The 55,698-nt window shown below is 73.4% G+C and carries 53 protein-coding genes, 1 tRNA gene and 3 pseudogenes (2 of these 57 only partly in view); 39 read left to right on the forward strand and 18 right to left on the reverse strand.

Features of this window, described 5'->3' with window-relative positions; genetic code table 11:
- Together tcmP and AB0D28_RS07885 are read right to left on the reverse strand one after the other, a co-directional pair.
- On the reverse strand, positions 1-82 hold the beginning of the coding sequence (gene tcmP / locus AB0D28_RS07880; protein WP_357383422.1) for a three-Cys-motif partner protein TcmP. 1,094 nt of this gene lie to the left of the window's left edge; 82 of the gene's 1,176 nt are visible here — the first part of the coding sequence; it begins with the start codon at positions 80-82; its stop codon lies off the left edge, out of view.
- Positions 83-306: 224 nt separating this feature from the next.
- Positions 307-537 (reverse strand): winged helix-turn-helix domain-containing protein, encoded by a 231-nt coding sequence (locus AB0D28_RS07885; protein WP_357383424.1) that lies wholly within the window; start codon positions 535-537, stop codon positions 307-309.
- Between the two features lie 283 nt (positions 538-820).
- Here AB0D28_RS07885 and AB0D28_RS07890 point away from each other — a divergent pair, with 283 nt between their 5' ends.
- The 7 genes from AB0D28_RS07890 to AB0D28_RS07920 all read left to right on the forward strand — a co-directional run bounded on the left by AB0D28_RS07890 (position 821) and on the right by AB0D28_RS07920 (position 6,257).
- Positions 821-1,123, forward strand: a complete 303-nt coding sequence (locus AB0D28_RS07890) for a DivIVA domain-containing protein (protein WP_355506052.1) — start codon at positions 821-823, stop codon at positions 1,121-1,123.
- Complete coding sequence (locus AB0D28_RS07895) at positions 1,120-1,365, forward strand: hypothetical protein (RefSeq protein WP_047894639.1); 246 nt, start codon at positions 1,120-1,122, stop codon at positions 1,363-1,365. Before AB0D28_RS07890 ends, AB0D28_RS07895 begins: the two co-directional genes overlap by 4 nt.
- 215 nt (positions 1,366-1,580) lie before the next feature.
- Positions 1,581-2,783: a substrate-binding domain-containing protein gene (locus AB0D28_RS07900; protein WP_357383427.1), complete on the forward strand. Its 1,203-nt coding sequence runs from the start codon at positions 1,581-1,583 to the stop codon at positions 2,781-2,783.
- Positions 2,784-2,786: 3 nt separating this feature from the next.
- Positions 2,787-3,530 carry an ABC transporter ATP-binding protein gene (locus AB0D28_RS07905; protein WP_357383429.1) on the forward strand — a complete coding sequence of 248 codons (744 nt, stop codon included), beginning with the start codon at positions 2,787-2,789 and terminating at the stop codon, positions 3,528-3,530.
- The gene (locus AB0D28_RS07910) at positions 3,530-4,264 is read left to right on the forward strand and encodes an ABC transporter ATP-binding protein (RefSeq protein ID WP_357383431.1); all 735 of its coding nucleotides are present in this window, start codon (positions 3,530-3,532) and stop codon (positions 4,262-4,264) included. The genes AB0D28_RS07905 and AB0D28_RS07910 overlap by 1 nt, the downstream gene beginning before the upstream one ends.
- Positions 4,261-5,151, forward strand: coding sequence for a branched-chain amino acid ABC transporter permease (locus tag AB0D28_RS07915; RefSeq protein ID WP_357383433.1), 891 nt, complete (start codon positions 4,261-4,263; stop codon positions 5,149-5,151). The genes AB0D28_RS07910 and AB0D28_RS07915 overlap by 4 nt, the downstream gene beginning before the upstream one ends.
- Positions 5,148-6,257 (forward strand): branched-chain amino acid ABC transporter permease, encoded by a 1,110-nt coding sequence (locus AB0D28_RS07920; RefSeq protein WP_357383435.1) that lies wholly within the window; start codon positions 5,148-5,150, stop codon positions 6,255-6,257. The genes AB0D28_RS07915 and AB0D28_RS07920 overlap by 4 nt, the downstream gene beginning before the upstream one ends.
- Positions 6,258-6,477: 220 nt before the next feature.
- Here the strand turns inward: AB0D28_RS07920 and AB0D28_RS07925 are convergent, their stop codons facing one another.
- A complete protein-coding gene (locus tag AB0D28_RS07925) occupies positions 6,478-7,278 on the reverse strand; it encodes a hypothetical protein (RefSeq protein WP_357383437.1) in 801 nt (266 codons plus the stop codon).
- A gap of 165 nt (positions 7,279-7,443) precedes the next feature.
- Between AB0D28_RS07925 and AB0D28_RS07930 the strand changes: the two genes are divergently transcribed.
- From AB0D28_RS07930 to AB0D28_RS07945, 4 genes are all read left to right on the forward strand, one after another.
- Positions 7,444-9,267 (forward strand): BTAD domain-containing putative transcriptional regulator, encoded by a 1,824-nt coding sequence (locus tag AB0D28_RS07930; RefSeq protein WP_357383439.1) that lies wholly within the window; start codon positions 7,444-7,446, stop codon positions 9,265-9,267.
- Entirely contained in the window at positions 9,264-11,381 is a 2,118-nt protein-coding gene (locus AB0D28_RS07935) for a DEAD/DEAH box helicase (protein WP_357383441.1), read from the forward strand. Before AB0D28_RS07930 ends, AB0D28_RS07935 begins: the two co-directional genes overlap by 4 nt.
- A gap of 146 nt (positions 11,382-11,527) precedes the next feature.
- A complete protein-coding gene (locus AB0D28_RS07940) occupies positions 11,528-11,758 on the forward strand; it encodes a heavy-metal-associated domain-containing protein (RefSeq protein ID WP_302905479.1) in 231 nt (76 codons plus the stop codon).
- Positions 11,751-12,773: a hypothetical protein gene (locus tag AB0D28_RS07945; RefSeq protein WP_357383443.1), complete on the forward strand. Its 1,023-nt coding sequence runs from the start codon at positions 11,751-11,753 to the stop codon at positions 12,771-12,773. Before AB0D28_RS07940 ends, AB0D28_RS07945 begins: the two co-directional genes overlap by 8 nt.
- 24 nt (positions 12,774-12,797) lie before the next feature.
- On the opposite strand, the gene AB0D28_RS07950 is transcribed toward AB0D28_RS07945, so the two are convergent.
- Positions 12,798-13,217: a helix-turn-helix transcriptional regulator gene (locus AB0D28_RS07950; protein ID WP_026268433.1), complete on the reverse strand. Its 420-nt coding sequence runs from the start codon at positions 13,215-13,217 to the stop codon at positions 12,798-12,800.
- A gap of 192 nt (positions 13,218-13,409) precedes the next feature.
- On the opposite strand from AB0D28_RS07950, the gene AB0D28_RS07955 reads away from it, so the two are divergent.
- The gene (locus AB0D28_RS07955) at positions 13,410-13,841 is read left to right on the forward strand and encodes a hypothetical protein (RefSeq protein WP_357383446.1); all 432 of its coding nucleotides are present in this window, start codon (positions 13,410-13,412) and stop codon (positions 13,839-13,841) included.
- 8 nt (positions 13,842-13,849) lie between these two features.
- Here the strand turns inward: AB0D28_RS07955 and AB0D28_RS07960 are convergent, their stop codons facing one another.
- Together AB0D28_RS07960 and AB0D28_RS07965 are read right to left on the reverse strand one after the other, a co-directional pair.
- Entirely contained in the window at positions 13,850-14,998 is a 1,149-nt protein-coding gene (locus tag AB0D28_RS07960; protein ID WP_357383448.1) for an SAM-dependent methyltransferase, read from the reverse strand.
- Between the two features lie 173 nt (positions 14,999-15,171).
- Entirely contained in the window at positions 15,172-16,842 is a 1,671-nt protein-coding gene (locus tag AB0D28_RS07965; RefSeq protein ID WP_357383450.1) for a DEAD/DEAH box helicase, read from the reverse strand.
- Between the two features lie 351 nt (positions 16,843-17,193).
- Here AB0D28_RS07965 and AB0D28_RS07970 point away from each other — a divergent pair, with 351 nt between their 5' ends.
- On the forward strand, positions 17,194-17,340 hold the full coding sequence (locus AB0D28_RS07970) for a hypothetical protein (RefSeq protein ID WP_357383452.1): 147 nt from the start codon (positions 17,194-17,196) through the stop codon (positions 17,338-17,340).
- Between the two features lie 45 nt (positions 17,341-17,385).
- Here the strand turns inward: AB0D28_RS07970 and AB0D28_RS07975 are convergent, their stop codons facing one another.
- Together AB0D28_RS07975 and AB0D28_RS07980 are read right to left on the reverse strand one after the other, a co-directional pair.
- Positions 17,386-17,613, reverse strand: a complete 228-nt coding sequence (locus AB0D28_RS07975; RefSeq protein ID WP_013288692.1) for a DUF3107 domain-containing protein — start codon at positions 17,611-17,613, stop codon at positions 17,386-17,388.
- Positions 17,614-17,678: 65 nt separating this feature from the next.
- Entirely contained in the window at positions 17,679-18,317 is a 639-nt protein-coding gene (locus tag AB0D28_RS07980; protein WP_357383454.1) for a TetR/AcrR family transcriptional regulator, read from the reverse strand.
- A 149-nt stretch (positions 18,318-18,466) separates the two neighbouring features.
- Between AB0D28_RS07980 and AB0D28_RS07985 the strand changes: the two genes are divergently transcribed.
- The 6 genes and pseudogenes from AB0D28_RS07985 to AB0D28_RS08010 all read left to right on the forward strand — a co-directional run.
- Positions 18,467-21,355, forward strand: coding sequence for a hypothetical protein (locus AB0D28_RS07985; RefSeq protein WP_357383456.1), 2,889 nt, complete (start codon positions 18,467-18,469; stop codon positions 21,353-21,355).
- Positions 21,356-21,417: 62 nt separating this feature from the next.
- Positions 21,418-22,416 carry an alpha/beta hydrolase gene (locus AB0D28_RS07990; protein ID WP_357383458.1) on the forward strand — a complete coding sequence of 333 codons (999 nt, stop codon included), beginning with the start codon at positions 21,418-21,420 and terminating at the stop codon, positions 22,414-22,416.
- Positions 22,417-22,421: 5 nt separating this feature from the next.
- On the forward strand, positions 22,422-23,258 hold the full coding sequence (locus tag AB0D28_RS07995; RefSeq protein ID WP_357383460.1) for a DUF3152 domain-containing protein: 837 nt from the start codon (positions 22,422-22,424) through the stop codon (positions 23,256-23,258).
- A gap of 78 nt (positions 23,259-23,336) precedes the next feature.
- Positions 23,337-24,161 carry a DUF3152 domain-containing protein gene (locus AB0D28_RS08000; protein WP_357383462.1) on the forward strand — a complete coding sequence of 275 codons (825 nt, stop codon included), beginning with the start codon at positions 23,337-23,339 and terminating at the stop codon, positions 24,159-24,161.
- A gap of 41 nt (positions 24,162-24,202) precedes the next feature.
- Positions 24,203-25,450 (forward strand): adenylyltransferase/sulfurtransferase MoeZ, encoded by a 1,248-nt coding sequence (moeZ, locus tag AB0D28_RS08005; protein WP_357383464.1) that lies wholly within the window; start codon positions 24,203-24,205, stop codon positions 25,448-25,450.
- A gap of 157 nt (positions 25,451-25,607) precedes the next feature.
- Positions 25,608-26,438, forward strand: a pseudogene (locus AB0D28_RS08010) (hypothetical protein); the annotation flags it as partial.
- Between the two features lie 444 nt (positions 26,439-26,882).
- Here AB0D28_RS08010 and AB0D28_RS08015 read toward each other — a convergent pair.
- Together AB0D28_RS08015 and proB are read right to left on the reverse strand one after the other, a co-directional pair.
- Positions 26,883-28,124: a glutamate-5-semialdehyde dehydrogenase gene (locus tag AB0D28_RS08015; RefSeq protein ID WP_357383466.1), complete on the reverse strand. Its 1,242-nt coding sequence runs from the start codon at positions 28,122-28,124 to the stop codon at positions 26,883-26,885.
- A gap of 74 nt (positions 28,125-28,198) precedes the next feature.
- Positions 28,199-29,356 (reverse strand): glutamate 5-kinase, encoded by a 1,158-nt coding sequence (gene proB / locus AB0D28_RS08020; protein ID WP_357383468.1) that lies wholly within the window; start codon positions 29,354-29,356, stop codon positions 28,199-28,201.
- A 13-nt stretch (positions 29,357-29,369) separates the two neighbouring features.
- Between proB and AB0D28_RS08025 the strand changes: the two genes are divergently transcribed.
- The 3 genes from AB0D28_RS08025 to AB0D28_RS08035 are packed head-to-tail and all read left to right on the forward strand — an operon-like array spanning position 29,370 to position 32,595.
- The gene (locus AB0D28_RS08025) at positions 29,370-29,684 is read left to right on the forward strand and encodes an MGMT family protein (RefSeq protein WP_260039899.1); all 315 of its coding nucleotides are present in this window, start codon (positions 29,370-29,372) and stop codon (positions 29,682-29,684) included.
- Positions 29,685-29,716: 32 nt separating this feature from the next.
- Positions 29,717-31,084 (forward strand): MFS transporter, encoded by a 1,368-nt coding sequence (locus AB0D28_RS08030; protein ID WP_357383471.1) that lies wholly within the window; start codon positions 29,717-29,719, stop codon positions 31,082-31,084.
- 32 nt (positions 31,085-31,116) lie between these two features.
- Positions 31,117-32,595, forward strand: coding sequence for an aminotransferase class V-fold PLP-dependent enzyme (locus tag AB0D28_RS08035; protein WP_357383473.1), 1,479 nt, complete (start codon positions 31,117-31,119; stop codon positions 32,593-32,595).
- 48 nt (positions 32,596-32,643) lie between these two features.
- On the opposite strand, the gene AB0D28_RS08040 is transcribed toward AB0D28_RS08035, so the two are convergent.
- The 3 genes from AB0D28_RS08040 to AB0D28_RS08050 all read right to left on the reverse strand — a co-directional run bounded on the left by AB0D28_RS08040 (position 32,644) and on the right by AB0D28_RS08050 (position 35,423).
- The gene (locus AB0D28_RS08040) at positions 32,644-33,585 is read right to left on the reverse strand and encodes a hypothetical protein (protein WP_357383475.1); all 942 of its coding nucleotides are present in this window, start codon (positions 33,583-33,585) and stop codon (positions 32,644-32,646) included.
- Between the two features lie 100 nt (positions 33,586-33,685).
- Positions 33,686-34,873 (reverse strand): hypothetical protein, encoded by a 1,188-nt coding sequence (locus AB0D28_RS08045; RefSeq protein ID WP_357383477.1) that lies wholly within the window; start codon positions 34,871-34,873, stop codon positions 33,686-33,688.
- Positions 34,866-35,423 carry a SigE family RNA polymerase sigma factor gene (locus AB0D28_RS08050; protein ID WP_357383479.1) on the reverse strand — a complete coding sequence of 186 codons (558 nt, stop codon included), beginning with the start codon at positions 35,421-35,423 and terminating at the stop codon, positions 34,866-34,868. The genes AB0D28_RS08045 and AB0D28_RS08050 overlap by 8 nt, the downstream gene beginning before the upstream one ends.
- Before the next feature lie 135 nt (positions 35,424-35,558).
- Here AB0D28_RS08050 and AB0D28_RS08055 point away from each other — a divergent pair, with 135 nt between their 5' ends.
- The gene (locus AB0D28_RS08055; RefSeq protein WP_357383481.1) at positions 35,559-36,119 is read left to right on the forward strand and encodes an NADH-quinone oxidoreductase subunit B family protein; all 561 of its coding nucleotides are present in this window, start codon (positions 35,559-35,561) and stop codon (positions 36,117-36,119) included.
- Positions 36,120-36,154: 35 nt separating this feature from the next.
- A complete protein-coding gene (locus AB0D28_RS08060) occupies positions 36,155-37,471 on the forward strand; it encodes a DUF2252 domain-containing protein (protein ID WP_357383483.1) in 1,317 nt (438 codons plus the stop codon).
- Between the two features lie 31 nt (positions 37,472-37,502).
- Here AB0D28_RS08060 and AB0D28_RS08065 read toward each other — a convergent pair whose 3' ends face one another.
- Complete coding sequence (locus AB0D28_RS08065) at positions 37,503-38,549, reverse strand: glucose 1-dehydrogenase (RefSeq protein WP_357383485.1); 1,047 nt, start codon at positions 38,547-38,549, stop codon at positions 37,503-37,505.
- A 101-nt stretch (positions 38,550-38,650) separates the two neighbouring features.
- Between AB0D28_RS08065 and AB0D28_RS08070 the strand changes: the two are divergent.
- Positions 38,651-39,217: pseudogene (locus AB0D28_RS08070) on the forward strand (NADH-quinone oxidoreductase subunit C); the annotation flags it as partial.
- A gap of 314 nt (positions 39,218-39,531) precedes the next feature.
- Positions 39,532-40,494: an NADH-quinone oxidoreductase subunit NuoH gene (nuoH, locus tag AB0D28_RS08075; RefSeq protein WP_013288672.1), complete on the forward strand. Its 963-nt coding sequence runs from the start codon at positions 39,532-39,534 to the stop codon at positions 40,492-40,494.
- Positions 40,495-40,658: 164 nt separating this feature from the next.
- Here nuoH and AB0D28_RS08080 read toward each other — a convergent pair whose 3' ends face one another.
- Positions 40,659-41,702, reverse strand: coding sequence for a glutathione S-transferase C-terminal domain-containing protein (locus tag AB0D28_RS08080; RefSeq protein ID WP_357383487.1), 1,044 nt, complete (start codon positions 41,700-41,702; stop codon positions 40,659-40,661).
- 94 nt (positions 41,703-41,796) lie between these two features.
- Between AB0D28_RS08080 and AB0D28_RS08085 the strand changes: the two genes are divergently transcribed.
- Complete coding sequence (locus AB0D28_RS08085; RefSeq protein WP_357383489.1) at positions 41,797-42,219, forward strand: ester cyclase; 423 nt, start codon at positions 41,797-41,799, stop codon at positions 42,217-42,219.
- Positions 42,220-42,489: 270 nt separating this feature from the next.
- Here AB0D28_RS08085 and AB0D28_RS08090 read toward each other — a convergent pair.
- Positions 42,490-42,657 (reverse strand): annotated as a pseudogene (locus AB0D28_RS08090) (Uma2 family endonuclease); the annotation flags it as partial.
- 218 nt (positions 42,658-42,875) lie between these two features.
- Here AB0D28_RS08090 and AB0D28_RS08095 point away from each other — a divergent pair.
- From AB0D28_RS08095 to AB0D28_RS08130, 8 genes are all read left to right on the forward strand, one after another.
- Complete coding sequence (locus tag AB0D28_RS08095) at positions 42,876-43,466, forward strand: NADH-quinone oxidoreductase subunit I (RefSeq protein ID WP_357383491.1); 591 nt, start codon at positions 42,876-42,878, stop codon at positions 43,464-43,466.
- Positions 43,463-43,987 carry an NADH-quinone oxidoreductase subunit J gene (locus AB0D28_RS08100; RefSeq protein WP_357383493.1) on the forward strand — a complete coding sequence of 175 codons (525 nt, stop codon included), beginning with the start codon at positions 43,463-43,465 and terminating at the stop codon, positions 43,985-43,987. Before AB0D28_RS08095 ends, AB0D28_RS08100 begins: the two co-directional genes overlap by 4 nt.
- Positions 43,984-44,364 carry an NADH-quinone oxidoreductase subunit NuoK gene (nuoK, locus tag AB0D28_RS08105; RefSeq protein ID WP_357383495.1) on the forward strand — a complete coding sequence of 127 codons (381 nt, stop codon included), beginning with the start codon at positions 43,984-43,986 and terminating at the stop codon, positions 44,362-44,364. Before AB0D28_RS08100 ends, nuoK begins: the two co-directional genes overlap by 4 nt.
- Complete coding sequence (locus AB0D28_RS08110; RefSeq protein ID WP_357383497.1) at positions 44,361-46,286, forward strand: NADH-quinone oxidoreductase subunit L; 1,926 nt, start codon at positions 44,361-44,363, stop codon at positions 46,284-46,286. The genes nuoK and AB0D28_RS08110 overlap by 4 nt, the downstream gene beginning before the upstream one ends.
- Positions 46,283-47,788, forward strand: coding sequence for an NADH-quinone oxidoreductase subunit M (locus AB0D28_RS08115; protein ID WP_357383499.1), 1,506 nt, complete (start codon positions 46,283-46,285; stop codon positions 47,786-47,788). Before AB0D28_RS08110 ends, AB0D28_RS08115 begins: the two co-directional genes overlap by 4 nt.
- A complete protein-coding gene (locus tag AB0D28_RS08120) occupies positions 47,785-49,251 on the forward strand; it encodes a proton-conducting transporter membrane subunit (RefSeq protein ID WP_357383501.1) in 1,467 nt (488 codons plus the stop codon). The genes AB0D28_RS08115 and AB0D28_RS08120 overlap by 4 nt, the downstream gene beginning before the upstream one ends.
- A gap of 149 nt (positions 49,252-49,400) precedes the next feature.
- A complete protein-coding gene (gene htpX / locus AB0D28_RS08125; RefSeq protein ID WP_357383503.1) occupies positions 49,401-50,279 on the forward strand; it encodes a zinc metalloprotease HtpX in 879 nt (292 codons plus the stop codon).
- A gap of 138 nt (positions 50,280-50,417) precedes the next feature.
- A complete protein-coding gene (locus AB0D28_RS08130) occupies positions 50,418-51,677 on the forward strand; it encodes an MFS transporter (RefSeq protein WP_357383506.1) in 1,260 nt (419 codons plus the stop codon).
- Positions 51,678-52,075: 398 nt separating this feature from the next.
- Here the strand turns inward: AB0D28_RS08130 and AB0D28_RS08135 are convergent, their stop codons facing one another.
- A complete protein-coding gene (locus AB0D28_RS08135; RefSeq protein WP_013473720.1) occupies positions 52,076-52,570 on the reverse strand; it encodes a YajQ family cyclic di-GMP-binding protein in 495 nt (164 codons plus the stop codon).
- A gap of 147 nt (positions 52,571-52,717) precedes the next feature.
- Between AB0D28_RS08135 and AB0D28_RS08140 the strand changes: the two genes are divergently transcribed.
- Both AB0D28_RS08140 and AB0D28_RS08145 read left to right on the forward strand, forming a co-directional pair.
- Positions 52,718-52,801, forward strand: a tRNA-Tyr gene (locus AB0D28_RS08140).
- Positions 52,802-52,923: 122 nt separating this feature from the next.
- Positions 52,924-53,442: an HNH endonuclease signature motif containing protein gene (locus AB0D28_RS08145; protein WP_357383508.1), complete on the forward strand. Its 519-nt coding sequence runs from the start codon at positions 52,924-52,926 to the stop codon at positions 53,440-53,442.
- Positions 53,443-53,505: 63 nt separating this feature from the next.
- Here AB0D28_RS08145 and AB0D28_RS08150 read toward each other — a convergent pair whose 3' ends face one another.
- The gene (locus AB0D28_RS08150; RefSeq protein ID WP_357383510.1) at positions 53,506-53,832 is read right to left on the reverse strand and encodes a hypothetical protein; all 327 of its coding nucleotides are present in this window, start codon (positions 53,830-53,832) and stop codon (positions 53,506-53,508) included.
- 944 nt (positions 53,833-54,776) lie between these two features.
- On the opposite strand from AB0D28_RS08150, the gene AB0D28_RS08155 reads away from it, so the two are divergent.
- Both AB0D28_RS08155 and AB0D28_RS08160 read left to right on the forward strand, forming a co-directional pair.
- A complete protein-coding gene (locus AB0D28_RS08155; protein WP_357383512.1) occupies positions 54,777-54,911 on the forward strand; it encodes a hypothetical protein in 135 nt (44 codons plus the stop codon).
- A 150-nt stretch (positions 54,912-55,061) separates the two neighbouring features.
- On the forward strand, positions 55,062-55,698 hold the 5' portion of the coding sequence (locus tag AB0D28_RS08160) for a bifunctional diguanylate cyclase/phosphodiesterase (RefSeq protein ID WP_357383514.1). Its footprint extends 1,892 nt past the window's final position; 637 of the gene's 2,529 nt are visible here — the first part of the coding sequence; its start codon is at positions 55,062-55,064; its stop codon lies beyond the right edge, outside the window.

Genomic DNA, 55,698 nt, shown 5'->3' on the forward strand with positions numbered 1-55,698 from the left:
CCACTGGATAGCGCTTGAGGATGCCGTGCTTGAGCGCGGCCGCTGCCTTCTTGGAGCGGAAGAATTCCTCGTTCGCGGACAAGAGCCCTCCCCACGCCACTTGCTTTCAGTGATGTGAAGATAGCTTTGAGTAATGGCTCACGCTGGCCGTCGTTGGGTTGCCGGAGGGTGCTCAAGCCGCCGAGTGTGCCGGTGAGCAGCAGTGACGCCCTTGGTCGGATGCGCAACGGGCCGGGCGAAGTCCATGATCTGACAACACCATGGTGTCCTGCCCTGTATGGCGCGACTCAAGATCCAGGGCGAGTTCTAGCGGTTTGACGGTTCGGCTACGTAGGTGCCTCGGCCGGGCTGGCCGGTGATCAGCTCGCGATCGTGCAGCAATGACATCGCACGGTAGGCCGTGTTCATGTGGACGCCGTAGGTCTCGGCCAACTCACGTGTCGAGGGCAGTCGGTCGCCCGGCTTCAGCTCGCCACTCTTGATCTTCGCGGCGATGTCGTTGGCGATACGGCGGAACGGTGCTTCTGCTGTGGGCATGGTGGGGACTCCGGTTGGTTCGGCAAATCCGATCCTGCCCTACCTGCACAAGTAACTGCAACAAGTTGCCCAGCACGTCGAGAGTGGAGGCTCGCGCATAACCAGATACTGGTGTAGGTTGAGGCGCGTCCGGCTCCGGTTGGTTCGGCAAACCTCGGGAGTCGGACCCGGATTGGGCTCCGGGGTCGTACCGCCGAACGGGCTGCGGTCTCGGGGTCGGCGGCCCGCCCGCGTCCCCTGTCTGCGGGCGGGCCGCCTCCACGGCTCGGTGAGGAGGATCGGCGTGCGTAACGTGCTCAACCTGTTCCAGCCAACCCGGCGACGTGGCAAGGGCGGGCCGCCCAACCAGGGCTGGTACCGCTCGGAGTCGTGCCGGCCGCTGAGCGTCGGACAGATCCGCGAGCGGAGGTTCCGCACCGTGCGGCACGGGCTCGACCCGGCGGAGGTGCACGCCTTCCTCTACCGGGTGGCCGGTGACCTGGCGCTGGCCCGGCGCGACGCGTCCCGGTACGCCGAGGAGAACACGCGTATCAAGGCGGCGCTCAAGAGCTGGCAGTCCCGGTTCACTCCGGGCGCGCAGCGGTGAGCCGGGAGCGGTTCGTCGTACACCTGCCGGTTCTCGCGGCCGACCTCGACGGCGCGCGGGGGTTCGCGCGTGCCATCTGCCGGGCGCTCGGGTTCCTGGCCGACGTGGAGCGCGCCGGGACGACCGTGTCGCGGGAGGACGAGCAGTCCGTACGCCACTGGGTCTGGTGCGACCGGCCGCGCGACGGTGGCCGGCGGTGCGCACGGGCGGCCGACCACGACGGGGACTGCGGCGGGCGGTGACCGGCGCGCGATGGCGTGGGCCGACATTCCCGGCGAGCTGCGCGTGGTGGGTACGGCCATCCGGGGTCGGCGCGGTTACGTGGCGATGTCCGGCGTTGTAACGAGCGGCCACCCCGTCACGGGGACTTGTGTGCGCCGACCACATAGCCCGTGGGTGACGTCACTTCTAGCGTGAGCCGACAACTGACATTCCCCTGTCCTCACCTGGAGTCGCAATGACGATCCGGCACACGCGACGGGTGTTCCTTACCGCTGCCACCTCGGTGGCGGTCGCTCTGGCCGCCACCGCCTGTGGCAGCCCGCAGGACACCGCATCCGGCGGCGGCGACGCCGCCCCGGTCAAGGTCGGTCTGGTCTACTCCCAGTCCGGGCCGCTCGCCAGCTACGGCAAGCAGTACATCGAGGGTTTCAAGGCCGGCCTCGACTTCGCCACCAAGGGCACCGGCAAGGTCGGTGACCGCACCATCGAGGTGAGCGAGGCCGACGACGCGGGCGACCCGGCCAAGGCCGTGTCCGCCGCGAAGGACCTGATCGGCAAGGGTACGAAGATCATCGCCGGGTCCACCTCGTCCGGGGTGGCGCTCCAGGTCGCGCCGATCGCCGCGCAGAACAAGGTGCTGTTCATCTCCGGCCCGGCCGCCACCGACGCGGTGACCGGCGCGAACAAGTACACGTTCCGTTCCGGCCGGCAGTCCTGGCAGGACGTGGTGACCGCCCGGTCGTTCATCGGCGACGCGGGCGGCAAGAAGGTCGTCGTGTTCGCGCAGGACGGCGCGTTCGGCGACGCGAACGAGGCCGCCGTCAAGGCCGTGATCGGCGGTGCGGGCGCGAACGTGAGCAGCGTCCGGGCACCGGCCAGCGCCACCGAGTTCACGCCGTTCGCCAGCCAGATCAAGGCCGCCAAGCCGGACCTGCTCTTCGTCGCCTGGGCCGGCACCACCGCCGGCGCCATGTGGCAGACGCTCGACCAGCAGGGCGTCCTCGCCTCCACCACTGTCGTCACCGGCCTGGACATCCGCGCCTCCTGGCCGACGTTCGGCGCGGCCGGCAGCAAGATCTCGTTCCTGTCGCACTACTTCGACGGGGCCAGCGACACCGAGGCCGCCAAGGCCGCGAAGGCGAAGGTGCCGGGCGGCACGCTCGACCTGTTCCACCCGGACGGGTTCGCCGCCGCGCAGATGGTCGTCCGCGCCGTGCAGGAGGGCGGCGACGACGTGGAGAAGATGGTCAAGGCGCTTGAGGGCTGGGAGTTCGAGGGCGTCAAGGGCACCATGAAGATCCGCGCCGAGGACCACGCCCTGCTCCAGCCGATGTACCAGGCCAAGCTCTCCGGCAGCGGCACCGCCTTCACGGCGACCGCGCAGAAGTCGCTCACCGGTGACGAGAGCGCGCCGCCGGTCGCGCAGATGAAGGGCTGACCCGTGCTCGCCACCCGCGGTCTGACCTGGCGGATCGGTGAGGTCGCCATCGTCGACTCCGTCTACCTCGATCTGGCGCCGGGGGAGTTCCTCGGCGTGATCGGGCCCAACGGCGCCGGCAAGACCTCCCTGTTCAACCTGATCACCGGCCTGCGCCGGCCCACCGAGGGCACTGTCCTGCTGGACGGCGCGGACATCACCGCGCTCGCGCCGCACCGGCGGGCCCGGCTCGGACTGGGGCGTACCTTCCAGGCGTCCTCGGTCTTCGGCTCGCTCAGCGTGCGGGAGAACGTCCGGCTCGCCGTACAGGCACACCGGGGTGGCTCGATGAAGCTGTGGCGGCGGGCGGCGGCCGACCGGGAGGTGGCCGCCGCCGCCGACGCGGCGCTCGATCGGGTCGGCCTGCACCACAGGGGTACGGCGCTCGCCGGCACCCTGGCCCACGGCGAGAAGCGCAAGCTGGAGATCGCGCTGCTGCTCGCCGGTGAACCACGGGTGATGCTGCTGGACGAGCCGATGGCCGGGGTGAGCGCCGAGGACGTGCCCGAGCTGGTCAGCGTGATCAAGTCGTTGACCGGCGACAGCGGCCGGGCGGTGCTCATGGTGGAACACCACATGGACGTGATCCTGGAGCTGGCCGACCGGATCGCCGTGATGCACCACGGCGCGCTGCTGGCATGCGACACCCCGAACACGGTGATGGCGAACGCCACCGTGCAGGAGGCGTACCTGGGGGAGGCCCTCTAATGGCGGAACCTGTCCTGTCCGTGGCGGACCTGTCCGTGCGGATCGCCGGGCTGCACATCCTCCAGGGGGTGTCGTTCGAGGTCGCGCCGACCGGCGTCACGGTGCTGCTCGGGCGCAACGGCGTCGGCAAGACCACCACGCTGCGCGCGATCGTCGGGCTGACGCCGCGCGGCGGCGAGGTACGCGGGACCGTGCGGATGGGTGCGCGCAGCCTGCTCGCCCGCCCCACCCACCGGCTGGTCCGCGACGGCCTCGGCTACGTGCCGGAGGACCGCTGCGTCTTCGCCGCGCTCACCGTCGCGGAGAACCTGCGGCTCGCCGAACGGCGGGGCGTCGCGCCCGCGTACGACAAGGTCTTCTCGCTCTTCCCGGAGCTGGAGCGGCGCGGACGGCAACGGGCCGGCTCGCTCTCCGGCGGGCAGCAGCAGATGCTCGCGATCGGCCGGGTGCTGCTCAACGACAACCGGCTGCTGCTCGTCGACGAGCCGACGAAGGGGCTGGCGCCGAAGGTGGTGACCGAGGTGGCCGAGGTGCTGGAACGGGTGGCGGAATCCGTGCCGGTGCTGCTGGTCGAGCAGAACCTGGCGGTGGTACGGCGGCTGGCGACCGACGCGGTGGTGCTCTCCGCCGGGAAGGTCGCGTGGACCGGCGACGCCCAGGAACTGCTGTTGGAGACCGCGCTGACGAAGTCGCTGCTCGGTGTGGGTTCTGGCTCCGGGGAGGTGCACGCGTGAACACAGTGGTCCTGCTGACGCTGACCGGGTTGGGCCTGGCGGCGCTCTACTTCCTCGTGGCCTCCGGCCTGTCCCTGGTGTTCGGCCTCGCCGACGTGCTCAACTTCGCGCACGGGCTGTTCCTCGGCGTCGGCGCGTACGCGACGTGGTGGGCGGCGGGCAACCTGCCCGGCGCCGGGCCGGACGGGTTCGGTTTCGTGCTCGCTGTCGTCTTCGGCGTGCTGGCCGGTTCGCTCGTCGCGGTGCTCGTGGAGCTGGTGCTGATCCGGCCGCTCTACTCCCGCACGATCGAGCAGGTGCTCGTCACCGTCGGCCTGTCGCTCGCCGGGGTGGCGCTGCTCCAGGCCACCTGGGGCGCCGACCCGCGACCGTTCCCGCGTCCGGACTGGAGCCGGGGCGTGACATCGGTGCTCGGCGCGCAGGTGCCGAACGCCGGGCTGCTGCTGATCATCGCCGCCGCTGTGGTGCTCGGCGCGCTGCTGGCGTTCCTGCGCTGGACCCGGTACGGCCTGATCATCCGGGCCGGCGTGGAGAACCGGGAGATGGTCACCGCGCTCGGCATCGACGTGCGCAAGGCGTTCACGCTGGTCTTCGCGATCGGCGGGGCCGCCGCCGCGCTGGCCGGCGCGCTCGGCGGCGTCTACTTCGGCACCGTCTCGCCGGGGCAGGGCGGCTCGCTGCTGATCTTCGCCTTCATCGTGGTGGTGATCGGCGGGATGGGCTCGGTGGTCGGGTCCGCGTACGCGGCGGTCGCGGTGGGGCTGCTGCAACAGTTCGTCAACTACTACGGCACGTCCGGCCTGGGTGACCTGTGCGTGGTCGGTCTGCTCGCCGTGGTGCTGCTGCTGCGTCCGCAGGGCCTGGCCGGAAAGGTGGCTCACGCATGACCAACTCGGTGGTCGACGCGCCTGGGGCGCAGGTGCCCGACGAACTGACCCCCGGGCGTTCCCGCTGGCACGGACTGCGCCCGTACCTGCCGCTCGTGGCGCTGGCGGTGGCGGCGATCCTGCCGTACTCCACGCTGCACCTGCCCGGGATCTTCGAGGGGCCGCTGAACTCGCCCGGCACGCTGCAACTGCTCGCCATCTGCCTTGTCTTCGGCGGGCTGGCGGCCGGATACGACCTGCTGTTCGGGCGTACCGGGATGCTCTCCTTCGGCCACGCGCTCTACTTCGCCGCCGGCGTGTACGGCACCGACATCCTGGTCACCAAGGCCGGGCTGCCGCTGTGGCAGGCGGCAGTGCTCACGGTGATCGGCGGGACCACCCTGGCCGCGCTGCTCGGTGCGGTGGCCCTGCGGACGGTGGGCATCGCGTTCGCCATGGTGACGCTGGCGTTCGCGCAGGTCGGGGCGATCCTGGTGGCCCGCGACTTCGGCGGCCTCACCGGCGGCGAGGAGGGCCTGCCGCTGGACGTTTCCGGACTGCCGGCTGCTCTGGTGGGGGTCACCAACACGGTGAACCTATACTGGCTGGCGCTGGCGTACCTGGCGATCGTGGTCCTCGTGGTGCACCGGGTCAGCGCCTCGCCGACCGGGCGGGTGCTGGCCGGGCTGCGCGACGACGAGCGGCGCATCGGGGTGCTCGGGCTCGACCCGTACCGGTTCAAGCTCGTCGCGTTCACGCTCGCCGGTGGTCTCGCGTCGGCCGGCGGGGTGGTCTACGTGCTGATCGTCGGCGGCGCCAGCCCGCACATCACCTCGTCGGAGCTGACGCTGTCGCTGCTGGTCATGGTGGTGCTCGGCGGCCCCGGCACGCGGTGGGGGCCGGTGCTGGGCGGTGTCCTCTACATGTACCTGGACCACCGGCTCACCGCGTTCGGCAGCAGCGACGCGGTGAACAGCCTGCCCGCGTTCCTCAGCCACCCGCTGAGCCAGCCCCTGTTCGTCCTGGGCACCGTGTTCATCCTGGCCGTCTACTTCTTCCCCGGCGGCCTGGCCAGCCTGCGCTCCCGCGTAACCCCCCTGCTGACCGCCCTCCGCCGCCCCCGCTGACCCTCTCCCGGCCCACCCGCCCCTCCGCCCCTCTCCCGCTCCGTTGATCAAGGAGTTTGTGTCCTGATTCCACGGCCAGGATGACGCAAACTCCTTGATCAACGGGGATGGCGGGATGGCGGGAGGCGGGGAGGCGGGGAGGGAGTGGGAGGGAGCGGTGGGGCACGCGCGAGGGGCGGCGGCCCCCCGTGTGGCCCCCGCCCCCGCGCGTGCGTCGTGGTCAGCCGTTGAGCATCTCGTACGCCGACGCCGGCGCCTTCTGCACCTGCGCGCCCGTCGGCGCGCTGATCTTCGGCGCCTTGCCGAAGTCGTAGTACTTGGCGACCAGCTTCATCGCCTTCTTCTTGCCCGCGGCCGGCACCTCAAGGGTCAGCGAGGTGAGGTTCCCGTCCGGCCCGACCACGGCCGTGAACGGCACCTTCTTCGCCGCGTCACCGAGCGCGTCCACGTCCACGGTGGTGAAGCTCTCGCGGATGTCCGCGCTCGCGGTCAGGTCGGCGAACCCGGCGTACGTCCCGTCGCCCCGGTCCTCGACAGTCTCCGCGGTCCGGATGACACCGCCCATGTTGGCCGGGTCGGCGTTCTGGTAGACCGGCACCTCCGAGGTGTCGTCGAGCTTGGTGCGGTCCAGGAGCATCCAGCGCTTCGGCAGCTTCATCATGTCCTGCAGGCCGGCCATTCCGGTGATCTTCACCCGCATCCAGATGTCCTCCTCGATCACGCGGAAGGTCATCCCCATGGTGAACTCCGGGTCCTTGCTCTTCTCCGACATGGACAGCTCAAGGCCGCGCGCCGCCGGGTCGACCACCCCGTCGAACTTGTCCGCGCCCTCGATCGTGGTGAACCGGAAGGCCGGGTCGTTCTCGTCCGGCACGGCGGCCAGCAGCGTGGCCTTCGGGTCGGCCGACGGGCTCGGGGCCGGCCCGGCGCTCTCGGTGGCGTCGCCGGTCCCGCACCCGGCGGCCAGGACGGTGGTGGCCAGTACGGCCGTCGCGAGAGCCGCGATCCGCCGGAGTTTCACGACGGATCCGAATCGCTGCGTCATGGTGTTCGACTCACTTTCCCAGGTGATTGTTGCCGGGTAAGTATCGGCAGCCGTCACGGCGGCCCCGCTGCCGATATGCTGCCGTCCGACTGCCGTCGGCCACAGTGGGCGACGGCAGCCGGTACGGGGGCGGAAACTCGCATGTCAGAGGCGCTGCGCTTCGAACTGCTCGGCCCGCAGCGGGCCTGGTACGCCGGCCGTCCGCTCGACCTGGGCCCGGCCAAGCAGCGGGCGGTGCTGGCCGTGCTGCTGCTCGCCGCCGGCCGTCCCGTCCCGACCGGGCAGATCGTCGAGGCGGTCTGGCCGGACGAGGCACCGGTGAACGGCCTCAACGTGGTGCAGAAGTACGTGGCCGGTCTGCGCCGGGTGCTGGAACCCGACCGGTCGCCGCGTACGCCGGGCCGGGTGCTCACCCTCACCGACGCGGGCTACCTGTTGCGCGTGCCGCCCGAGGCGGTGGACGTGGTGTGCTTCGAACGGGGCGTGCAGCGTGCGCGGGCGGCGCAGGCGGGCGGCCGTACGGCGGAGGCGCTGGCCGAGGTGAGCGCCGCGCTGGACCTGTGGCAGGGGGAGCCGTTCACCGGGTTCGCCGGCCCGTACTTCGACGCGGCCCGGCACCGGCTGGTGGAGATGCGGGCGGTCGCGCTGGAGACGCGTACCGACCTGGAACTGGCCGACGGCCGGGACGGCGAGCTGGTCGGACGCCTGGTCGAGTTGGTCACCGAGTTCCCGGTCCGGGAGCGACTGCGCCAGCAGCTCATGCTGGTGCTGCACCGCAGCGGTCGGCAGGCCGAGGCGCTGGCCGCCTACCGCGACTACGCCGGGCTGCTCCGCGACGAGTACGGCATCGAACCGGGCGAACCGCTGCAGGATCTGCACCGGCGGATCCTCCGCGCCGATCCGGGCCTCCTGGCGCGTCCGGAGCGGGCCGGGCCGGACGGGAGGTGGACGGGCCGTCCGGAGCCGCTTCCGGTCGCCGCCGGTACCCCCACCGGCGCACCGGCTCCACCGTCGCTCACGAGCCCCGCCGAGGCGCCGGGCCGGCCGCTGCCCACTGATCCGGCCGAGAATTCGTTTCCGCCCACCGCTGCGGCGCCGGTCTCGGCCCGGCTCACCGTGCCGGTCCAGTTCACCGTCTCCGCGCAGCCGGGCGGTCCGCTCCCGCAGTCACCGGCCGGCGAGCCGCCTGCCGGCCTGCCGGCCTGGGTCTCGCCCCCCGTCGCACCGCTGTTCGGCGCCGTGCCGCCGACCGGGCGTCCGTCCGGTGTGCCGGGGTGGCTGAGCGTCGTCGTGACGGTGGGCGGTGCGCTCACCGCCCTGCTCTCGTTCGGCATGCTCACCTGGCTGGTGGTGCTGCTGTACGGCTTCTGGCGGCGCAGCTGGGGCAGCGTCGTCGCCGCCGTCTGCTACCTGACCGTGGCCGTGACGTTCGTGACGGTCCTGGGCAGCAGCGAGTCCGAGGAGGTCACCGCACCCGAGATCACCTTGATGGCGATCTGGCTGGCCGCCTGGGCGGCGGGCGTCCCGCACGTGGTGCTGCTCAACGGCCGGCTGCTCGCCTGGTTGCGCGGCCTCTGGCGGGGGCGGCCGTACGCGGACCGCAACCGGCTGCGCCGGGAGTACGCCCGTTACCTGCTCTACCAGTACCCGTCGGCCCGCGACGACCTGCGCATCGGGCGCCCCGACCTGCCCCGCGCGTACGACGACGGCGGACTGGTGGACGTCAACTCGGTGCCGGACCAGGTGATCGTCGGGCTGCCGGGACTGACCCGGTCGCAGGCACAGCACGTGGTGGTCGACCGGAGGCTGCGTGGCCCGTACACGTCGATGGAGGAGCTGGCCTCGCGGTGCCTGCTGCCGGCGGCGGCGACCGACGTGCTGCGCGAACTGCTTGTCTTCCTGCCGCCCGCGCCGCAGCCCGGTCCGCCGGTGACGCCGGCCGCCCCTGGTAGAAATGCCGGATGAGCCAGGATCGGATGGCCGTCCGGGAACGCGCCGAGGCGGTGCTGCGGCGGCTGGCGGGTGACCACGCCCGGCTGCGCGAGGACCAGTGGCGGGCCATCGAGGCGCTCGTGGTCGACCGGCGGCGGGTGCTCTGCGTGCAGCGCACCGGCTGGGGCAAGTCGGCCGTCTACTTCGTGGCCACCGCGCTGCTGCGGGAGGGGAATCAGCACGGGCCGACGGTGATCGTCTCGCCGCTGCTGGCGCTGATGCGCAACCAGGTCGAGTCCGCCGCCCGGGCCGGCATCCGGGCACGCACCATCAACTCGGCGAACCTGGACGAGTGGGACCAGATCACCGCCGAGATCCACGCCGGGGCGGTCGACGTGCTGCTGATCAGCCCGGAACGCCTGAACAACCCGGACTTCCGCGACGGCGTCCTGCCGAAGCTGGCCGCCACCACCGGGCTGCTCGTGGTGGACGAGGCGCACTGCGTCTCCGACTGGGGGCACGACTTCCGCCCCGACTACCGGCGGCTGCGCACGTTCCTGGCCAACCTGCCCGAGCGCACGCCGGTGCTCGCCACCACCGCCACCGCCAACGCCCGGGTCACGCAGGACGTGGCCGAGCAACTGGGCGACGCGCTGGTGCTGCGGGGCACGCTGGACCGGGAGTCGCTGCGCCTCGGCGTACTCGATCTGCCGAGCCCGGCCCACCGCCTGGCCTGGCTGGCCGACCACCTGGACCGGCTGCCCGGCTCGGGGATCGTCTACACGCTCACCGTGGCGGCGGCCACCGAGACGGCCGAGTTCCTGCGCGGCCGGGGCTGGTCGGTCGCGTCCTACACCGGGCAGGCCGAGGACGCCGACCGGCGGGCCGCCGAACAGGACCTGCTGGACAACAAGATCAAGGCGCTGGTCGCCACCAGCGCGCTCGGCATGGGCTTCGACAAGCCCGACCTCGGCTTCGTCGTGCACCTGGGCGCTCCGCCCTCGCCGATCGCCTACTACCAGCAGGTCGGCCGCGCGGGCCGGGCCGTCGAGCACGCCGAGGTGCTGCTGCTGCCCGGCGTGGAGGACGCGGCGATCTGGCGGTACTTCGCCTCGCTCGCCTTCCCGCCCGAGGAACAGGTCCGCGCCGTGCTCGCCGCGCTGGACACCGAGCGGCCGATCTCCACCCAGGCCCTGGAACCGGTGGTCGACCTGCGCCGGACCCGGCTGGAGCTGATGCTCAAGGTGCTCGACGTGGACGGCGCGGTCCGCCGGGTACGCGGCGGCTGGCTCGCCACCGGCGAGCCGTGGGTCTACGACGAGGCCCGGTTGCGGCGCGTCGCCGACGCGCGCGCCGCCGAGCAGCGGGCCATGCGGGAGTACGCCTCGACGTCCCGCTGCCGGATGCGCTACCTGCGGGAAGGGCTGGACGACACCGGGGCGCAGGACTGCGGGCGGTGCGACAACTGCGCCGGTCCGCTGTTCGACGCCGAGGTCACCGAGGCGGCGCTGACCGCCGCGCAGACGTTCCTCGGGCGCCCCGGCGTGCCGATCCCGCCGAAGAAGCTCTGGCCGACCGGGTTGGAGGCGGTCGGCGTACCCCTGAAGGGCCGCATCCCCCCGGCGGAGCAGGCGCTGGCCGGCCGGGCCGTGGGGCGCCTGTCCGACCTGGGGTGGGGCGGGCGGCTGCGCGGGCTGGTCGGGCCGGAGGCGCCGGACGGCCCGGTGCCCGACGACGTGGTGGCCGCCGTGGTCGAGGTGCTGAAGGCGTGGGCGCACGGCGACGACCCGTGGCCCCGGCGGCCCGCCGGCGTGGTCGCGGTCGGCTCCCGGACGCGACCGCTGCTGGTCGGCTCGCTGGCCGAGCGGATCGCCGCCGTGGGCCGGCTTCCGCTGCTCGGCCACGTCGTCCCGGCCGGGCCTGGCGGTGGCGGGCCGCGCGGCAACAGCGCCCAGCGGGTACGCGCGCTGCACGGCGCCTTCCACCTGCCGGACGACCTGGCCGGCGCGCTGCCGGGGCTGGACGGTCCGGTGCTGCTGGTGGACGACCTGGTCGACTCGGGCTGGACGATGGCGACGGCGGCGCGGCTGCTGCGCCGGTCCGGCGCCCCGGACGTGCTGCCGCTGGCGCTCGCGGTCGCCGGCTGACCCGTCGCGGCGGGTTCGCGGCGCGGCGGGTTCGCGGCCGGTTCGCGGCTCGCGGCGGAAAGTTCCCGGACCGGGCGGAATGCGAGCGTCACCACCGTCGGCGGACCGTCGTCCGGCCCGCGTCCGGGCGGCGGTACCGTGGGGTCATGACCGAGCAGCGACCCGTCGTCCAGACGTACACCGTGACCGGGATGACCTGCGAACACTGCGTCAAGGCGGTGACCGAGGAGCTGTCCGCGCTGCCCGGTGTCGACGAGGTCCGGATCGATCTGACGAGCGGCACCGCCACCGTCACCAGCGCGGCGCCGCTGTCCGTCGAGTCCGTGCGTGCCGCGGTGGACGAGGCGGGTTACGAGCTGGTCGGCGGCGGTGCCTGAGTCGTTGTCGGTCACGTCCGGCACCGGCGTCGTCCCCGACGACGCCGAGGCCGGTTCCGGCGCTCCCGCGACAGGGCCCGGCGACGCGGTGGACCGGGAGACGCTGCGGCTGGCCATGGTGGTGGGCGGCCTGGTGCTCGCCGTACTGCTCGGTTTCGGCCTCGGGCGGATGAACGCGCCGGCCGAGGCGGTGCGGTCCGCGGGCGCGACGGCCGGGGGAGTCGCCACCGGCGACGGCGGTGCGCACGCCCACGCGCCCGGGACCGGCGCGCACACGCACGACGGCGCCACAGTCACCCAGGGCGGCGGCGACGGCGCGACGGGGCTGTCGATCACCTCGGCCGGCTACACGCTCGTGCCGTCGACCGAGCTGGTCGCGGGCCGCGCCGGTGAGCTGCGCTTCCAGATCCGCGACGACCAGCGCCGGGCGGTCACCCGGTTCGCCGTCGTGCACGACAAGCCGATGCACGTGATCATGGTCCGGCGTGACCTCAGCGGCTACCGGCACCTGCACCCGACGATGGCCGCCGACGGCACCTGGTCGGTGCCGATCACGTCGCCGGAGGCGGGTCCCTGGCGGATGTACGCCGACTTCACCACGGTCGCCGACGACGGCCGCCAGGTCGCCGTGGTGCTCGGCGCCGACCTGACCGCGGCCGGCGCGTACCAGCCCCGGCCGCTGCCCGCCGCCGCCACGTCGGCCACCGTCGACGGGTTCACCGTCGCCCACACCGGCACGCCGGAGGTGGGGAAGGCGGTGCCGCTGCGGTTCCGGGTCACCGGCGCCGACGGCGCGGCGGCGTCGCTGGAGCCGTACCTCGGTGCGTACGGGCACCTTGTGGCGTTGCGCGAGGGCGATCTCGGCTACCTGCACGTACACCCGGAGCCGGTGCGCGACGGCGACGACGTGACGTTCTGGCTGACCGCGCCGGGGCCGGGGAGCTACCGGATGTTCCTGGACTTTCAGGTCGGCGGTGTGGTGCGGACCGCCGAGTTCACGCTGACAGTGGCCTGAGCCGAGGGCCGCTGCCCCGGTCGGTCAGCCGGCCCGGCGGACCGGGCGGCGGGCCAGGTAGCGGAGCAGATCGCGGATGTGGTGCTTCTCCTCGGCGGGCACGTTCGGGTCGGCGAGCCGGTCCAGGATCACCCGCACGTCGGCCTCCACCGGGCCGTCCTCGGCACCACGGCGGCGGGGCACCGGCCCGGCGTCGGGCAGCCCGAGCGCGCGGAACGCCGCCGCCACGGGCAGGTCGAGGGCGGCGCAGAAGCCGCGCACCTTGGCGAGCTCGGGATAGTCCTGCCAGTCTCCGGCCAGCCAGCGGAACACAGTGGAACGGCCCACGCCGGTGTGGGTGGCGAGGTCGGTCACCGTCCAGCCGCGTTCCTCGCGTGCGGCATCGATGGCCCGGCGTACGAAGCGCGCGAAGGCCATCTGCGGTGAAACGTCTGCGGAACCCATCCCTGGTGGATCTGTCCCCTTCCTCCGGTGGCCCGGCTCGCCCATCGAGCGTAGTACGCCCGGCGGGAGAAGTAACCGACTGATCGGCCCGGAGGGCCCGCTGGCAGGACCGATCAATGCGGAAGTGTGGTTCGGGTAATCTGCTTCGGGTAAGAAAATGGGGAACCCTGGGAACCGAAATGGAGGAGCAGCATGGCCGAGCCGGACCGTTCCGTGCCGCATCGCCCTGGCGCGGTGAGTCTCTTCTTCGTGGCCAAGGCCGCGGTGTTCGCGCTCGGCTTCTGGCTCTGGCTACTGGTGCTGGCGGTACGCGGCGGCGACGCGACGGGCGTACACCTGATCGCCGCGACCGGCGCGATCTGCACCACGCTGGTCTCGGTGGTGCTCGGCGCTCGGATGGCGTTGCAGCGCAACGCCGCCGTCCGGCACGCCGAACTGAAGCGACTGCTCGTCGACATCTCGTGGAACGCCTTCGCCGCCGCCGGGAACGGCGAGCAGCGCGGGAAGGTGGTGCCGTTCCCGAGCGTCTCCCACGACGCCGAGCAGGCCCCGAGCCGCGGCTCCGGTGAGCGGGTGTCGGTGCTCGACCGGGGTGACCGCAACCGGGGCGACCTGGGACGGTAGGCCCCCGGTCAGCGCGCCTCGGCCAGCAGCGTCTCCAGCCGGGGCGTGACGCCCCACTGGTCGACCAGTTCGCGATATTCGGCCCGCTGCCCGTCGGTCGGGGCGCCGGCCGTCCGCCGCGCCCGGATCAGCAGGTTGCGCGGCGTGTGCTGGGAGTCGACGAACTCCACCACCTCGGCGCGGTAGCCGTGCAGGCGCAGCAGCGCGGCGCGTACCGCGTCGGTGAGCACGTCGGCGAACCGTTCCCGCAGGATGCCCTGCCGGGTCAGCAGCTCGTACGGCGCGGGCGCCGGCCCGGCCCGCAACTGCGCGGCCAGGTCGTGGTGGCAGCAGGGCGCGGCGAGCACCCAGCGGGCCTCCCAGCGCACCGCCCGGGCCAGCGCCTCGTCGGTGGCGGTGTCGCAGGCGTGCAGCGCCAGCACCAGATCGGGCGCCGGGTCGACCGGCGCCTCGGCGATGGTGCCGGCCACGAAACCGACCCGGTCGGACCAGCCCAGGCGCTCGGCCAGCTCGGTGTTGCGGCGGCGCTGGTCCTCGCGGACGTCCACCCCGACCAGGGTCACGTCCAGGCCGCGCCCGACCAGATAGCGGTAGGCGGCGAAGGTCAGGTACGCGTTGCCGCAGCCCAGGTCCACCACCCGCAGCGGGCCGGTGAGGTCGTCGGGCAGCGTGGCCGCGAGCGCACGCAGGAACGCGTCGACCTGGCGGCGCTTGGCCGCCGAGCCGCCGATCTCGCGGAACAGGGGATCACCCGGGTCGAGCAGCCACTCCTTGGCCCGGTCGTGCCCGCCCGGCTCGACGGCCGGACGGCTGGCCGCCGCGCGGTGCACCTGCGCCTCGCCGGACTTGGTGACCCGGAGCTGGAGCGTGGCGTCGGCGGTCTCGACGTGCCAGTTGCCGAACGGCTCGGCGAGCAGTTCGTCGACCGCCGCGCCGGCCTCCGTGCCAGGTGCCACGTTGCGGGTGTGCGGTCGTGAGCCGTCGGAGACGGCGATCTGCAACCGGGGGCCGGCCTTCAGCGTGACCGGCCGCAGTTCCGCGCGTACCACCGAGGGACGCTGCCCACGACGGCGCCCGGCGGCGACCGCGCGGGTCAGCCCCGGCGCGAGCAGCAGCGCCCGCACCTCAGCCAGCGCCGAGTCCAAGGCCTCAGCCATCCCTACCTACCTCTCGTGCTTCCGCCCTGCCCGCCGACGCTCCGCCGACCATGACGTTGGCGGCGGCGCGCACGGCGTGCCGCACCGTCAACTTCATGATCGTCGCAGTGTGGGGGCGGGACGGGGACGGCCTCCGGGACCGGGGTCCGGGAGGCCGTTTCCGTGGGTGTCGGTCAGTCGGCGTTCGTCGCCTCGGCGGGCACGCCGGTGCTGCCGCCGCGGCGGCGACGGCGGCGACGCGGCTTGCTCGCCGCCTCGCCCTCCGCGGGCTGCGGTGCGGCAGCGGCGGTCTCGGCCGCGCCCTCGGTGCCGATCACCGCGGTCGGCTCACCGGCCACCGTCTCGCCGGCCCGGCGGCGACGGCGCCGACGCGGCGTACGCGAGGTCTCGTCGTCCCCGGCGTCGGCCTGCGGTGCGGACGACCCGGCGGACGAACCGCCCTCGTCACGCCGGCCACGACCGCGGTCACGGCCCTGCCCCTCGCCGCGCTCGCGGCCCCGGCTGTCGCCGCGCCGCGCGCCCCGGCGCGCCCGGCCACCGCCGCCCAGGTCCTCCTCGACCTCGGCGGACAGGCCGGCGCGGGTGCGCTCGGCGGTCGGCAGGGTGCCGCTGATCCCCGTCGGGATGTCCAGGTCGGTGTAGAGGTGCGCGGAGGTGTGGTACGTCTCCGGCGGCTCGGGCATGTCCAGCCCGAGCGTCTTGTCGACGATCCGCCAGCGGGGCATGTCGTCCCAGTCGACGAACGTCACAGCGACACCGGTGGCCCCGGCCCGGCCGGTACGGCCGATGCGGTGGGTGTAGGTGTCCTGGTCCTCGGGGCAGTCGTAGTTGATCACGTGGGTGACGCCGGTGACGTCGATGCCCCGGGCCGCGACGTCGGTCGCGACCAGGGTGTCGATCTTGCCGGCCCGGAACGCCCGCAGCGCCCGCTCACGCGCGCCCTGCCCGAGGTCACCGTGCACGGCGGCGACGGCGAAGCCACGGAAGTCGAGATCCTCGGCGACCCGGTCGGCAGCCCGCTTGGTACGGGTGAAGATCATGGTCAGCCCGCGGCCCTCGGCCTGGAGGATGCGCGCCACGATCTCGACCTTGTTCAGCGAGTGCGTGCGGTACGCGAGCTGCTTGGTCTGCGGCGACGGGCCGGTCTCGGCGGTGTGCCCGGCGTGGATGGTCACCGGGCGGCGCAGGAAGCGCCGGGACAGCGCGACGATCGGGTCCGGCATGGTGGCCGAGAAGAGCATGGTCTGCCGGTCTTCCGGCAGCATCGCCAGGATCTTCTCGACGTCGTCCAGGAAGCCCAGGTCGAGCATGCGGTCGGCCTCGTCGAGGACGAGCGCGCGGACCCGGTCGAGGCGCAGGTGCTTCTGCTTCTGCAGGTCCAGCAGGCGGCCCGGGGTGCCGACCAGGATCTCGACGCCCTTGCGGAGCGCCTCGATCTGCGGCTCGTACGCCACGCCGCCGTAGATCGGCAGCACCCGGACGCCCCGGGTGCGGCCGGCGGCGTCGAGGTCCTTGGCGACCTGGATGCCCAGCTCGCGGGTGGGTACGACGACCAGCGCCTGCGGGACGCCGTCGCTGCCCTCGGACGGGGCGAACACGCGCTCCAGCAGCGGGATGCCGAAGCCGAGCGTCTTGCCGGTGCCGGTCGGCGCCTGACCGATCAGGTCGACGCCGCGCAGCGCGATCGGCAGCGCGTACTCCTGGATGGCGAAGGCGCGGGTGATGCCGGCGGCGGCCAGCGCCTCGACTGTCTCCTGCCGCGCGCCGAGCGCGGCGAACGTGGGTGCCTCCGGGGGGACCGGAGCGGTGGGGGCCAGTGGCTGGCCGGAAATCTGCTCGCTCATATGGATTTGGGGGTGCCCTCTCGTGGTGCGCCCCTCAGGTCCTCAGGGCGCGATCGGTGTGGCGCGGGCCACGCGGTCAGGGGCGAGTTCGCCGAGCCGGACCGGGCCGCACGCGCGTCGGGGACCGGCGTTGATCAGCAAAGTGACCGAATCGGTGCCCACGGCAACTGTCTCATCCTACCTGAACGGTCACTGGGTCGTCCCGATTCCCAGGTGGTGGCCCTGCGCGCGGGGCGCGCTGTTGTGACTTGAGTCACAGATACGACGCGCACGGCCTGCGCCGCGCCGCGCTCAGCGAGAGGGGCGCGGCCGCGATCGAGGCTGATCCCGGGCTGTCGGCAGGCTGTCGATGTGGCCCGACGGCTGCTCGGTGAGGCGCTCTCCCAGGCGGGGCGGATGCCCGCCGCCCACCGGGGCGCACTCGATGCGCCGGGGCTGCTGCGCCGGTTGACCGGGGCGCACGCCGCGCGGACGACAGCGGTGTGGTCGAACAACTGAGCCGCCGTGGCGGGAGGCCCGCCACGGCGGCCGGTGCCGCGGGAATCAGCGAACGGTGAACCCGACCGCGCGAGGCGAGGCCTCGGCGATCTCGACGTAGGCGACCTTGCCGACCGGCACGATCACGCGCCGGCCCTTCTCGTCGGTCAGGGAGAGGGTGCCCTCACTCTTGGCGAAGGCGTCGGTCACGATCTGCTCGATCTCGGCCGGCGACTGCGCGCTTTCCAGGACCAGCTCCCGCGGCGCGTACTGCACGCCGATCTTGACCTCCACTGTGCCTCCTCAACTGGGGCGAAAAAGCCACCGTGGGAAGGCTATCCGATCCGGCGGCCCGATGTTCAGGCTGACTCACCTTGCAGCGGGAAGCTGGCGATGCCGCGCCAGGACAGGGCTGCGACCAGCGCCTCGGCCTCCGCCTTGGGCACCTGCCGGCCGCCGGCCAGCCAGAACTGGGCGGCCGTCTCGGCGGCACCGACCAGGCCCGAGGCGAGCAGTTCGGCGCGTGAGCGGCTGACTCCGGTGTCCGAGATGATCGTGTCGGTGATGGCCGCGATGCAGCCCTGCTCGACCCGCTCCACCCGCTGCCGCACCGCCGGGTCGTTGCGCAGGTCCGACTCGAAGACCAGCCGGAACGCCTCGCTCTCGTGGTCGACGAAGTCGAAGTACGCGCGCACCGCCGCGCCGACCCGCTCCTTGTTGTCGTTGGTGCCGCTCATCGCCGCCTGCACGTTTGCGACTATCGCGTCGCAGTGCGTGTCCAGCAGCGCGAGGTAGAGCTCCATCTTCCCGGGGAAGTGCTGGTAGAGCACCGGCTTGGAGACACCGGCCCGCTCGGCGATGTCGTCCATCGCGGCGGCGTGGTAGCCCTGCGCGACGAACACCTCCTGGGCGGCGGCGAGCAGCTGCTTACGTCGCGCCGAGCGGGGCAGGCGGGTGGGCCGACCGGCGGTCTGTGCACCGTTCCCCACTGCGGTCATCGGATCCTCCGAGTATCTGCGTACGAGCCGGCACGTATCACCCGAACCGGTCCGGGTTCGTGAACCCGTCGCGGAATTGGCCCGCCGCTGTAACTTATCGCCACTGTCACCACACGGTAGCCTCAGCGGGGGCGACCAAGGAGCGCGCGGTGAGTGAAACAGGGCAACCCGGAGCCGCCACCCCGGGAGAGCACGGCGACGGGACGGGCCAGCAGGACGACCCGGCCCGTGCCGGCGGCGGTTGGGCGCCCCCGCCGAACGGCTGGTCCCGCGGCGCTCCGGCGCCCGGCGGCTGGCCCTACGGCGACCTCGGCGGCTGGGCCGCCTCCTCGCCCCGGCACGGCGACCTGCCGGCCCCGCTGCCCGGCCACTCCGCGCCGGAACCGGCCCGCGCCAACGGCCGCCACGTCAACGGCGTGCACCACGCCGGTGAGGAGTCGCCAGTGACCCGCCAGGCGCCGGTCAGTGCCCCGCCCGCGGACGAGCCGCCCCGGCCCGCCGACGGCGAACGGCTGGCCGTCCCGGCCCCGCGCCCGGCGCCCACGATCGAACAGCAGACCGACCCGGGCGACGTCACCGGCTCCCGGCACGCCGCCGACGACCCGGCCACCCGGGCGCCGCGCTGGGCCGACAGCGGGCCGGCCTCCGCGCCCCCGGCCCTCCAGGTCCCGCCGGTCGGTGCCGCCGCCTCCGGTTTCGAGGTGCCGCCGGGTTTCCACGCGCCGAACACCGAATCCACCCCGTCACTGTCCCGGGGCTGGGCCGACCGGCCGGTCACTCCGGCGCCGGCGGCGAGCCGGCCGGAGCACGCACCGGGCGAGGTCCACCCGCCCGAGAGCCGGGCGGCCGCCGCCGAGCCGCGGGCCGCCGCCGATCCTCAGATGCCGGACGACCCGCGGGCCGCCGAACCGGACTGGTCGGGGCCGTCCTGGAACCGCCCGAGCTGGGGTGACGGCTGGGCTCCGCCGTGGGCCCGCACCGACGAGCCGCCGGCTGACCGGTCCGAGGAGCCACCGGCCCGCCGCACCGAGGAGCCCGCCGCCGAGCGGCGGGAGTGGGCGGACGACAGCGCCGCCCACCGCACCGTCCGCGACGACCGCGCGGCCGAGTGGGCGCCCGAGCCGGTGCGGCCGTACGAGCCGGCCCGCGTCGAGCCGCCCGCCGCCTACGAGCCACCCCGGCCCGAGCCGGTACGGGGATACGAGCCGCCGCGCGCCGAGCCGGTCCCCGCGTCCGAGGCGGCGCGGTCGTACCAGCAGTCCGCCGGTCCCGAGGCGGCGCGGTCGTACCAGCAGTCCGCCGAGTCCGAGGGGCCCCGGCAGTACGAGCCGGGTGCCGGGCCCGAGCCGGCGCGCGGGTACGAGCCGCCGGCCGGGCCGGAGCCGACAGTCGAGGCGACCCGGCCGTTCCGGCTGCCGCGGGGCGACGCCGAGCCGCCGCGCGGCTACGAGCGACCCTCGTGGGCCGCGCCGCCGGTGCCGGTCCCGCCGCTGATCACGCCCCCCGGTCCCGGGCCGGCGAGTGTCCCGCCCGCGCCCGGTGCGCCGCCGGTAACCGGTGCGCCGCCCGCGCCCGCCGGTGGATACGCCCCGGCGCCCGCCGCCGAACCGGCGGCCACCGCCCCGCAGGTCTCCGGCGTTCCCGCCACGAGCGGCACGCCGTGCCCCGACCAGACCCCCGCGCCCCACCCGACGAGCGCCCCTCCCTACGCGGCCCGCCGGTCCGCACCGGAACCGGTGCCGGCCGCCGACGCGGTCGCCGAGCCCCGACCGGAGGAACCGTCCCCCGTGCTGCCGCAGCGCGTCCCCTCGGAACCGGACGTGCCAGTCGTGCCGGAGCCACCGGCAGCGGAACCGTCCGCCGAGACCCCCGAACTCGCCCGCATCGCCACCCACCTGCGCCGTGACGACGAACCCGCGCCACTGCGGGAGCGGCCGGAGGGCTTCGACGTCAACGCGATCCTCGACGCGGTCCGGGAGGTGGCGGGCGTACGCGACGCCGCGCTGCGCCGTACCCCGGCCGGCGCGCACAGCCTCCGGCTGGACCTGTCCGACGGCGCGGACCCGGCCGAGGTGAGCCGCCTGGTGGCCCGGCTGCTCCAGGAACGGATGGGCCTGGCCGCCGCCCCGCAGAACCTGCCCGGTGCGCCGGCCGTGCCGCCACCGGCCCAGTTGCGCCGCCGGTCGGCCCGGCTGGACCGCTCCGGTGAGACGCGCGCGGGCGAGACCCGGGCTCCCGGGGCGCAGGCCACGCCGGGCGAGGCCCGTGCCGCGCAGCCCGAGCCGGGCGAGCCCCGTGCCCAGGCTCCCAACGGTGACGAGCCGGGCGGCGACGAGACGCCGGCGCGTACCGGCGTGGTCCGTCCGGCCGCGAACCGCTCCGGCGACGCGCGGTTCGGCGCGGACCGGCTCGTGCGTCCGGCCGAGGCGCCGGCCGACGGGGACGAGCCGCCGCGCCGCCGCCGTCAGGCCACCCACCGGGGCCGGGCCACGGTGGACGAGACGTCGCTCGCCGCCGCGCCGACCGGCATGTCCACCGGCAGCCCGGTCACGCTCGGTACGTCGTACTCCGGTGGTCAGATGACCACGACGGAGACCGCGCCGTCGCGGCCGCTGGACACCGGCGGCCTGCCGGGCCCCCGGGTGGTGATCGAGCACGTCCTGGTGAGCACGTTCGGCCTGGACGCCACCACCGAGGTGCGCCTGGTCGCGGGCGACCGGACGGCCGAGGGCCACGCGACCGGGCCGGCTGTCGACGGGTACGTGCTGCGGCTCTGCGCGGTGGCCGCCGCCGCCGCGGTGGACGAACTGCTCGGTGGGAGCGTCCCGGCCGGTGAGCGGGGCCGCTGCTTCGTGGAGCACGCCGCCGTGGTGCCGTTCGGCAACTGCGAGGTGGCGACTGTCGTGGTGCTGCTGGTCTGCGACGGCTGGGTGGAACAGCTGGCCGGCTCGGCGCTGGTGGCCGGGGATCCCCGGCAGGCGGTCGTGCGGGCCACGCTCGCGGCGGTGAACCGGCGGCTGGAGGCGCTGCTGTCCTGAGCGCCGGTGTGCGGTACGACAGTGCGGTGTGCGGTACGCCGCGGGCGGGGAAGACTGGAGACATGAAGCGCGCCGCACTGTGGCCGGAGCAGAGCCTTCCCGCACACCACGTCCCGCCGCCCTGGCCCGGCCGGCACGTACGCCTCGACGGCACTCTCGTGCACGTCCGCGACACCCCGGCCACCGGGCCCGGCGCGGAGCCCGCCCTGTACGTGCACGGGCTCGGCGGGTCGGCGCAGAACTGGACCGACCTGGCCGGCCTGCTCGCGGACCGGCTGGACGGCCAGGCGATCGACCTGCCCGGGTTCGGGCGCAGCGAGCCCGGGCCGCGCTACACCATCCCGTCCTTCGCCGAGCGGGTGATCAGCTGGATCGAGCACAGCGACAGGGGGCCGGTGCACCTGTTCGGCAACTCGCTGGGCGGCGCGATCTCGGTCCGGGTGGCGGCGCTGCGCCCGGATCTGGTCCGCACGCTCACCCTGATCTCGCCCGCCCTGCCGTTCCTGGACTTCCGGCGCTCGTTGCAGGGGCGGATGCTGCCGTTGCTGGCGATCCCCCGGGGCGAACGACTGGCCGCCTGGCGGCTGGCCCAGTTCAGCCCGGAGGTGACGGCGCAGCAGGTGATGGAGGCGTGCGTGGCCGACCTGACCCGGATCAGCGAGCAGCGCCGGCAGGAGGCGATCGACGAGATCCGGGTCCGGTACGAGGCGGCCCACTACGCTGCCGCGTACGTGCGCACGTTCCGGGGCCTGGTCGGCAGCTTCCTGCGGTCGTACCTGCCGGGTGAGGGCGCGCTCTGGCGGCAGGCGGCGGCGGTGCGGGCGCCCACGCTGGTGGTGGGCGGGCGGCAGGACCGGCTGGTCGACGTGCGGGTGGCGCCGCAGGCGGCCCGGGTGATCCCGGACAGCCGGCTGCTGATGCTCGACGGCGTCGGGCACGTGGCGCAGCTGGAGGTGCCCCGGACCGTGGCGCGGGCGGTGCTGGGGTTGCTCGCCGAGGCGACGCCGTCGCGCGCCACCGGCACGGGGGAGAGCGGAACGGGGCGTGACATGGCAGGCTGAGCCGGATGCCCCGCTCCCGTTCCTCCTTCCCGCACTGGCGTTCCGCGCTCGTGGTCTGCGCCTTCGTCACCGCCGCCGCGGTCGGCGTCGGCGTGGCCGTGCAACTGCCGTCGGCGGGTGCGGGCACCCGGGGCACCGACGGGTTCGTCGCCCAGCCTCCGGTCCCGACTGTGGCGCCGTCGACGCCGAGCGTCCCGCCGTCGCCCTCGGTGGTGCCCAGTTCCCCGGCCGCGCCGGTGCTGACGCTGTCCGGCCCGGGGCCGGCGAAGGGGCGGGGCAGCTTCGCGTACGACGACCGGACCAGCGGCGTGCTCGGCCGCTCGGGGCCGCTGCACCGTTACCGGGTGGCTGCGGAGAACGGCTCCGGCGAGGAGGTCCGCGACTTCGGCGAGGCGGTGCAGCGGGCGCTTGCCGGTCCGGGTGGCTGGGCCGGTGGCAGGCTGCGGTTGCAGCGGGTCGGCCCGGACAGCGGGCACGACTTCACGATCTACCTGGCGACCCGGGAGACGGCCCGGCGGCTGTGCGGGGCGGGCGGGATCGACATCCGGGTGGGCGGGGTGCCGTACACGTCGTGCCGGGTGCCGGGCAGGGTGGTGATCAACCTGGACCGGTGGCGGACCTCGGCGCCGCACCTGGTCGCCGCCGGGATGCCGCTGGACACCTACCGGCTCTACGTGGTCAACCACGAGGTGGGTCACCAGCTGGGGCACCGGCACGAGGGGTGCCCCGGCGCGGGCCGGGTGGCACCGGTGATGCAGCAGCAGACGCTGTTCCTCAAGGGTTGCCGGCCGAATCCGTGGCCCTACGTGGCCGGGAAGCGGTACACCGGGCCGAGCCTGTGATCGTCCGATCGTGAGGAACATTCGCGGCATAGGCGGCAAAAGCAGCTAAATGCCCGAATTGCATGGCACGCTGAGGTCATGACCTCGTCGTACCCCTACGACAGACCTGCCGCGCCGCCGCCCGAGCGTCCCACCCTGCGCCGGATGCGCCGTCGCCGTCGCCGCTCGGTGCTGCTGCTGGCGATGCTGCTCGCGGCCGTCAGCGGCGCGTTGGGCATCGCCCGGCTGAGCGCCCCTCCGGCCGGGCGCACGCAGCTGCCGCTCGCCGCCGAACCGTCGTTGGCGCGCGGCGCCGAGCCGGACCTCCCGGCCCCGGCGCCGACCGGCTACCCCACCGCCGGCCCCGGCACGTTCGCGGTGGCCCAGGGCCGATCTCCGGTACGCGGACACGACGGCCCGCTGCGCCGCTACCGGGTCGAGGTGGAGCAGGGTACGGGGCAGGACGCCGACGGCTTCGCCGCGACAGTGGACGCGGTGCTGGGCGACCCGCGGAGCTGGATCGCCTCCGGGGAGCTGCGGGTGCAGCGGGTGCCCGAGGCGGCGGCGGCCGACTTCACCGTCTACCTCGCCACCCCGGTCACCTCGGAGCGGATGTGTGCCGAGGGCGGCCTGCGCACCGACCGGTACACCTCCTGCCGGCTGCCCGGCCGGGTCGTGCTCAATCTGGCCCGCTGGATGACGGCGGTGCCCGACTACGGCGCCCCGATCGAGGTCTACCGCACGTACGTGATCAACCACGAGGTCGGGCACGAGTTCGGCGAGCTGCACCAGGCCTGCCCCGCGCCGGGGGCGCCCGCGCCGGTCATGCAGCAGCAGACGTACGGGCTGGACGGCTGCGTGCCGAACGCCTGGCCGTACGTCGGCGGGATCCGCTACTCCGGCGAGCCCACCGACGGCGTCTGAGTTATTCCCGGTCCCGCAGTTCGGGCGCAGTGTCCCTCATCATGGCCGATCCCCGTCCCGGCGAGCAACAATGGCGCGGTCACACCGCCGATCCCGGGGAGTCCACCGTGTCGTTGCCCCCGCTCGTCGAACCCGCCGCCGAGCTGACCGTAGACGAGATCCGCCGCTACTCACGCCACCTGATCATCCCGGACGTCGGGGTCGAGGGGCAGAAGCGGCTGAAGAACGCCCGGGTGCTCTGTGTGGGCGCCGGTGGCCTCGGCTCGCCGGCCCTGCTCTACCTGGCCGCGGCCGGTGTCGGCACGCTCGGCATCATCGACTTCGACACCGTCGACGAGTCGAACCTCCAGCGCCAGGTCATCCACGGCGTCTCCGACGTGGGCCGGTCCAAGGCCGAGTCCGCCGCGGCGTCGATCCGCGAGATCAACCCGCTGGTCAACGTGGAGATCCACAACACCGCGCTGGACCGGGAGAACGTCCGGGACATCTTCTCCCGGTACGACCTGATCGTCGACGGCACCGACAACTTCGCCACCCGCTACATGGTCAACGACGCGGCCGTGCTGCTCGGCAAGCCGTACGTCTGGGGTTCGATCTACCGCTTCGACGGCCAGGCGTCGGTGTTCTGGGCCGAGCACGGTCCCTGCTACCGCTGCCTCTACCCGGAGCCCCCGCCGCCCGGCATGGTCCCCTCCTGCGCCGAGGGCGGCGTGCTCGGCGTGCTCTGCGCGTCGATCGGGTCGATCCAGGTCAACGAGGCGATCAAGCTGCTCGCCGGCATCGGTGAGCCGCTCGTCGGCCGGCTGATGGTCTACGACGCCCTGGAGATGAGCTACCGCAAGATCAAGGTCCGCAAGGACCCGAACTGCGTGCTCTGCGGCGAGAACCCGACCCTCACCGACCTCATGGAGGACTACGAGGACTTCTGCGGCGCGGTCTCCGACGAGGCGCAGGAGGCGGTGGTCGACTCGACCATCACCGCGCTGGAGCTGAAGGACTGGCAGGACTCCGGCAAGGACATCTTCCTGGTCGACGTGCGCGAGCCCGCCGAGTACGAGATCGTCCGGATCCCTGGTGCGACGCTCATCCCCAAGGGCGAGATCCTGTCCGGTGAGGCGCTGGCGAAGTTCCCGCAGGACCGGCAGATCGTGCTGCACTGCAAGTCCGGCGTCCGCTCCGCCGAGGCACTGGCCGCGCTGAAGGCGGCCGGCTTCACCGACGCGGTGCACCTCCAGGGCGGCGTGCTCTCCTGGGTCAAGCAGGTCGACCCGTCGCTGCCCGCGTACTGAGTCGCGTCGATGGGCCCGCCCGGTGCGCCGGGCGGGCCCGTCGTGTTCTCCGGGGCCCTTGGCGTGGGCATACGCCGGGTCACGCAACCCCCACGGCGACCGGTGGGCCGGGGCGGTCCTGACCGAGCTACCGAGGCGTAACTTCGGCCGCGCCAGTACCGTCGGTGCCGTGGTGGACTTGGACGCGGCGATCGGATTCGTCGTCGCTCACGGTGACGCGGTGGACCGCGCCCGTCTCTCCCGGCTGCGCACCGGCGCTCCGGTGCCGCCCGGCGTGCTCGACGCCGCCGAGACCGGGCAGGCGCCCGGCGGCGGCTGGCCCGCCGTCCTCGACGGCGAGGTCGCCTCGATCGACGCGACCTGCTACCGCCTCGCCGAGCTGGACGACCTCGGGGCGCTGGGCCGCCCGGCCGCCCGGCACGCGTTGGACTGGCTGGCCGCCCGGCAACTGCCCGACGGCGGCTGGGACGAGGACCCCTCGCTGGCCGGGCTCGCCCCCGAGTGGGCCACGCCCGGCGATCCCGAGGCCCGGCTCTACCAGACCGCGAACGCGGGGTTCTGGCTGACCGTGGCCGGGCTGGACGCCCGCGCCGCCGGGCCACTCGACCACCGGGTCGGCGGCGCGTACGCCGGTGTGGTGCAGGCGGCGGCGCAGGCGCTGGCCGCGCAGCTCGCGCCGGACGGAAGCTGGCCGTCCTTCCTGCCCGCCGGCTGGCTCGCCGCCGCGGTGCTGCACCGCCAGCGGATGTACTACGAGTCGGCGCGCATCCAGGCGGTGCTGGCCGACCGGATCCCCCGGATGTCCCCGGCCGACGTGGCCTGGCTGGCCGCCACACTGCGCCGGGTCGACGTGGGCGAGGAGCAGTGGCTGCTGGTCTCCGCGCGCCGGCGGCTCGCCGAGACCCAGCGCAGCGACGGCGGCTGGGACAGCGACGACGGCCACCAGTTCGACGTGCACACCACGCTGCGGGCGATCCGCGCGTGCCGCCCGCACACGCCGGAGGCCCCGGTGTCCGGAGCGCCGTTCGTGGTGCCGCAGACCGCCGAGCTGCCCCCGCCACCCGCCGTGCCGATTCCGCGCCGGCCGGCCGTGGCCGCGCCACCACCCTCCGCCGCGCCTCCACCGCCCGCCGCCCCACCGCCTCCTGCCGTCCCGCCGCCTCCCGGCGAATCGCCGCCGCCGCACGTGCCGCCGGGATCCGGCCCCGAGTGGTCCCTCGGTCCCGGCCCTGATCCGTCGCCCGGTCCGGACGCCGGGCCCGCGCCGTGGTCGGCCTGGACGGTCCTGCCCGACCTGGCGGTGGAGGACGGCTCGGCGTCGGCGCCGGTGTCCCCGGGGATGCCCCCGCTCGTCGTGCCGCCCACGACACCGGGTGCCCCGGCCACCTCGGCGGACGGGGACCCACTCCAGCTCACATAGCCGGCCTCACTGTCAGCGCACGTGACCGTCCCCGGTGACCACGTACTTGGTGCTGGTCAGCTCCGGCAGGCCCATCGGGCCGCGCGCGTGCAGCTTCTGCGTGGAGATGCCGATCTCCGCGCCGAAGCCGAACTCGCCGCCGTCGGTGAAGCGGGTGGACGCGTTGACCATGACCGCTGCGGCGTCCACCCTGGCCACGAACTCCCGGGCCGCCCGCTGCGAGTCGGTGACGATCGCCTCGGTGTGGCCGGTGCCGTACCGGCGGATGTGCGCGACCGCGGCGTCGAGCGAGTCGACGACGGCGACCGAGATGTCGGCGGAGAGGTACTCGGTGCCGAAGTCCTCCTCGGTGGCCGCGACCACTGCGTCGGAGTGGGCTGCGACCTCGGGCGTGCCGTGCACGGTCACCCCGGCCTCGGCGAACGCGGCCAGCACGGCCGGCAGGAACCCGTCCGCGACGTCACGGTGCACCAGCAGCGACTCGGCCGTGTTGCAGGTGGACAGGCGCTGCGTCTTGGCGTTCAGCGTGACCGCCAGGGCCTTGCCGAGGTCGGCGGCGGCGTCCACGTACACGTGGCAGTTGCCCACGCCGGTCTCGATCACCGGCACCGTCGACTCCTCGACCACGGCGCGGATCAGCGACGCGCCGCCGCGCGGGATCAGCACGTCGACCAGGCCCCGGGCGCGCATCAGCTCCTTGACCGACTCACGGGTGCTGGAGTCGAGCAGCTGCACCGCGTCCGCCGGCAGCCCGGCGCCGGCGACCGCGTCACGCAGCACCGCGACCAGCGCCGCGTTGGAGTGCGCGGCCGACGAGGAGCCGCGCAGCAGCGCCGCGTTGCCGGACTTCAGGCAGATCCCGGCCGCGTCGACAGTCACGTTGGGCCGGCCCTCGTAGACGATGCCGACCACCCCGAACGGCACCCGGATCTGGCGCAGCTCCAGGCCGTTGGGCAGCGTCGAGCCGCGTACCACCTCGCCCACCGGGTCGGGCAGCGCGGCCATCTGGCGCAGCGCGTCGGCGATGGCGGCCACCCGGCCCTCGTCGAGCGCGAGCCGGTCCAGCACGGCCGCGGACAGCCCGGCGTCGCGCCCGGCCGCCAGGTCCGCCGCGTTCGCGGTCAGGATCTCCGGGGTACGCGCCACGAGCGCGTCGGCCATCGCGTGCAGCGCGGCGTCCTTGACGGTACGGGTGGCCGTGGCCAGGGCTTCCGCCGCGTCCCGGGCTCGCCGGGCCTGCTCGACGACGCTCATCGTGCGTACTCCTTCGGACGGGGTTCAAGGAGGGGCCCCTTCTTAACAGACGTCTGTTAAGAAGGGCCCCTTGCTTACAGCAGGACCAGGTCGTCGCGGTGGACGACCTCACGTTCGTACGCCGGGCCGAGCGCCGCGGCGAGTTCGGAGGTGGACCGGCCGAGCAGGCCGGGAAGCTCCACCGCGTCGTAGTTGACCAGGCCCCGGGCCACCGGCGCCCCGGCGGTGTCGACCAGGTCCACCGGGTCACCGGCGGTGAACGCGCCGTCGACGGCGGTGATGCCGGCGGGCAGCAGCGACTTGCGGCGGCCGACCACCGCCTGCACCGCGCCCGGGTCGAGGTGCAGCCGGCCCCGGGGGGCGGTGGCGTGCGCCAGCCAGAACAGACGGGCGGCGGGGCGGCGGCTGCTCGGGTGGAAGTACGTGCCGACCGGCTCCCCGGCGAGCGCCGGCGCGGCCAGCGGCGCGGCGGTCAGCACCACCGGGATGCCGAAGCCGGTCGCGATGCGGGCCGCCTCGACCTTCGTCACCATGCCGCCGGTGCCCACCCCGGCGCGGCCGGCCCCGCCGACGTCCACGCCCGCCAGGTCGCCCTCGCCGTGTACCTCGGTGATGCGGGTGCTGCCCGGGCGGGCCGGGTCGCCGGTCCAGAGCGCGTCGACGTCGGAGAGCAGCACCAGCAGGTCGGCGTCCACGAGCGCGGCGACGAGCGCGGCCAGGCGGTCGTTGTCGCCGAACCGGATCTCCTCGGTGGCCACCGTGTCGTTCTCGTTGACGATCGGCACGGCGTGCAGGTCGAGGAGCTTGCGCAGCGTCCGGTACGCGTTGCGGTAGTGCGCCCGCCGGGTCACGTCGTCCACGGTGAGCAGCACCTGCCCGACGGTGCGGCCGTGCCGGGCGAACGCGGCGGCGTACCGGCCGATGAGCAGGCCCTGGCCGACGCTGGCGGCGGCCTGCTGGGTGGCCAGGTCGCGCGGGCGCCGGGGCAGCCGCAGCGGGGCGAGCCCGGCGGCGATCGCGCCGGAGGAGACCAGCACCACCTCGCGTCCGGCGGCGGCGAGCCCGCCGAGCGTGTCGACGAGCGCGTCGACCCGGGCGTCGTCGAGGCCGCCCGTCGCGGTGGTCAGCGAGGACGAACCGATCTTGACCACGATCCGCCGGGCCGAGGTGACTGCTTCGCGCACCCGACCATTCTGCGCGCTGCGGTCTGCCGCGCCGCGGCGCGTTCCCATATCGTGGCAGCTCGTGACACCTGACGAGTACGTCGAGGCGGTGCTGGCGCTTGTCGAGCGGATTCCGCCGGGGCGGGTGATGTCGTACGGGGCGGTGGCCGACGCGCTGGCCGACCGCTCGGGGCGGGCGTCGCCACGGCTGGTCGGCTCGATCATGGCGCGGCACGGTGGCGGCGTGCCGTGGCACCGGGTGGTGAACTCGGCCGGCCGGCTGCCGCCGGGTCACGAGCGCAAGGCGCGGGAACGGCTGCTCGCCGAGGGGTGCCCGCTGCGCGGGGACCGGGTGGACCTGGCGGCGGCGTCCTGGTCGCCGGACGAGGGGATGTGACGCGGGCCATAACGTGAGTAGCATTCGGCGCCATGACAGCTTCGGGCCTGCCCCGCCGGGTGCACCTCGGGTACGCACTGGGTTCCCTGGTCACCGGCGCGTTCGGCACCGTGCCCGGGCTGCTCCTGCTGCCGTACCTCACCGACACGCTCGGCGTCGCCGCCGGACTGGCCGCCCTGCTGGTGCTGCTGCCGAAGGCGTGGGACGTGCTGGTCAACCCGGTCGCCGGGCGGATCTCCGACCGGACCCGCTCCCGCTGGGGCGCGCGCCGGCCGTACCTGCTCGGTGGCGGGCTCGCGCTAGCGGTGCTGTTCGCCTCGATCTTCGCCGCGCCGTTCGCCGACGGTCCGGCCGCCGCCGCGTACGTGGCCCTGGCGTTCCTGGCCACCGCCACCGCGTTCGCGTTCTTCCAGGTGCCGTACGTGGCCATGCCGGCCGAGCTGACCGCCGACCCGGCGGAGCGTACCCGGCTGATGACCTGGCGGATCGCGGTGCTGGCGCTGGCCATCCTGGTCTCCGGCGCGGTGGCCCCGGCGGTGGTGAGCGCGGGCGGCGACGGCGTGCCGGGCCACCGGTGGATGGGCCTGTTCGTCGCCGCGCTGATCGTCGCCGGCACGATCGGCGTCTTCCTCGGCACCCGGTCGGCGCCGACCGGGACGGTGGGGGAGAGCGAGCCGAGCCTGCGCGCGCAGCTCGCTGTCGCCACCGGCAACCGGCCGTTCCGGGTGCTGCTGATCTGCTTCGTGATCCAGTCCGCCGGGGTGGCAACCGTGCTGGCCGGGGTGAAGTACTTCGCCGACCAGGTGCTGCGCGAGCCGGACAGCGGCCCGACGCTGCTGTTCGCCTGCTTCGTCGCGCCCGCGCTGCTGGTCATGCCGCTGTGGTCGCGGGCGGGCGCGCGGCTGGGCAAGCGGACGTCGCTGGTCGCCGCGTCGCTGATCTTCGCGGCGGGAGCGCTGGCCCTGGTCGCCGCGCCCGCTCTGCCCGCCGCCGCGGCCTACGCGGTGGTCGCGGTGATCGGCGTCGGGTACGCGGGCCAGCAGGTGTTCGCGCTGGCCATGCTGCCGGACTGCATCGCGTACGACACCGCGCGCACCGGGCGGCGGCAGGCCGGGGTGTTCACCGGGCTGTGGACCGCCGGGGAGACGTTCGGGCTGGCGCTGGGGCCGGGCATCTACGGGCTGGTGCTCCAGCTCTCCGGCTACGTCTCCTCGTCCACCGGCACCGCCGCCGTCCAGTCCGACTCGGCACGGCTGGGTGTGCTGCTCGGCTTCACGGTGCTGCCCGCCCTGCTCGTGGCGATCCCGCTGGTGCTGCTGCGCGGCTACACACTGACCCCGGCGCAGCTGGCCACCGCCGCACCCGTGGTCGACGACGCCGCGCCGGCCGCGCGGGCGTGAGCGCCGGCCCGTCCCACGAGAGGAACCACCCGATGACCGACACGGTAGGTGTGAGCGCTCTGCCCGCGCGGGGGATGCCCGCGACGGACGTACTAGGCGAGATCCGCGCGCTGCGCGCCGCCGACCGGCCGACGCACGGCGGGCGGCTGTTCGCGTACGTCTACGACCCCGGCGTGGCCGGGCTGGACGAGCTGGCGCAGGCCGCGTACGCGCAGAGCGCGCACGTCAACGGCCTCGACCCGACGGCGTTCCCGTCGCTGCTGGCGATGGAGAACGCGCTGGTCGGCGCCGCCGCCCGGCTGCTCGGCGGCGGCCCCGGCACCGACGCGCCGGACGTGGTCGGCAGCGTCACCAGCGGCGGCACCGAGTCGCTGCTGCTCGCCGTCAAGGCGGCCCGAGACGCCCGTCCCGACCTGGCCGAGCAGCGGATCGTGGCACCGGCCGGCGCGCACGCCGCGTTCGCCAAGGCGGCGCACTACCTGCGGGTCGCGCTGGACACCGTGCCCGTCGACCCGGTGACGTTGCGGCCGGACGTGGCAGCGATGGCCGCCGCGATCCGTCCGGAGACCGTGCTCGTGGTGGCGTCCGCGCCGTCGTACGCGCACGGGGTCGTCGACCCGGTCGCCGAGATCGCCGCCGTCGCGCGGGCCGCCGGGGTGCGCTGCCACGTCGACGCCTGCTTCGGCGGCTGGGCACTGCCCTGGCTGCGCCGGCTCGGCGCGCCGGTGCCGCCGTTCGACTTCGCCGTGCCGGGGGTCACCTCGATCTCGGTGGACCTGCACAAGTACGCGTACGCGCCCAAGGGCGTCTCGGTGCTGCTGCACCGCGATCCGGCGCTGCGCGCGGCGCAGTTCTTCGCGTACGCGGACTGGCCCGGATACACGATGGTCAACCCGGTGATCGCCTCCACCCGGTCCGGTGGGCCGATCGCCGCCGCGTACGCCACGTTGCGCCACCTCGGCGAGGACGGCTACCTGCGGCTGGCCGCCGCGACCCGGGACGCGGTCGCCGGGCTCGCCGACGCGGTCCGGGCCACCGGCGGCCTGCGGCTGATGGCCGAGCCGGAGACCACAGTGGTCTGCTTCACCAGCGACGATCCGGGGCTCGACCTGTTCGTGCTGGTCGACGAGCTGACCGCGCGTGGCTGGCACACCCAGCCCCAGCTCACGTACGCCGATCTGCCGGCAAGTGTCCACCTCACTGTCACCGCGGCGGTGGCGCCCCGGGTGGCCGAGTTCGGCCCGGCGCTGGCCGAGGCGGTCGCGGCGGCCCGCGCCGCCGGGCCGGTCGTGCTGCCGCCGGAACTGCTGGCGCTCGCAGGCAGCCTCACGCCGGAGGCGCTCACCCCGGACATGGTGGCCGGGCTGGCCGGCGGGCTCGGCCTGGCCGGCGGCGCCGGTGTGCCGGACCGGATGGCGGTGGTCAACACGCTGCTCGACGCCGCCCCGGCGCGGCTGCGGGAACGGCTGCTCGCCGAGTTCGTCGGGTTGCTCCAGCGCCCGGCCTGGTGACACGGCGACGCCCGGCCGGCGCGTGGGCGCCGGCCGGGCGGGCGACTGTCAGCTCGCGGCGGCCCCGGTCACCGTGAACGACGTGGTGTTGTCAGACGGGTCCACGTCCTGCGGGTCGTCGGCCCCCCAGAAGTAGCTCCCGGTCACGGTGAGGCGGCCGGTGCCCAGCTCACCCGTGGCCGTGCCGACGGGTGCCCAGAGGAAGACGTCGAAGGTGCGCTCCTCGCCCGGCATGAACCGGCCGCCCGGCACGGAGAACCAGTACGGGAAGCTCGGCGAGTCCTGCGGCTCGATGTGGTGCACCTCCACGCCCGCGGGCAGGGCGGCCTCGACGTTGAGAGCGAAGGTCGGCGCGTCGTTGCCGTAGCGCACGGTGACCGGCATCCGGCCGAGCAGGGTGCCGTCCGGCTGCGGGGCCAGCGTCACCGCGCTGCCCCGGATGCCGAGGTCGGTGTCGACGGCCTGCACGTACGGGCGCGGCTTCCGCAGGCTGCCGCCGGTGGAGCGGAAGAGGGTGGTGAAGCCGGTGGCGTCGGAAGCCGCGGCGGCACCGTCCGGGACGACCTCGATCCGCCCGCCGTTCGCCACCATCGGGTAGCTGCGGGCGGTGGTCCAGACGTGGAACCCGAGCCGGAAGGTGAGGCTCTTGCCCGCCTCGATCTGGTCGCCGCCGCAGGTGATCACCAGCCGGTTCTCCACCAGGCGGTTGTAGAGGCAACCACCGCCGGGCTCGATGGAGGTGAACGACGCCCCCGCCGGCTCGGTGACGACCAGGCTCACCGACGTCGCGGTCGACCGCCGGTTGGTCACCGTCGCGGTGAGCGTCCCGACGTACCCCCTGTCGGTCGGGTCGAGGACGAGCCGCTGCGCCGTGACGCCGACGCGGCCGGTGGCGGCGCTCGGCGCGGCGGTGGCCGGCGCGGCCAGGGCGATCAGTGCGGCGGCCCCACCGAGCAGTGCGGTGGCGGTCCGTGCCGTACGTGTGGTCATTGCTGTTCCTCCCGTGATTCCCCGTTGCCGGACGGCGGCATCTCCGCCCGTCCGATGCCTGTGACACGTCGGGATCCGACGGTCGGTTGCGATCTGTCGGTCAGCCGACTGAGGTCAGCTCGACCTCGTTGTTCTTCCAGTTCAGGTCGCTCCAGTACCGCTCCTGCGAGTCGTAGTGGACGACCCGCAGCGTCGGCGGGCCGCTGGCGGGCACCGGATGGCCGAACGTGAAGGTGTAGCTCCTGCGCTCACCGGCCGGCAGCGGGTCCAGCACGCAGGCGTCGGACCCGTCCGACCGCACGCCCCGGCACCGGTCCAGGTCGGAACCGTTCGGCCGGACGAGGTCGTACCAGCCGGAGAAGCCGAGCCGGGGTACGTCCACCGGCCCCCGGTTCTCCACCGTCACGGTGACGGTGACCTTGCGGATCCCCGCCTTGTCCGGCGGCCCGGCCACCACGTCCCGGGCGGTCAGCACGAGGTCGGTCAGGCGGGGGTCGGTGCCGAACCCGGTGGGTCCGGCGACCTGCCGGAACCGCTCGCCGCTCCAGGAGTACGTCCGCCACTGCCGTTGCGGCGCCCACTCCGGCGTGCTGCAACAGGGCTGGATGTCGGCGACGTGCGCCCGGACCTCCCCGCCGTCCCGCACCGAGAACTCGGTGATGTCACCCATGCCCTCACGGGTGCCGACGACCCGGCCCATGGTGACGATCCGGCCGTCCCGGTCCCGGTCGAGGGCGAGCACCTGCTTGGCCGACGCCTCGCCGATGCGGCAGGCGACGAGGACGACCGTCTCGGTGGCGCCGTCGTCGTCGAGGTCGCCGTACTCCGGTCCGGCCAGCAGCGTCGGGACCGAGTCGTCCTGCGGCCCGGACCGGAGCCGGACGTTGTCGCTGACGCACGTCTTCGGTGCGCCAGCCCACGACACGAGGTCGATCCGGGCCGCCAGGAGCTGGGCCCGGCTGATCCGTCCGTCCGGCGCGCTCCGCGTCGGGGCGGTGGTGCTCGGCGGTGTCGACGGTGGCGGCGACGTGCTCTCGGACGGAGTCGGGGTGACTGTCTGCGCGGGCACCGGGGGCGGTCCGGGCCTCCGGTTCAGGGCGGCGTTCGCGCCCACCGGGATCACCACGGCGAGCACCACGGCCGCCGCGGTGACCACCGCTGTCCGCCGGCGGCGGTGCCGGACCGTGCGCCGGACCGCGGCAGTCCCGGCCGGGTGCACCACAGGCGTGTACGCCGTGCGGAACTCGGCGAACTCGCCGCCGATCAGGATGTCGTCGGGCTCAGTCACTGTGGTTCACCTCGCTCGTGGTGGTGAGCTTCGCCGCCAGCGCGGCCCGCCCCCGGTACAGCCAGGACTTGACGGTGCCCTCCGGCACGTCCTCCTGCGCCGCGATCTGCGCGACGCTGAGATCGGCCAGGTAGTGCAGCACCACGGCGCGGCGCTGATGCGGCGGCAGTTCGGCCAGCGCGGCGGTCAGCGCGACCCGATCCGGCCCCGGCCCCGGCACGTACTCCTCCCGCTGGCGGTGCAGCCACGCCTGGGCCGTCCGCAGCCGCCGCCAGCGGCTGGTGGCCAGGTTCCAGGCCACCCGGCGGACCCAGGCCACCGGATCGTCGTAGCGGGACACCCGGGACCAGCGGGCGAACGCCCGGCAGAACGCCTCCTGCACCATGTCCTGCGCCTGGGACAGGTCACCGCAGTAGGCGGTGAGCTGAAGCGTCAGGGACCGGAAGTGTGCGTGGTAGAGCCCGTCGAAGTCGACCGCCTCGCGCCTCTCGACGCGCCTCGCTGTCCCCTCGGGTGGCTCGTCGAGCATCGGCTCCCTCGTCACCGTCACCTGGTCCTCCCCGTGTGCGTACCGCCGACGCGGTCACGTCGGTCACACGCCCTGACGCCCGTACCGGTTGCGGAAGTTGCCGGTCCGGCGCTGTGGTTGACTGTCGGTTCGGGGACAGCGGAACGGAGGCCAGAGATGCAGGTGCCGGCCGTGCTCGGCGAGCCGATCCGGTTCGTGCTGAACTGGGGCCGCCGCTACTCGCTCTGGGTCTTCAACTTCGGCCTTGCCTGCTGCGCCATCGAGTTCATCGCGACCAGCATGGGCCGGCACGACTTCATGCGGCTCGGCGTGATCCCGTTCGCCCACGGGCCCCGGCAGGCCGACCTCATGGTGGTCAGCGGCACCGTCACCGACAAGATGGCCCCGGCGGTCAAGCGGCTCTACGACCAGATGCCCGAGCCGAAGTACGTGATCTCGTTCGGCGCCTGCTCCAACTGCGGCGGCCCGTACTGGGACTCCTACTCGGTGACGAAGGGCGTCGACCAGCTCATCCCGGTCGACGTGTACGTGCCCGGCTGCCCGCCGCGCCCGGAGGCGCTGCTGCACGGCATCCTCCGCCTTCAGGAGAAGATCGCCGCCGAGCAGTCCGGCATCGGCGGCGTGGCCCGCCCCGACGCGCTCACCTCCCCGGCGGACGCGGTGGCGCGGCCGGTCGAGTCGCTGACCGCACCCCCGGTACGCCCGCCGGCCGGCTGAACCGCCGGGTGGCGGCGCGGGGCTAGCCTGCGGCCATGACCGACCTCGCGGAGGAGCGCTCCGCATTCATCATCGACGTGCTGACCGAGGAGTTCGGCGCGTCCATGGCGATCGACCCGGCGGCGTTCCGCCGCAAGTTCCGCAAGATGGCGGCGTCACCGTTCGCCTTCTACCGGGGCAGCGCCGCGCTGTTCTACGCCGACCAGCGCGGCGACTTCGGCAGCGACAGGTTCCTCGACGAGCGGACCAGCCGGGTGTGGATCCACGGCGACCTGCACGCCGAGAACTTCGGCACCTACATGAACGCCTCCGGGCAGCTCGTGTTCAACGTCAACGACTTCGACGAGGCGTACGTCGGGCCGTTCACCTGGGACCTGAAGCGTCTCGCCGCCAGCGTGGCGCTGCTCGGCTACGCCAAGGCGCTCTCCGACCGGGTGATCGGCGAGCTGGTGGCGGGCTTCGCGCGGTCGTACCTGGCCGAGCTGCGGGCCATCGCCGCGGGCGGGGACGACGCGATCGGCTCGATCACGCTCGACAACGCCGACGGCGTGCTGCGGCGGGTGCTCCAGCAGGCACGGCTGAACACCCGGGTGGACCTGCTCGCCGGGCAGACCACTGTCGACAACTACGAGCGCCGGTTCTCCCTCGGCGACGGTGTGTACGAGATCGACGACGCCACCCGGGAGAAGGTCTGCGCGGCGTTCGCCGACTACCTGCACACGCTGCCGCAGTCGGCCACCCGGATGCGTCCGGTGGCCACCGGCATCAAGGACGTGGTGCTGCGCAAGGGCGTCGGCATCGGGTCGGCCGGGCTGCCGTCGTACAACGTGCTGCTGGAGGGGCACACCCAGGCGCTGGAGAACGACGTCGTCATCTACATGAAGCAGGCGCAGGTGCCGGCCGTGGCGCGGTACGTCGACGACGAGCGGGTCCGGTCGTACTTCCGGCACCAGGGGCACCGCACCGCCGAGTCGCAGCGCGCGTTGCAGGCGCACGCCGACCCGTGGCTGGGCTTCACCGAGCTGGACGGTGTCGGGCAGCTCGTCGCCGAGGTCTCCCCGTACGCGGCCGACCTGGACTGGGCCGACGTGAACGAGCCGGAGGAACTGTCCGGCGTGCTCGCCGACCTGGGCCGGGCGGTGGCCCGCATGCACTCGGTCGCCGACGACGAGTCCAGCCACGACCTGGTCGACTACTCCACCGAGGAGGCGATCGTCGCCGTGGTCGACGCCGAGCCGGAGAGGTTCGTCAACTACCTGGTCGACTTCGGGCACCGGTACGGGATCCGGGCCCGCGAGGACCACCAGCTCTTCGTGGACCTGTTCCGCAACGGCCGGCTACCCGGCATCTGAAGGGCCGGGGCACCGGATCCGGCGCCCCGGCTCACTGCGTGAAGTCCAGCACCGTCTTGATGTCCTCACCGACCGAGGCGTACGCCTGGCGGTAGCTCGACAGCGGCACCCGGCGGGTGATCAGCGAGGTCAGCCACGACTGTTCGGCCTGGGCGAGCGCCTCGGCGGCCATCTCCCAGTGCCGCCGCCCGGCGTTCACCGAGCCGAACACCACGTTGTTCTCCAGCACCAGCTCCCGGTTGAGCGCCCCGGCGTCGAAGTTGACGGTCCGGCCGCCGCTCGACACACCGGTGAGGCAGACGATGCCGGTGGGCGCGGCCTTGCACATGGCGTCCAGCACCACCGTGGGAGCGCCGGTGCACTCGATCACCACGTCGGGCTTCACGTCCAGCTCGGGCACCGGCGCCGTGTGGTACGTCGCCCCGAGCGCCCGGACCAGCTCCGGCTTCGGCCCGGTGGTGTTGCGGTCCAGCACGTGCACCGACAGCCCACGCTGGCTGCCGAGCAGCGCGGCCAGCAGCCCGATCGGGCCGGCGCCGGTGACCAGCACGGTCTGCGGTTTCCACTCGGCACGGCGGCCGATCCGCTCGATGTGGTCCCACGCCTTCGCCACCACGCTCGCCGGTTCCAGCAGCACGCCCACCGAGGCGAGCGCCGGGTCCAGGCCGACCGCGAACTTGGGCTGCAACCGCCAGCGTTCCCGGGCGAAGCCGGGCAGCGCCTTGATGCCGTGCTCGGTGTACCGCCCGTTGCGGCACATGTCCCACTCGTCCACCGCGCAGTTCGCGCAGGGCACCGGGTCGGGGTGGCGGACCACGCCCGCGACCAGGTCGCCGGGCTGCAACGTGCCGGTCGGGTCGTCCAGCACGCGACCCAGCGACTCGTGCCCCAGCACCAGCCGATCCTGGCCCGGCGGCGCCTCGCCGTACTCGCCGGCCACGATCTCGTGATCGGTGCCGCACACACCCACCGCCAGCGCCTCGACCAGGATCGCGCCTTCTTCCGGCGGCGGCTCGGGCCAGTCCTCGGCGAGCCGCAGCGAATCCGGGACACCGGGGGTCACAGTCACAGCGCGCACGGACCCATCTTTCCGCGCGCTGCCGCCGCGCGTCCGGCAAAGCGACGATCCGGCCCGGGCGGCCCGACCCGGTCCGCAGCCGTCGGCCATAGGATCAGCGCATGACTCCGGAAGAGGTCGGCTCGCGAGTGGTCGCGCTGCTCGCGCCCGTCGAGGCCACCGCGTCCGTGTCCGGCGGTCAGGGGTACGCCCGCGCCACCGTCGACGTACCCCCGGCGAGCTGGGCGGACGCGGTGCGTGCGGCACGCGACGACGCCGAGCTGGATCTCGACTTCCTGGACTGGCTGTCGGCGGTGGACGAGCTGGCCGACGGCTTCGACGTGGTGCTGCACCTCTGGTCGGTCCGGCACCGGCACGGGCTGCTGCTGCGCACCCGGGTGCCCCGCGACACGCCTGTCGTCGCGTCGGTGGTCGGCCTGTTCCCCGGCGCCGCCTGGCACGAGCGCGAGACGCACGAGATGTTCGGCATCGACTTCGCCGGCCACGGCGAGCTGCGACCGCTGCTGCTGCCGCCGGAGTTCGAGGGGCACCCGCTGCGCAAGGAGTTCGTCCTCGCCTCCCGGGTCGCCAAGCCGTGGCCTGGCGCGAAGGAGCCGGGCGAGTCGGAGGCGGGCGGCGGACGCCGGCCGGTCCGCCCGCCGGGCGTGCCCGCGCCGGGGGAGTGGGGCACGACGCCCACGCCGGCGGGTGCGGCTGGTGCCGGTGAGGGCCCCCGCGGGGGTACGCCGGCCCGCCCGGCCCGGGAACGCCCGGCGCGGCCCGCCCCGGGTGAGCGCCCGGCGCGGCCTGCTGCCGCTGAGCGTCCGGCGCGGCCGACTGCCGGGAATGCTCCGGAGGGGCCTGTTTCCGGGGAGGCCGGGGTGGGGTCCGCTGCTGCTCCGGCGGCCGGTGAGGCGGGTCCGCTCGGGCGGCCGCTGCCGGGGGAGCGGCCGACCGGGCCGCCCCGCCAGGAGCCGGAACCCGGCGCGACGGGGGAGAGCTGATGCCGGACTGGCTGGAACTGGTCCTGCGGGTGGCCGGAGTGCTTGTCGCGTTCCTCACCCTGCCGCTGATCGTGGGCCAGGCCGAGCACAAGGTGATGGCGCACATGCAGGGCCGGCTGGGCCCGATGTACGCGGGCGGCTTCCACGGCTGGGCCCAACTCGTGGCCGACGGCATCAAGTTCGTGCAGAAGGAGGACGTCACCCCGCGCGACGCGGACCGGCCGGTGTTCCGGCTGGCGCCCGCGGTGGCGCTGGTGCCGTACCTGCTGGTGCTGCTGGTCATCCCGCTCGGGCCGGGTGACCTGGTCGCCCAGCCGCTGGACATCGGCCTGTTCTTCGTGCTCGCCGTGGTGGGCGTCGGCGTGCTGGCCGTGCTCATGTCCGCCTGGGCGTCGGCGAACAAGTACAGCCTGCTCGGCGGGTTGCGCGGCGCGGCCCAGCTGCTCGGGTACGAGCTGCCGCTGGTGCTGGCCGCCGCCTCGGTGGCGATGGCGGCGGGCACGCTCAGCCTGCCCGGCATCGTGGAGGCGTGGCAGCCGTGGTGGCTGCTGTGGCAGGCGCCGGCCATGGTGATCTTCTTCGTGGCCGGGCTGGCGGAGATCCGCCGCCCGCCGTTCGACATGCCGGTGGCCGACTCCGAGCTGGTGTTCGGCTACATGACCGAGTACACCGGCCTGCGGTTCGCGTTCTTCCTGCTCGCCGAGTACGTCGGCATCGTGGTGATCGCGGCGCTGACCACTGTGTTGTTCCTCGGTGGCTGGCAGGGTCCGTTCGCCGACGCGCAGCTCGGCTGGCTGTGGACGCTGCTGAAGGTCTTCGCCGTCGCCTTCGTGATCATCTGGCTGCGGGTGAGTTACCCGAGGCTGCGCGAGGACCAGCTCCAGCGCCTCTGCTGGCTGGTCCTGGTCCCCCTGGCCCTGGCCCAGCTCGTCCTGACCGCCGCAGTCCGCCTGGCCCTCTAACCCGCCCTCCCCACCTCCCTCCCGCCCTCCCTGCCTCCCCGGCGATCTTGCACTTTATGCCCCGGCGAAAGGGGCAAAGCCCTCAGCTTCAGGGCCCAAAGTGCAAGATCGACGAGGTAAGGCGGGGCGGGGCGGGGCGAGGCGGGGCGGGGTGAGGGCGCGGGTCAGCGCAACGGGGTGTGGGACGGGTCTACGCGCTCGGAGGGGGGTGGGGGCGGGGGTGGGGTGCCGTCGCCGAAGGGGCGGCCGCCCAGCTCCTCCCGGCCGTGCGGGGTGAGCCAGTTGCTCAGGTCGGGGCCGAGCGGCACGATCCCGGTCGGGTTGATGTCCCGGTGGACCTCGTAGTAGTGCCGCTTGATGTGCACGAAGTCGATCGTGTCACCGAACCCGGGCGTGGTGAACAGGTCCCGCGCGTACGCCCACAGCACCGGCATCTCGCTGAGCTTCTGCCTGTTGCACTTGAAGTGCCCGTGGTAGACCGGGTCGAAGCGGACGAGCGTGGTGAACAGCCGTACGTCCGCCTCGGTGATCGTGTCGCCGACCAGGTAGCGCTGCCCGGCCAGCCGCTCGCTCAGCCAGTCCAGCCGGTCGAACAGCCTGTGGTACGCCTTGTCGTACGCCTCCTGGCTGCCGGCGAAGCCGCACCGGTAGACGCCGTTGTTGACGTCGGCGAAGACGACCTCGTTCACCTCGTCGATCTCGCCGCGCAGCGGTTCCGGGTAGAGGTCCGGCGCGCCCGGCCGGTGGTACGCCATCCACTCGGTCGTCAGGTCCAGGCTCATCTGCGCGTAGTCGTTCGTCACCACCTGCCCGGTGGGCACGTCGACCAGCGCCGGTACGGTGATGCCGCGCTCGTAGCCGGGGAAGCGGGCGAAGTACGCCTCGGCCAGCCGCGAGATGCCCAGCACCGGGTCCTTGCCGTCCGGGTCCAGGTCGAACGTCCAGCTCCGCTTGTCGTGTGTCGGCCCGGCCACCGCCATCGAGATGGCGTCCTCCAGCCCGAGCAGGCGGCGGACGATGATCAGCCGGTTGGCCCAGGGGCAGGCCCGGCTGACCGCCAGCCGGTAGCGGCCCGGCTCCACCGGCCAGTCGTTCCGCCCGTCGGCGGTGATCCGGGTGGCGATGTAGCGCTGGTCGCGGGTGAACTCGCCACCCGGCTCCACGTACTTGCCGCCGGTCCGGTCCAGGACCTCGTCGTCGCTGCCCACACCCACCTCCGAGTTCGCTTTTCGCTCCCATCATCGCCGCTCCGGCGGCTCCCGGCAGGGCGAGTGCGTCACAGAGGGGCATAGGCTGCCGGCCGTGACCGATGTGGAGGCGGCGGCCCGGCGTTTCGTCGCCGACGTGTGGAACGCCGGGCGCGAGGAGAGCGCGTACGAGCTGGTGGCCGCGGACTGCCCGGGGCTGGGCGGCGCCGGCCCGGCGGCGGTGCTCGCGTGGCACCGGGACCGGCGTGCGTCGTTCCCCGACCTGCGTTACAAGATCGTCGAAGTGGTGGCGACAGGTGCGCGGGTGGCGGTGCGCTGGCGGGCCGCCGGCACCCAGGCCGGGCAGTTCGGCCCGGTGCCGCCGACCGGCCGCGTGGTCAGTTATTCGGGCGCGACGTTCCTGCGCTTCGACGACGACGGCCGGATCCTGGACGTGTGGAGCGTCAACGAGCTGTTCCAGGTGCTCCAGCAGCTCGGCGTGGAGATGCTGCCGCCGCTCACACCCGGCGAGGCGTGATCCGGCTGATCGGCAGGTTCACCGGGAACGGCTCGCCGGTGTCGACGAACTTCGTCCACCGCCCGGTCTCCGTGTAGACCTCGTGCACCGGATCGATCTTGTAGGTGTAGACGACGATGTCCTCGTCCTCGATCTCGATCCGCCAGTGGAACGGAATCCCGGCCTGGGCGTAGAGCGCCGGCTTGAGGACGCGGTCGATGGACCGGGTGCTGGCGAGACGATCTCCACGGCGAGCACCACCTCGTGCGGCTCGTACCGGGACGGCTCGCGCGCGGCGGCGGTTGCGGTGGTGACCAGCACGTCCGGGATGAAGGAGCGGGTGCGGTTGATACGCACCTCCACACCCTGGGTCACGTCGTACCCGTCGGGGCAGTCCTCGTCGAGCGCGACCATGAGCAGGGCCGCGATGCTCTGGTGGGTCCGGCCGCGCAGCGACATGAGCAGCACTCCGTCGAGCAGTTCGCGGCGGTGCCCGTCCTCCGGCAGCAGGTCCAGATGATCGGTCGTCCACCCGCCCGGGGGCGGCCGGAAACTCTCCAGGTCAGTGGTCACCGACCAGCCCTTCCCGGTGCGTCGTTCTCCCCGCGCTCACGATACCGCCGCCAAGAGCCGGGTGGTGGTCGCGCTCGCCCGGGCCACAGGGCAGGATGGGCGGCATGAGCGAGCACGGTGGAGTGCCCGGTGCCGGGTTGGTGAAGGGCCTGGCGGTCACGTTGAAGACGATGACGCGCCGCTCGACCACCCAGCAGTACCCGGACGTCGAGCCTGAGCTGCCGCCGCGCTCCCGTGGCGTGATCGCGCTGCTGGAGGAGAACTGCACCGTCTGCATGCTCTGCGCGCGCGAGTGCCCGGACTGGTGCATCTACATCGACTCGCACAAGGAGGAGGTGGCGGTGCCCGGTGCCGCCCGCCCCCGCCAGCGCAACGTGCTCGACAAGTTCGACATCGACTTCTCGCTCTGCATGTACTGCGGCATCTGCGTCGAGGTCTGCCCGTTCGACGCGCTCTACTGGTCGCCCGAGTTCGAGTACGCCGAGTACGACATCAAGGACCTGCTGCACGACAAGGACCACCTGGGCGAGTGGATGGCCACCGTGCCGCCGCCGCCGGCCCACGACCCGCTCGGCGACCCCTCCAAGGAGGAGACCACCGCCGCCCGGAAGGCGGCGGGTCCGTCGGCCCGTCTGGCTCCCACTCGGGTACGCCCCGACGCCGCCGCCGATCCGGGCGGAGGCGCCGCCTCATGACCGGTGCGGACGTGCTGCTGCTCGCGCTGGGCGCGGTGGCGGTGGGCGCGGGTGCGCTGGTGGTCACCACCCGCCACCTGGTCCGGGCCGGGCTGTGGCTGGTGGTCTGCCTGGGCGCGCTCGCCGGTGACTACCTGGTGCTGACCGCCGAGCTGGTGGCCTGGGTGCAGGTGCTCATCTACGTCGGCGCGGTGGTGGTGTTGCTGCTGTTCGCGGTGATGCTGACCCGCGCGCCGATCGGCCCGTCGGACGACCTGGACCGGCCGGGCTGGGCCGCCGCGCTCGTCGGCGCGGGCAGCGGTCTGGGCCTGGCCGTGCTGCTGATCGACGCGTTCCGCTGGTCCCGGGTGGACCTGCCCGCCGCCGGCACCGCCGAGCGCATCGGCGAGCAGGTGTTCCGCTCCTGGGTGCTGCCGTTCGAGGTGCTGTCGGTGCTGCTGCTGGCCGCGCTGGTCGGCGCGATCGTGCTCTCCCGCCCCGACATCGGCCGCCGGTCCGCCGACGAGGGCGGGCGTCCGTGAGGCCGGTCATCCCGTACGTCACCGCCGCGCTGCTGTTCGGCCTCGGCGTGTACGGCGTGTTGCGCCGCCGCAACGCCGTCCTGGTGCTGATGGCTGTGGAGCTGATGCTGAACGCGGTGAACCTGGTGCTGGTCACCGCCGACACCACGGTCAAGGCCGTGCTGCCGCACTCCGGGCAGGTGTTCGCGCTGTTCGTGATCGTGCTCGCCGCCGCCGAGATCGGTGTCGGGCTGGCCATCGTGCTCCAGCTCTACCGGCTGCGCGCCAGCGTCACTGTCGACGACGTGCCGCTGGCCGAGCCGGAACCGGGCGTCGCGGTGACCCCCGTCGGGCAGCCGGCGACGGCAGCGCCGGGCGCGGAAGGAGCGGTCCGGTGAGCACACCGACGCTGTGGCTCGCCGCGCTGCTGCCCGCCGCGCCGCTGGTCGCCGGGCTGCTCGGCCTGCTGCTGCCGCCCGCCCCGCGCCCGGACCGGGCGGGGGCCCGACGGGCGGCTGTCGCGCTCGGCGTGGCCGGTGCGGCGGTGTCACTGCTGGCCGCGCTGGCGCTGCTGGTCCGCGTGGACGCCCCGGTCGAGGCGTCCACCACCTGGGTCGACCTGGGCGGCCTGCGGGTCACGCTGGGCCTGCGGCTGGACGGTGTCGCGGTGCTCGTCGCCACAGCCGTCGCCACTGTGGCGCTGGCCGTGCAGGTCTACTCGATCGGCTACCTGCGCCGGGGCCCGCACGACGACGTGGACGTCGACCACCGCTACCCGCCGTACGCGGCCCAGCTGAGCCTCTTCACCGCCGCCATGCTCACCGTGGTGGTGTCCGGCGACCTGATCATGCTGCTGGTCGGCTGGGAGGTGATGGGCATCTGCTCGTACCTGCTCATCGCCCACGACCGGCGGCTGCCCGAGGCACCAGGCGCGGCGGTGAAGGCGTTCCTGGTCACCCGCGTGGGTGACGTCGGCTTCCTGCTCGGCATCGCGCTGCTCGGCGTGGGCGCGGGCAGTTTCCGGATCGCCGACGTGCTGGCCCACGACTACGGCACCGGCACGCTCACCGCCGCCTGCCTGCTGCTGCTCGCCGGGGTGGCGGGCAAGAGCGCCCAGTTCCCGCTGCACACCTGGCTGCCCGACGCCATGGCCGGTCCGACGCCGGTGTCCGCGCTGATCCACGCCGCCACAATGGTCGCCGCCGGGGTGTACGCGGTGGCCCGCCTGTTCCCGCTGTTCGAGCGCGCACCGGCCGCGCTCGCCGTGCTGGGTGTGATGGCCGCGATCACCATGCTGCTCGGCGCGTTCGCCGCCACCGCGCAGGACGACATCAAGCGGGTGCTCGCCTGGTCGACGGTCTCGCAGATCGGCTACATGACCGGCGCGCTGGCGGTCGGCGCACCCGCTGCCGCGCTGTTCCACCTGCTCACCCACGCCGCGTTCAAGGCGCTGCTGTTCCTCGCCGCCGGTGCGGTGATCCACGCCGTCGGCACCACGCTGATGTCCCGCATGGGCGGCCTGCGTACCGCCATGCCCGTGACGTTCTGGTGCATGGTGGTCGGCCTGGGCGCACTCGCCGGCGTACCCCCGCTCTCGGGTTTCTGGAGCAAGGACGGCGTGCTGGCAGCCGCCGAGGCGGCCGCGCTCGACGGCGTGGGGCCGACGGCGGCCTGGGTGGGCTGGCTGGTCTGGCTGGCCGGGCTGGTCGGCGTCGCGGTGACCGCCTGGTACGCGAGCCGCCTGCTGCTGCGCACGTTCCTCGGTGCGACCCGCACGCCGCTGCTGCGCCCGCACGACCCGCCCGCGCTGCTGCGCTGGCCGGTGCTGCTGCTCACGGTCCCGGCCGCGCTGCTGGGCCTGGCCGCGTTCGCGCCGTGGTTCGCCGACCGGCTGCGGGTGCCGGGCGACGACACCGGCGAGGCGGTCGAGCTGGTCCACCTCGCGCCGAACCTGATCCTGCCGTTCCTGCTGCTGCTCGCCGGTGCGGGCGTCGCCTGGGCGGGCTGGCGCCGCGACCCGGCCGCCGACCCGGCCCGCTTCCTGGGTCCGCTGCGGCCGGTGTTCGCCCGGGCGTTCCGGCTCGACGACGTCCAGCACACTCTCGTCGTACGCCCGGCGGGCGCGCTCGCGCGGGCCGTGCGTACCGGTGACGAACTGGGCGTGGACGGGCTGGTCGAGGGCAGCGGCCGGGCGGCGGCCGAGGCAGGCGGCGGCCTGGCCGCGCTGCACCGGGCGGCGCTGCCGCGCGCGGCGGCCGGGGTGCTCGCGGGCGCCCTGCTGATCGGCCTGGCGGCCGCCCTGATCGGAGTCACGTCATGACGTTCGGGCAGGTCCTGCTGGTCGCCGTGGTCGCGGTCCCGGCGCTCGGCGCGCTGGCCACAGCGGTCGTGCCGGGCGACCGGGCCGGCCGGGTGGTCGGCACCGCCGCGGCCGCGTTGACGCTACTGGCGACGTTGCCGCTGGTCGGCGGCGAGCACGGCTGGTTCGGGTACGGGCCCCGCCCGGCGGTGCAGCCGTGGCATCAGGTCGACCTGCCGTGGGTGCCCGGGCTCGACCTGCGCTTCCACCTCGGCGTGGACGGCATCTCCTGGCCGCTCGTGGTGCTGACCGCGCTGCTCACGCTGCTGTGCTGCGCGTACACGCTGTGGCGGGTGCCGACCGGCAGCGGCAGCGGGCGGGCGCTGGTGGCGTTGCTGCTGGTGGTCGAGGTCGGCATCCTCGGCACGTTCCTCGCGCTCGACCTGGTGCTGTTCTTCCTGTTCTTCGAGGTCGTCCTGCTGCCGATGTACGCGGTGATCGCCGGCTGGGGCGGCGCGAACCGGCGTCGGGCGGCCCGCAAGTTCGCCCTCTACACGCTGTTCGGCTCGGTGCTGCTGCTGGTCGGCGTCTACGTGGTGGTGGCCGCCGCGGGCACCGCCGACCTGGTCACGCTGACCGGCGGCGGCGGGCTGTCCCGGGGCACCCAGCTCGCGGCGTTCACGCTGCTGGCGCTGGCGTTCGCGGTGAAGAGCCCGCTCTGGCCGCTGCACTCGTGGCTGCCCGACGCGCACACCCAGGCGCCCACCGTCGGCAGCGTGATCCTCGCCGGGGTGCTGCTCAAGATGGGCACGTACGGGCTGATCCGGGTCGCCGTGGGAGTGGCCCCGGAGGGCGCCCGCTGGGCCGCGCCGGTGCTCGGCGTCCTCGCCGTCGCCGCGATCCTGATCGGTGGCCTGGTCTGCCTCGCGCAGGACGACCTGAAGCGGCTCATCGCCTATTCGAGCGTCGGGCACATGGGCTTCGTGCTGCTCGGGGTCGCCACGCTCACCGCCACCGGGCTCCAGGCCGCGCTGATCGGCAACATCGCCCACGGCGTCATCACCGCCCTGCTGTTCTTCCTGGCCGGTGCGGTCAAGGACCGCGCGCACACCGGCTCGCTGGCCGACCTGTCCGGGCTGCGGGAGACCGCGCCCCGGCTGGCCGGGCTGCTCGGCTTCGCGGCCGTCGCCTCGCTGGGGCTGCCCGGCCTGGCCGGGTTCTGGGGTGAGGCGTTCGCCGTGGTGGCCGCCGTGCGGCGGGGCGGCCCGCTCTGGCTGACGCTTGCAGTGCTGGCCGCGCTGGGCGGGGCGCTCACCGCCGCGTACTTCCTGCGGCTGCTGCGCCGGGTCACCCACGGGCGGCCCAGTCCGGCGGTGGCGGGGCTCGCACCCGGGTTGGCCGGAGCGGAACTGACCGCCTGGGCGCCGCTGGTGCTGCTCGCGCTCGCGGTCGGCCTGGCCCCGGCGCTGGTCCTGTCGTACGCCTCCGGCCCGGTGGAGGCGCTGCTGGGGGTCGTCCCATGAGCCTGGTGCAGCCTGTCGACAACCTGGCGATGCTGCCTGCGTACCTGGCCGCCGGCACGGCCGTGCTGGTGCTCCTGTTCGACCTGCTGGTGGCCCGGCCCGCCGTCACGGTGGCGGTGGCGGCGCTCGGCGCGGCCGGCACCGCGGCCGGCGCGGCACTGGTCGGGGCGGCCGGTGAGCGGCGCACGTTCTGCGTGGGCGCGGACTGCTCCTGGGTGTGGGGTGGCCGGGCCGCGCTGGTCGGGGCGGTGATCGCCCTGCTCACGCTCGGCGTGCTGGCGCTGTCCGGCCCGCTGCTGCGCGCCGGGCGTACCCCGGTCGGCGAGTACTGCTTCCTGCTCGCCTGCGCGATGACCGGGGGCGTGGTGCTCGGCGCGGCGGGTGATTTGATCACGCTGATCGTGGCGCTGGAGACGCTGACGCTGCCGCTGTACGTGCTCGTCGGCCTGCGCCGGGGCAGCCTCGCCGGTGCCGAGGCGGCGGTGACGTTCTTCGTGGTGAGCGTGGTCGCCACCACTGTGACGCTGCTCGGCGCGGCACTGCTCTACGCGGTCGCCGGCACGCTGCACCTGGACCGGCTCGGCGCCACACTGGCCGCCCGCGACGACCTGACCGGTCTGCCGCTGACCGGCGTCGCGGCGGCGCTCGTGGTGGCCGGGCTGGCGTTCAAGGTCGCCGCCGTGCCGTTCCACGCCTGGGCCCCGGCCACGTACGACGGCGCGCCGCTGCCGGTGGCCGCGTACCTGTCGACCGCCTCGAAGCTCGGTGGCGTGGTGGCGCTGCTGGCTGTGGTGCAGCGGGCCCTGCCCGGCGACATGACCGGCCCGGTGCTGGCGGCGCTGGCGGTGCTGACCATGACAGTCGGCAACCTGGTGGCGCTGCGTCAGAGGCGTACCGTGCGGTTGCTCGCCTGGTCGTCGGTGGCCCAGGCGGGGTACATCCTCGCCCCGCTGGGCGCGTTGGCGCTGGCCGCGGGCCGCACCGGCGACGCGCCGGCGGGCGCGTACGCGGCAGCCGTCGCGTACGCGATCTTCTTCGTGCTGCTGGAGCTGGCCGCGTTCGCCGCTGTGGTGGCGTTGCGCCCGGCGGACGGCGACGGCGGCACGCTGGCCGACCTGCGTGGCGCGGCGCGGCGGCATCCGTGGGTGGGCGGCGCGTTCGCGCTGGCGCTGATCGGGCTGGCCGGGCTGCCGCCGGGCCTGGCCGGGCTGTTCGCCAAGGTGACAGTGGTACGCGCGCTGCTGGCCGGGCACGCGGGATGGCTGGCGCTCGTGGTGGCGCTGAACGCGGTGATCGGCCTGGCCTACTACCTGCGGGTCACCGCCTCGCTCTACGCGACGCCTACCGACGCGGCGGCGGTCCGGCCCGCCCGGACCGTGGCGCTGGCGCTCGGCGTGGCCACCGTGGCGGCGGTGGTGATCGGTTTCGCACCGCAGCTGGTGCTGGACGTCGCGGCGCGCTGACCGGTTCCTGCCCGGATGGGCGACCGCCTCAGCCTGCGCACAGCAACATCCAGCCAACTTTCAGCCATGAGCCGGATGGTTGACGGGTACCGGTGTGTTGAACCGGTCAGCGGGCCTCCCGCAAGGGCCCGTGCACCGAAGGAGAGATCGTGCATCACAACCGTCTCAAGACCGCAGCGCTGCTCGGCCTGTTGACCTCGCTGATCCTCGCGATCGGCTACTGGTTCGGCGGTAGCGGCGGTCTCGTCATCGCCGTCGTCGTCTCGTTGCTGATGAACGGCGTCACCTACTTCTACTCCGACAAGCTCGCACTGCGCTCGATGAAGGCGCAACCGGTCAGCGAGGCACAGTTCCCCGAGCTGTACCAGATGGTGCGGGAGCTCTCCACGCTCGCCGGCAAGCCGATGCCCCGGCTCTACGTGAGCCCGACCTCGCAGCCCAACGCGTTCGCCACGGGCCGTAACCCGGAGAACGCGGCGGTCTGCGTCACGCAGGGCATCGTGGAGGTCCTGGACTACCGGGAGCTGCGTGGCGTGATCGGCCACGAGCTGTCGCACGTCTACAACCGGGACATCCTGATCTCCAGCGTGGCGGCCGGCCTGGCCGGCATCATCACCATGCTGGCGAACCTCGCCTGGTTCATCCCGCTGGGCTCGTCCGACGACGAGGACGGCCCGAACCCGGCAGTGCTGCTCCTCACGCTGATCCTCGGCCCGATCGCCGCCACGGTGATCCAGCTCGCGATCAGCCGGAGCCGCGAGTTCCAGGCCGACAAGTCCGGCGCCGAGCTGAGCCGCGACCCGCTCGCACTGGCCAGCGCCCTCCGCAAGATCCACATGGGTACGCAGGCGCGTCCGCTGGCGCCGCAGGGCCAGCTCGCCAGCACCGCCCACCTGATGATCGACAACCCGTTCAAGCGGGGCGGCGGCATCGCCGCGATGTTCGCCACCCACCCGCCGATGGAGCAGCGGGTGGCCCGCCTGGAGCAGATGGCCCGCAACTCCGGGCCGGTGCAGTTCCAGCGCTGACCCGCCGTACGCCCACACCGCGCCCGCGTCCCCGACGCGGGCGCGGTGGTGTGTCCGGGCACAATGCGTTTCCCCCGGTCATGCCGCGCCGTTAGGGTCGAAACGTCTCCCACTCATTACCCTCCTGGAGGTCTGACAGTGGCCGCACTGCGCCAGTACCAGGGCGTCTGGCGGATCCCCGGCGCTCCGATGCTGCTGGTCCTCGGCATCATCGGGCGGCTCGGGATCGGCATGACCCCGCTGGCGCTGCTGCTCGTCGTCGAGCAGGTCACCGGCCGGTACTCCCTGGCCGCCGTCGCCGGGGGCATCTACGCGCTCTCCGGCGCCGCGCTCAGCCCGGTCGCCGGCCGGATCGCCGACCGGGTCGGACCCACCCCCGTCCTGCTGGCCACCGCGCTGGCCCACCCGTTCGCGCTGATCTGGCTGCTCACCGCCACCCGCTCCGACAGCGGCAACCTCGCGCTGATCTACCTGGCAGCGGGCCTCGCCGGAGCCACGTACCCGCCGCTCACCGCCGCGATCCGGGGCGCCTGGAACGACCTCACCGCACCCGCCACCGGCCGGGCGCAGCTGCGCAACACCGCGCTCGCCGCCGAGACCACCCTCTTCGAGGTCGTCTTCGTGATCGGCCCGCTGCTGGTGGCGGGCTTCGTGCTGTTCGCCGACGCCTCCGCCGCGCTCGTCGGCGCCGCCGTGGTCACCCTGGTCGGCACCGGCGCCGTCGCGCTCGGCCGGGTCATGCGCGGCTGGCGCCCGCACCCGCGCGAGCACCACGCCCGGGGCCTCGGCCCGCTGCGCCTCGGCGGCTTCCCCGCGCTGCTGCTCTGCGTGGCCAGCCTCGGCATCGCGTTCGGCGCCTCCGGCGTCATCGTCCCGGCCTTCGCCGGGAACTCCGGCGCCGACGACCCGGAGAGCCTGGCCGGCGTGCTGCTCGCCGTCTGGGGCGTCGGCAGCGCCATCGGTGGTTTCTGGTTCGGCGTACGCAAGCCCGCCGCCAACATGACCCGCCAGTTCGCCTGGCTGCTCGGCACCGTCGCGGCCAGCTTCGCCGTCTTCGCGGTGATGCCCGGCCCGGCCGCGCTCGGCGTCGCGCTGGTGCTCGGCGGCGCGGCCATCGCCCCCGCGCTCACCCTGGAGAACACGCTCGTCGGGCGGATCACCCCGGCGGGCATGCTGAACGAGGCGTACACCTGGGTGGTCACCATGTCGATCGCGGCGAGCGCCGCCGGCGGCTCGATCGCGGGTCTCATCATCGACCACGCCGGCGGCGTCTCCTGGGCGTTCGTCTTCGCCGGGGTGGCGGTCGCCGTCGGGGCCGCGGTCGCCGCGCTGCCCGGCGGCCCGATCGCCCGGGCCGAGGCCACAGCGGTACGCGCCGAGCAGACGCTCGTCGCCTGACCGCTCACCCGTCGCAGAGCGCTCCGGGGCCGTACCCGATCACCCGGCGCGCCCGCCCGGACGGGCTGGTCGTGCGGGCCCGCCTGGCCGCCGAGCATCGTGCCCAGCGGTACTGCCAGCCACGTCACCGAGAGCGGAGGCCGCGAGCCCCGGCAGAAGCCGGCGAAGTACCGGTTGGCGGAGCACCGGTCGATAGGGGAGGAACATTGCGAGAGCCATGGCTCCCACCCGACCGCACACCCGGCCCGTACCCCAAGGAAGTCGCCTGAAGGCAGAAAGGGCCGGAAGCGACGACTGCCGCTCCCGGCCCTCACATCCCGCACCGGTCCGGACCGTACGTGTGGCAGGGAACCGATGCGGTCACCTGCCACCACTCGATCGACCGGCGGTGGTCGTGCTTACCGGTAGTTGGTGAACTGGAGCGCCAGCCCGAAGTCCTCGCCCTTGAGCAGCGCGATGACGGCCTGGAGGTCGTCCTTCTTCTTGCCGGTGACGCGGAGCTGGTCGCCCTGGATCTGCGCCTGCACGCCCTTCGGGCCCTCGTCGCGGATCTTCTTGCTGATCGCCTTGGCCTTGTCCGAGTCGATGCCCTGCACCACCTTGGCGTCGATCTTGAAGATCTTGCCCGACTGCCGGGGCTCGCCCGCGTCGAGCGACTTCAGGGAGATGTTCCGCTTGACCAGCTTCTCCTTGAAGACGTCCAGCGCGGCCCGGACCCGTTCCTCGGTCTCCGCCTGGAGGCTGATCGCCTCCTCACCCGACCAGGAGATCTCGGCGCCGGTGCCGCGGAAGTCGAACCGCGTCGAGAGCTCCTTCTCCGACTGGCGGACGGCGTTGTCGACCTCCTGCCGGTCGACCTTGCTCACGATGTCGAACGACGGGTTCGCTGCCATGCTCATGCTCCTGCTGTCCGGCGGTCTGTCCTGGTCCGTCCCGCACTGACCAGCGTGGGACCTCCTGACGGTACCCGGTTGCGGTGGTGCCGGGGGCAACCGCTATCCTTGCTTCCGCTGCCGCGTTGCGACGCGGTGGTGTGCCCTGGCGGGTTGCCCGAGCGGCCAATGGGAGCGGACTGTAAATCCGTCGCGAAAGCTACAGAGGTTCGAATCCTCTACCCGCCACCAGGGATCGGCAAGGCCCTTGACCTGCGGAAATGCAAGGTCGGGGGCCTTCGTCGTCTCCGCGCGGTTTTACCACGGTCGACCCTGCTAGTCCGTCTGATCGGGCATGTAGCTGGCACGTACTGATGGGAGACGAGATGCCAGAGGGAAGGCCACCGATCCCCATGGCGATACAGCGGGACGTCCTGGTCGAGGCCGGCCACCGCTGCGCGATCCCGACGTGTCGCCAGGTGCCAACGGAGTTCGCTCACATTGACCCTTGGTGCAAGGTCCAAGAGCACACCTTCGCGAACATCATCGCTCTCTGCCCGACGTGTCACTCCCGTTACGATCAAGGGCACATCGATCGCAAGGCAATGTTCCAGTACAAGGCAAACCTCTCTGTTTTGAACCACCGCTACGGCGACCTTGAACGCAGGTTGTTGGAAATCTTCGCGGCGGAGCCCGAGATGTCCGTGATCCAGCTACCAGGTGGCTTCAGGATCATGCTTAGCTACCTGATCCGCGACGGTCTGCTGGTGCCGGTCGACCTGGGAGGACCGAAGGGCTTCATCATGGGGATGCCCATGATGGAGCATTTTGGCCTCACCCAGAGCGGCCGAGAGTTCGTTACGCGCTGGGCGCAAGCTCAACCGGTGGGCTGAGCCATTGCCTTGCAAGGATCAAGCCTGTTTGTCGGCTGGCGTCGACTGGTGCGGCTGACCTGCTCAACTCGTCGGTTGCCGCCGCTCGTCATCCACGCCTGCGCAGACGCCATCGACCTTCACAGCCATTACCAGGTTCCATCTGCCCGGCCGCCAGTCCGCCAGGGACGCCCAGCAGTACCGCAGGAACGACCACTCGGCCTGGGGAGACGGCCCCGACTCCCACCCCGCTACCGGCGAACGCGCCAGAAAGCGGTCCTGCGGATCGTAGATGCCGGCTGCCGCATGAATCGCCAGTTCGGCAAGCTCGTCCTCACCCGGTACAACCAGCTCAAGCACGGACGTCGTCACCCGCACACCGCGCACGGGCCAGATATCGGCCAACGTCATCCGAGCATCATGCCCTGCCCTGCCCTCTGCCGTCGCCCAAAGGGGTTGGCGGATCTCCTTGCCGGGCAGTCGTAGACAGTCCAGCCTTCCCGAACGGGGACGCCCTACCGGACGAACGACCTTGGCCCCGTCCGGAAGGCTGGTAGCCCTTGTGGTGCCGGCCCGCCCGCTAGGCCCAGCGTCCGGGACGTGCAGTCGCTCAATCGGCAGCATCCTGCGACCTCGGCCTCCTCGATTTAGGGAGTGGCTATGGCTGTCGTTCCGGAGGTTCAGACCCGACATCTGAATCGGCTCTGCGGTGTGGTGGCGATTGGGACGCCGAGAGGCAGGAGGCCGAACCGCCGGTACAGGCTGGATCGGGGCGACGGGGGCCGGAGACGCCGACGACACCTGCGGAACTTGATCGGACCCCGCTCCGCGTACTCACACGAGGACCGCACCTCGTAGGTCCCTGACCGCACGTCGTCCCTGAGTCGGCCACTAGCCCTGCCGCTGCGCCGTCGCCCCAGGTGGGCTGTCGGACCGGCATCTGTCGGGCATGGGAGGAGAGATGAGCCGGAGAGCCCTTGACTGATGATTGACACGGTTCGTCCGGCGTGAAACCTTGCCTCAGGTATCGATGATGGTAGAGGCTGTCCGGGGAGCGGGAGGCCGAGGCGCGTGAGCCGTCACTGTGGCTGCGCGTGAGTCGGTGGAGGGCCTGATGAGGGAATCAGACGATAAGGTGCGCTTTACGCCTGAAGTCGCTGTGCGCGCCTTTCGTGGCGGCGGCCGGACTGATCGTGACCTCATCCTGGGCCGGAGGGTCGGGGCACGCCTGACGAACGGATGATTCCTCTGTTCGGGGCGTCATGGAGGCACGCGCAGCGCTTTTGTGGGTGCGTGTGGTGTGGCACGATCGTGGAACCTCCACCCTCTCTGAAATTCTCTCGACAGGAGCAATCATGTCTGGTCGAAGGCTGGGCCGGCTGCTTGGCTCACTCCTTGTGCTCGCCGCCCTCGTGGGCGGCAGTGTCGGCGGTGTCGATTTCGGCGGCATCAACGGGGGCATTCAGACCCTGGACATCGTCTGGCAGTGACCGGCTTCTCCGGTCTGCCGTCGAGCACGACGTCCGCGCGTCAGTCGGGCACGACACCAGCGCATCAGTCGGGCACGACTCGCACGCATCAGTCGGGCGACTGTCGGGGTCGACGACGGGGGCGGCGCGCCGCCAATCCGAAGGAGCGGCATGATCCGTCGCGATCAGTCACGACGCAGGTCCTCTGAGGACGCCTGGATCATCACGGCGCCGATGGCGCTCGTCGCGGTGGCGTGCGCCACGATGACCGGCCTGCTCGCCGACGATCCCTTCGGCCGCTGGCCGCAGGCGCTCCTCTTCCTGGGCCTCATGATCGTCGCCGGGCTGCCCCTGCTGAGCCTGGTCGTACGCCGGCAGACGCTCGGCGTCACCCTCACCGAGCTGCCGCTGGTCCTGGCGCTCTACTTCCTGCCGCCGCTGACTGTGGTGGTCATCTACACGCTGACGGCGGTCATCACGCACATCCGGCACCGGTTCTCGGCGCCGAAGGTCTGGTTCAACGTGGCGCGGGCTGCCGCCGGCACCTCGCTGGGGGTGCTGGTCCTCCAGGCGTTCCCGCCCATCCAGGGGGTCGGGCCACGCACCTGGGTGAGCATCGTCGCCGCCGTCAGCATGGTGCTGTTGGTGAGCGTCGTCAGCGTGGTCGCGGTGCACACCCTCCTGCACGGCTGGCAGACCGGGCGGGGCGCGCTGCGCAGCGCAAAGGCCGGTCTGCTGACGGCGGCCATCAACGTGTCCGTCGGGTTGATCGTGCTGATCCTGGTCCGCAGCACGTGGTGGTCGCTGC

Origin of the sequence: Micromonospora sp. NPDC048169 (assembly GCF_040652815.1) — a bacterium.
Lineage (GTDB): Bacteria > Actinomycetota > Actinomycetes > Mycobacteriales > Micromonosporaceae > Micromonospora.

Coding starts and splice junctions, on each gene's coding strand:
- AB0D28_RS07885 (WP_357383424.1), bottom strand. CDS start 537: ATGCCCACAGCAGAAGCACCGTTCCGCCGTATCGCCAACGACATCGCC.
- AB0D28_RS07900 (WP_357383427.1), top strand. CDS start 1,581: ATGACGATCCGGCACACGCGACGGGTGTTCCTTACCGCTGCCACCTCG.
- AB0D28_RS07910 (WP_357383431.1), top strand. CDS start 3,530: ATGGCGGAACCTGTCCTGTCCGTGGCGGACCTGTCCGTGCGGATCGCC.
- AB0D28_RS07920 (WP_357383435.1), top strand. CDS start 5,148: ATGACCAACTCGGTGGTCGACGCGCCTGGGGCGCAGGTGCCCGACGAA.
- AB0D28_RS07930 (WP_357383439.1), top strand. CDS start 7,444: ATGTCAGAGGCGCTGCGCTTCGAACTGCTCGGCCCGCAGCGGGCCTGG.
- AB0D28_RS07935 (WP_357383441.1), top strand. CDS start 9,264: ATGAGCCAGGATCGGATGGCCGTCCGGGAACGCGCCGAGGCGGTGCTG.
- AB0D28_RS07940 (WP_302905479.1), top strand. CDS start 11,528: ATGACCGAGCAGCGACCCGTCGTCCAGACGTACACCGTGACCGGGATG.
- AB0D28_RS07950 (WP_026268433.1), bottom strand. CDS start 13,217: ATGGGTTCCGCAGACGTTTCACCGCAGATGGCCTTCGCGCGCTTCGTA.
- AB0D28_RS07955 (WP_357383446.1), top strand. CDS start 13,410: ATGGCCGAGCCGGACCGTTCCGTGCCGCATCGCCCTGGCGCGGTGAGT.
- AB0D28_RS07960 (WP_357383448.1), bottom strand. CDS start 14,998: ATGGCTGAGGCCTTGGACTCGGCGCTGGCTGAGGTGCGGGCGCTGCTG.
- AB0D28_RS07965 (WP_357383450.1), bottom strand. CDS start 16,842: ATGAGCGAGCAGATTTCCGGCCAGCCACTGGCCCCCACCGCTCCGGTC.
- AB0D28_RS07980 (WP_357383454.1), bottom strand. CDS start 18,317: ATGACCGCAGTGGGGAACGGTGCACAGACCGCCGGTCGGCCCACCCGC.
- AB0D28_RS07990 (WP_357383458.1), top strand. CDS start 21,418: ATGAAGCGCGCCGCACTGTGGCCGGAGCAGAGCCTTCCCGCACACCAC.
- AB0D28_RS07995 (WP_357383460.1), top strand. CDS start 22,422: ATGCCCCGCTCCCGTTCCTCCTTCCCGCACTGGCGTTCCGCGCTCGTG.
- AB0D28_RS08000 (WP_357383462.1), top strand. CDS start 23,337: ATGACCTCGTCGTACCCCTACGACAGACCTGCCGCGCCGCCGCCCGAG.
- moeZ (WP_357383464.1), top strand. CDS start 24,203: ATGGCCGATCCCCGTCCCGGCGAGCAACAATGGCGCGGTCACACCGCC.
- AB0D28_RS08015 (WP_357383466.1), bottom strand. CDS start 28,124: ATGAGCGTCGTCGAGCAGGCCCGGCGAGCCCGGGACGCGGCGGAAGCC.
- proB (WP_357383468.1), bottom strand. CDS start 29,356: ATGGGAACGCGCCGCGGCGCGGCAGACCGCAGCGCGCAGAATGGTCGG.
- AB0D28_RS08030 (WP_357383471.1), top strand. CDS start 29,717: ATGACAGCTTCGGGCCTGCCCCGCCGGGTGCACCTCGGGTACGCACTG.
- AB0D28_RS08035 (WP_357383473.1), top strand. CDS start 31,117: ATGACCGACACGGTAGGTGTGAGCGCTCTGCCCGCGCGGGGGATGCCC.
- AB0D28_RS08040 (WP_357383475.1), bottom strand. CDS start 33,585: ATGACCACACGTACGGCACGGACCGCCACCGCACTGCTCGGTGGGGCC.
- AB0D28_RS08055 (WP_357383481.1), top strand. CDS start 35,559: ATGCAGGTGCCGGCCGTGCTCGGCGAGCCGATCCGGTTCGTGCTGAAC.
- AB0D28_RS08060 (WP_357383483.1), top strand. CDS start 36,155: ATGACCGACCTCGCGGAGGAGCGCTCCGCATTCATCATCGACGTGCTG.
- nuoH (WP_013288672.1), top strand. CDS start 39,532: ATGCCGGACTGGCTGGAACTGGTCCTGCGGGTGGCCGGAGTGCTTGTC.
- AB0D28_RS08095 (WP_357383491.1), top strand. CDS start 42,876: ATGAGCGAGCACGGTGGAGTGCCCGGTGCCGGGTTGGTGAAGGGCCTG.
- AB0D28_RS08100 (WP_357383493.1), top strand. CDS start 43,463: ATGACCGGTGCGGACGTGCTGCTGCTCGCGCTGGGCGCGGTGGCGGTG.
- AB0D28_RS08115 (WP_357383499.1), top strand. CDS start 46,283: ATGACGTTCGGGCAGGTCCTGCTGGTCGCCGTGGTCGCGGTCCCGGCG.
- AB0D28_RS08120 (WP_357383501.1), top strand. CDS start 47,785: ATGAGCCTGGTGCAGCCTGTCGACAACCTGGCGATGCTGCCTGCGTAC.
- AB0D28_RS08135 (WP_013473720.1), bottom strand. CDS start 52,570: ATGGCAGCGAACCCGTCGTTCGACATCGTGAGCAAGGTCGACCGGCAG.
- AB0D28_RS08145 (WP_357383508.1), top strand. CDS start 52,924: ATGGGAGACGAGATGCCAGAGGGAAGGCCACCGATCCCCATGGCGATA.
- AB0D28_RS08150 (WP_357383510.1), bottom strand. CDS start 53,832: ATGACGTTGGCCGATATCTGGCCCGTGCGCGGTGTGCGGGTGACGACG.
- AB0D28_RS08155 (WP_357383512.1), top strand. CDS start 54,777: ATGTCTGGTCGAAGGCTGGGCCGGCTGCTTGGCTCACTCCTTGTGCTC.